The following is a 57671-nucleotide window of genomic DNA, read 5'->3' on the forward strand; positions in this document are numbered from 1 at the left end:
TGACTCTTGGCTCTCCCGCAGGTACCGCACTTTCTAATACTGACAATTCAATTTCCCGTCCAGGAATAAATGATTCAATCAAAATCTCTTCGTCATAACGTAATGCATCATCAACTGCTACGAGCAATTCAGCCATATTTTTTGCTTTATGAATGCCTACACTGGAGCCCATTGCACAAGGTTTAACAAATAAAGGCCAGCCAAATTCTTCTGCAACTTCCTGACAAAAACGTTGTCTTTCAGTTGCTGGGGTATGCCATGAAAAAAGCTTATAGTTCGCTGATTTCAAACCATTGACGCAGACGATGCGTCTTGCCATATCTTTATCCATTCCAATGGATGACGAAAGTACATCACAACCAACATAAGCAACACCGGATAATTCAAGCATTCCTTGCAAACATCCATCTTCGTATAAGGGGCCATGGACTATGGGAAAAACCACATCAGCATCAACAGATAAACGTCCATTAATAAATAAGCTTGGCATAGGTTTGGAGCGTTCTGTTACTACTGGAAGTTTTTCTTTATAAGCGAGTAAATCATGATATTGATGAAGATGAAATAATCCATCCTTATCCATTGCTACAGGGATAATGTTATATTGTTTCGCATCCAAATGTGCAAGAACAGAAGCAGCTGAAATTAATGAGATTTCATGTTCCCCTGATTTTCCACCATAAAGCAGAACTAGATTGAGAAGCTTGGACATTAACGGTCTCCGATTATGTGAACTTCGCGCATCAACTCAATTGTTGTCTGCTCACGAACTTTAGTTTGTACTAAATGTATCAATGCTTCAATATCTGCAGCAGTTGCTGAGCCTTGATGATTGATAATAAAATTAGCATGCTTTTGAGAAACCACTGCACCTCCGATATTGAAACCTTTTAATCCACAAGATTCAATAAGCCGAGCTGCAAAATTCCCTGGAGGATTTCGAAACACAGACCCACAATTGTATTCATTAGTTGGTTGTGTATTTGCCCGATGAGCCAACAAATCTTTTATAACCTGCAATGAAGTTTCTTTATCACCAGAATTTAATTTAAATGTGGCTGAAATAAACCACTCATCAGGAGGTCCCGAAACATGTCGATACGCTACTTCGTATTCATCAGGCTTACGAATTCTTATTTCACCGCTTCGAGTCATGGTCTGCAGCTCCACTACAAACTGCCAGGTTTCACCACCATGACAACCAGCATTCATTCGCAATGCCCCTCCCATGGTACCAGGGATTCCTGCCCAAAACTCGCCACCAGACAAATCATTGCGCGCACAAAAACGGGCCATGCTCGCACAAGATACTCCTGCTTCGACTTTAACTGTCTGGGTGTCTAAGAGTGCCATTTCTTTCAGGCATCCTTGAGTGAGAATCACTGTTCCTGAAAATCCACCATCGCGAATCAAGGAATTGGATCCCAATCCCAACCATAATAAAGGTTCTGTTTCAGGAAGCTTACGTAGAAATAAAGCGAGATCAGCGATATTTTTAGGCTTATATAGCTTGGCAGCAGGCCCCCCTACACGCCAGGTTGTATATTCCGCCAAAGGCTCATTATAAAGCAAATTGCCTTGGAATTCAGCTACAAGGCCACAATCATTCTCAGTTGGACTCATGTCGCCCTCACATTTCTTTCATCAAGTTCACAGCAATTTGACCAATACTCCCAGCACCTTGCATCAAAACCACATCGCCATCTTTAATCAACTGATTTAGCTTTGCTTTAAGCGATTGTTCATTTACAAGAGTTACTTTTTTATCTTTACCTCTAATTTTTTGTGCCAGACTCTCACTGGTTATCCCTGGAATCTCAGGTTCCCCTGCAGAGTAAATATCAAACAAGAATAATTCATCGGCAAGGCTTAACACATCAACAAATTGATCTTGCAAGGATTGAGTTCTTGTATACCGATGCGGTTGGAAGACGTGTACAAGTCGTTTATTGGGCCAAACATGTCGAAACGCATCGATGGTTGAGAGAATTTCTTGAGGATGATGCCCATAATCATCAACGATAAGAGCCGTACCATTCTCAAATTTTTTCTCGCCTAACATTTGAAAACGACGACCTACTCCCTGAAATTTTACCAAGGCACGTATAATCGAAGCATCATCCACACCTAATTGGGTTGCTATCGCAATAGAAGCCAAGGCATTTAACACATTGTGACGACCTGGATATTGAAATTGGATGTTTAATGAAGAATATGGAACAGGACGTACTACCGTAAATTCACTAATCAATTCATTTTGGATCCAATTAGTTGCCCGGTAATGAGCCTCCTCAGCAAACCCGTATGTTAATGTAGGTCGTTCAATAGCTGGAAGGATCTTGCGCACCTCTGGGTCATCAATACATACCACTGCCAACCCGTAAAAAGGCAAATGGTGTAAAAATTCAAGAAAAGTTGTTCGTAATTTATCAAAATCATTCTCATAGTTATCCATATGATCTGCATCAATATTCGTCACTATAGCCATCATAGGTTTTAAGAAAAGAAATGACGCATCACTTTCATCGGCCTCAACAACAAAATACGGAGATTGACCAAGTTGAGCATTAACACCCAGGCTATTCAATTTTCCACCGATCACAAAACTTGGATCTAACCCGCCTTCAGCCAAAAGACTACTTACCAGACTTGTTGTTGTCGTTTTGCCATGGGTTCCAGCCACAGCAATGCCATGACGAAAGCGCATGAGTTCAGCAAGCATCGCTGCTCGTGGAATTACTGGAATCATTTGTTCGCGAGCAGCCATAATTTCGGGATTATTCATACCAACTGCTGAAGAACGAACTACAACATCCGCCCCTTTTATATGTTCCGCTTTATGCCCCATATAAACAGGAATTCCTAAGGATTTTAACCTTTGTACCGTACTGCCTTCGCCTAAATCAGAACCTGTAATACGGTATCCTTGGTAGTGTAATACTTCAGCAATACCACACATACCTACACCGCCAATTCCAACAAAATGTATTTGTTCTACGCAGCCCATCCTTGAAGATATAAATTGTCCTGAATTACCCACAAATGCCCCCTTAAGCTGACAGAGGCCCTAAGCCCAGAGCCTGCCAACGATTTTCATGATCAATGCGCAATAATAACGCAATTACAACACAATTAATAACCATACTTGCGCCACCATAACTCATTAAAGGTAAAGTTAACCCTTTTGTCGGTAATAGACCCGAGTTAACTCCCATGTTTATAGCAGCCTGTAACCCCAACCAAAATGTCAAACCATAAGCAGTATATGAGGCAAATAACCTCTCTTGCATATAAGCATTATACGCAATAATCAAACCTCTAATCACCAATATACTGTATAGGGTCATGACCATTAAAATACCTACCAGTCCTAATTCCTCTGCCAATACAGCAAATAAAAAGTCAGTATGGGCTTCTGGTAAATAGAGTAATTTCTGAATACTTTCTCCCAAACCTGACCCAAACCACCCTCCCCGACCAAATGCAATCAAGGATTGAGTCAACTGATATCCACTATTATACTGATCAGCCCAAGGATCTAAAAATGCAGTCAAGCGGGCAACCCGATAAGGGGATGAAACCGCCAAAAATGCCAATGCTCCCATGACCACAATCATTAATCCTATATAATAGCGTAATTTTACACCAGCTAAAAACAGCATGGCCATAACAGTACCTGAAATCACCACCGTAGCCCCAAAATCTGGCTCGAGCAATAATAAAAAGGATACAACTCCTAAAATCACCATTGGCTTAATAAAACCCAAAATACTACTACTGACAGCTTCCTGTTGACGTACTAAATAACCTGAAAGATAAAAAATCATCGTGAGCTTGGCTAATTCGGATACTTGGATACCTATTGGCCCAAAAGCTAACCATCGTCGACTTCCATTGACTGCTCGACCTATTCCTGGAATTAATACAATAAGCAACATCAACACACAAATTAACAACATCGGCATGCTGATGCGCTGCCAAATACTGCTATCCATCCTGATCACAATAAGAGCAATCATTAAACCAGCAAATAAATAACATGCTTGACGAATTAAAAAATGGAATGGTTGATGAAAATATTTGGTAGAGATCATGACCGAACTTGAAGCCACCATCATTAGTCCGATAATGAGCAAACCGATGACCACACTAATTAACCATTTATCATAAAGTGAAATAGGTCTGCTGACAGGTTTGCCTCTTTGATTCACATGTCTTGGCCGCATTGATTACAATCCATTCACTAATGAAGCAAACGATTCGCCGCGATGATTAAAATCCCGGAACATATCCAAACTGGCACAAGCGGGGGATAATAAAACAACATCACCTGGTTTTGCCTGTGACTTGGCTATAACTACTGCATTATCCAATGAAGAAGCACGCGCTATGGGCACTACATTAGCTAATGCAGCTTCAATCTTATCGGCATCTTCACCAATTAAAACAATGGATCTTACATAATCAGCTATAGGTTGCGCCAGCTCACTAAAATCAGCCCCCTTTCCTTGCCCACCTGCAATAAGTACAATCTTTCCTTGCATAGAACCTCCTATTCCATTAATTGCAGAAATCGTTGCACCAATATTAGTCCCTTTAGAATCATTAATCCAATCAACGCCATCAAGAGTTCGCACCCATTGACAACGATGCGGTAAACCCGTGAATGAAGTCAATACACTTATAATATATTGTTGTGAAATACCTGCGGCATCCGCTAAAGCGGAAGCAGCAAGAGCATTAAGCCAATTATGGACACCTTTTATCAATACAGACTCAACGGGCAAAATGTATGCACTTCCCTTTGCCAAGTATATTTTATCGTGTTGCGTGATCAGCCCCCAATTGTTTTTTTCCGGGGCGTCAATACCAAAAGAAATACGATTAACCGCCCCAGTTGGAACAGTACAAGAATCATCCCGATTAAATAATGCAATTTGTGCTTTATCATATATTCGTTGTTTGGCTTGCGCATAAGCCTCCATAGTATGATGTCTGTCCAAATGGTCGGGAGTCACATTGAGAATGGTCGCAGCAATCGGAGTTAAAGAATAAGTTAAATCCAATTGAAAGCTGGATAACTCCAAAACCCATAAATCATACTGATGCGCATCATGAAGCATATCAAGAACTGGTGTTCCAATATTTCCAGCCACAGCAACTTTATATCCTGCTGCCTTCGCCATTTCTCCCACTAAGGTAGTAACTGTTGATTTTCCGTTGGTTCCTGTAATTGCGATCACTGGTGCATGAATCTCTCGGGCCAAACATTCTATATCCCCATACACAGCAATGCCCATTTGCATTGCCTTTTTTAAAAAAGGGGTATCCAAAGGTAAACCTGGGCTTGCAATGATATCTGACAATTGGCCTATTATTTCATCAGGAATGTCCTGGGTATAAACACGGACATTCGGAAATTCTTTTGTAAATTCGGTTACACTCTGAGCTTGTGCGCGGGTGTCAAACGCAATAAAAGGTTTATTTTTACCATGTAAATATCGTGCTACCGATACCCCAGTTTTACCCAAACCTGCAACTAAATACAAAGGAGGATTCATGAGTGCACCTTTTTATCGAAGTTTTAAAGTAGCTAACCCGCATAACACAAAAACAACAGTAATAATCCAGAATCTGACAATTATTTTAGGTTCTGACCATCCCTTTAATTCGAAATGGTGATGTAAAGGCGCCATTCGGAATAAGCGTTTACCATGAGTATATTTAAAATAACCTACCTGCAAGATAACTGAAATTGTCTCAATAACGAATAAACCACCCATCATTAATAAAACCAATTCCTCTCTGATAACTACAGCGACTATACCTAAAGCTGCCCCTAAAGCTAAAGATCCCACATCACCCATAAACAATTGTGCAGGATAGCTGTTGTACCAAAGAAAGCCAAGTCCTGCGCCGACAATGGAAGAACAAAAGATGGTTAACTCCCCTGTATTAGGAACATAGGGTATACCCAGATAAGGTGCATACACCGAGTTGCTTGAGGCATAAGCAAAAATTCCTAAGGCACCAGCAACCATGACAATCGGCATAATTGCTAAGCCATCTAATCCATCTGTCAAATTCACTGCATTGGAACTTCCGACAATTACAAAATAACCTAAGATAGGAAATAAAATCCCTAAACCTATAGTCAGGGATTTAAAAAAAGGAACAGTCAACTGGGTATGGACAGGTAACGTAGCATGCATATATAAATAAATTACAGCAATAAGTGCAATGACTGATTGCCAAAAATATTTCCACCGGGCAGGCAATCCTTTACTGTTTTTTAATACCAGTTTACGGTAATCATCAACCCAGCCCACTACCCCATTCGCAAGAGTAACCAAAAGAACAAGCCATAAACTGGATTGTTGTAAATCCCCCCAAAGCAAACAACTCACTGTGATTGCTAACAAGATTAAAACCCCTCCCATAGTTGGGGTTCCTGCTTTGGATAAATGTGTTTGGGGACCATCATCTCGTACCATCTGACCAATCTGTAAACCTCGCAACCAGCGAATCATCACCGGACCACATAGCAACCCTACTATAAGTGCAGTCAATGAAGCCAAAATGGATCTGAAAGTTAGATATTGAAAAACTCTTAACGCATGATATTGCCCTTGAAATAGCTGCGTTAGCCAGTAGAGCATAATTGTTCCTCTTGTTTACCCCAACTTATGGGTTGTTTTAAATAATGCCCAACAGGATAATGGGCCAAAAAAGCGGCCAAGCATACCATAAATCAATACACCATTCAGCATCATACAAAAAATTCTTTTGGCTCTTAATTCGATTATTGATTACCGTATAGGTCAGACACACTGGACTCCATTCAGTCTATATCAGTTGATGTACAATTTTTTCCATTGCACTGGATCGAGATCCTTTTACTAAAACAACAGTATTCGGTGATAATTTTTCCACCAGGTTTTGCACCAGTTGTTCTTGGTTAGTAAAATGCTCGCCACCAGCACCAAATGCCTCGGCAGCCAATTTGCTATTGGAACCACAGCTGAGTAATTGATCGATTCCCAAGCGACGTGCTGCAAATCCAACTTCCTGATGGTGCTGACTCGCCCAAATACCCAACTCGCCCATATCCCCAAAAACAAAGATCTTTTTCCCAGGGTGCTCTGCCAATACTTCTAACGCAGCTAAAACCGAGCGTAAATTTGCATTGTACGTATCATCGATCACAATAGAGTTATTTTTTCCTTCAAGAATGGTTAAACGTCCTTTTACCCCGCCAAAGCAATTTAGCCCATTTTGAATTTCTTTTATGGAAATGCCTACAGCATGACAACATGCTGCAGCGGCCAAGGCATTACGAACATTATGTAACCCAGGAACTTTTAAATGGATGTCCGCTTGCCCGTTAGGTACGATTAAAGAAAACTGGCCACAGCCATTAGCATCCAGCACCACATCTTGGGCATAAATATCCGCAACGTGATCTAAAGAAAAGCGAAGGACCTTTTTGTCAATTAACAACTCATCCCAGAAATGAGCATAAGCATCATCATCATTGACTACTGCAATACCAGCAAGGGATAAGCCTTGATGTATTTCTCCTTTGGCACGAGCAACACCATCTATAGAACCAAAACCTTCAACATGTGCTGGAGCAATGTTATTAATTAAGGTCACATCAGGATGAACAACTGCAACAGTATGCGCGATTTCGCCAGGATGATTTGCTCCCAACTCAAAAACTGCATAACGATGGGTGCTATTCAATTGTAAAATGCTTAATGGCGCACCAATATGATTATTAAAATTTCCTTTGGTCGCATGGGAAGGAGCTGGTAAAATAGCAGCAATCATTTCTTTGGTTGTGGTTTTTCCATTGGATCCGGTTAACGCGATGACGGGGCAATGTATATTTTGTCGATGCGCAGCTGCTATTTTGGCCAATGCTTGTATTGGATCTGGAACAACAAATTGTGGTATGTGCACCCCATCTACAGCATGATTCACTACTGCAGCTACCGCACCCCGTGTTTCCGCTTCCTTAATAAAATCATGCCCATCAAAGCGTTCACCCTGTATGGCAATAAACAAACTCCCTGGTTTTAGTTCTCGGCTATCAGTACAAATACCAGTAAGTTCAGCATTGATCTGACATGGTTGGGCAAGTAATGCAGCAACAGTATTTAGGTTCATAGTATTAAGACATGGCCAAAAGTCTAGTGTACTAACACTTGAGCATAGAGTTCAAGTGGGTAATCGCAGTAAAAGCAATCCCTCTTCTCTTCATCCCCTTTTAAACAAGTAGGAAAAAGAGAGTTCCATTTTTCCTTAGGGAAAAACTAGAATAATAAATTGCAGTTTGCGTGAAACGCAGCGTAACCCGGGTTTCAGAAAATAAACTCTCAAAGCCAGGGTGCCGCTACGATTCATCCAGGCTGCACTGTAGATTTAGACAGCAGCAGACTCAAAATGAGACTGATTAATTTGCAACAGACGATGATAACGAGCAATACGCTCTTCCGTCAGCAACTGACGCTGATCATCGAGTAAGTGAGCATCCAAACCTTCGCTTAATTGTCTTGCTGTTTCTAACATCACTGTAAATCGCTCAATATCAATACCGGGATTTTTTGAAGAATGCATATATAAACAAAGGCCACGTACGCTAAAAGCACCTATATTTTGCAAATCAAAAACCCCTGTCGCAGTTGCTGCCGCCAAGCTACATAAAACCGGTCCTTGGCCATTAGGAAATTGATGGCGATGAAATAATTGACCTTGTCCAAAACGCAGGCCAGCTGCCAAAACGGTTTGTAATAATTCATATCCTGCAAATTGTCTGTTTTCTTTTGCGAGTAAAAAAATCATCAAAGTAAAAGGATTTTCTGTTTTTACTGTGGCTTCAACTTCTAACTTAGGTTCTGGCCTGGGCTCAAGCTCTCTCATTAGTGTTACTTCTTCATCATCATCCTGAGGCATCAAGCGTGGTTGTGAAGGTTTTGCATTTGGTTTTTTAAATACTTGCAAATCCTCATCCACGTCTATTTCATTCTCCATGGCTGCAGCATTGATTTTGCGTACAGCAATTATGTCATCATTATAATTTTGTGTGTTTTCAGAACCCTTTTCGGTTTTTTCCAAACTAGGTTGATAACGTTCTGGACTTAAGCTCTGTCTTCGAGCTTTCATTAAGCGCCCAATTGCTACGATAACACCTATTAACAACAGGACATTAAGAATTAAGCTCCAATTTGCCTGCATCATCTACTCCATAGCCAAAGCTTGTGTTACATCAACCGCAACCAAGCGAGAAACTCCAGGTTCACGCATAGTTACCCCAATCAAATGATCCGCCAATTCCATCGTAACCTTATTATGTGTAATAAAAAGAAACTGAACGAATTGTGACATCTCTTTCACTAAAGCGCAAAAACGCCCCACATTTACGTCATCTAAAGGTGCATCTACTTCATCCAGCATACAAAAGGGTGAAGGATTTAACTGAAAAATAGCAAAAACCAATGCCACTGCAGTCATTGCCTTCTCTCCTCCGGATAACAAATGAATCGTACTGTTTCGTTTTCCCGGAGGTTGTGCCATTACTACAATACCAGCTTCCAGCAGATTATCACAAGTCAATTCAAGCTGCGCTCTTCCGCCACCGAACAAGCGTGGGAAAAGTGCCTTGAATGAAGAATTGACTTCTTCAAAAGTATTTTCCAGCCGCGAACGGGTTTCTTTATCCATTTTTTCAATGGCAGTTTCAAGAGTTGCCAAAGCTTGGTTTAAATCATTATACTGCTCATCCAAATACATTTTACGTTGTTGTTCTGCAGTAAATTCCTCAATCGCAGCGAGGTTAATCGCTCCTAAGCGTTTGATTTTTTCAGAAAGATCAATTAATTCATCTTCACGCATGACTTGCGTCACACCCTCAGGTATTTGTTCAAGTAATGCTTGCGGTAACAAGCCTAACTCATCAAGAGATTCATGTACGGAGCTTGCACGCACTACTAAAGCCTGCTCTTCCATTCGAGTTTGGCCTATTTGTTCTTGTGCCCGTTTTACCTCAAAATCATAGTTTAAAATATTCTTCTCACACTCTTCAACCTCCATTCTAAGTTGTGATAATTGCTCTCTGCTTAAATTTAATTGCGATTCTACTTCACTATGTTTTAGTAATTGCTGGGCAAGTTGTTCTTTGAGTTCCTCGCCGGGGCCTTCGGTTTGCAAACAAAGCATTGCCAGGTTTTCCAAACGATCCTGCAGAATATTTAAACGCTCTTGCTCTCGGGAAATGCGCTCATTGAGTTGCTGTATTTTATTTTTTTCTCTATCGTATTCCAACTCGGCATGATGCAATACCGCTCGAGACTCCTCCACATGTTCCCTTTTTAATGCCAAACTTTGCATCCATTCTTGCTTTTCATTCAGACACTGTTCTTGCCGCTGCTCGGAATCACTGCATTGCTCCTCTAAAGAATGCAATTCTTCCTTGATATTGCATTGTTCTACTACTATTTCTTCTAAAACACATTTCAACTCTTCGCATTCAAATGCTAAAGCAGCCGCCTGTTTTTCAGCATGAATAATTGCTTGTTCATTAGTATTCAAAGCGAGGCTGTTCGTTCTTAGGGCTTCATTACTGGCATTGACATTAAGCTTTTGTAATTCAATTTCTTTTAAGCTTTTTTGGAGCTGCTGATGCGTCTCGTCACGTTCTACTCTGAAGACGTCAATCTTCTGTTGTAACTCCTGAACAACCACAGACAACTCAGTAATTTTTTGTTGCCGCGCCAATAAACCCAGCTCGTCCTGTGTCTCAGGAGTAACAAATTTCACCCATCCTTGCCCTAACCAAAAACCGTCAGGCGTTATAATAGATTCATATTCTGTCAATTCAGATAACCAACTCAATGCTTCATCAAAATGTTCCGCGGTATAGATATGCTCCAAAGGATGTGCATTTGCTGGGATTTCCCCTTTTATTTTATCTATAAGACGTGGGTAAGGCCTGGGGTTAGGTGTTTTATTTTTCAGAGTAACAATATTTTCTCCTTGTTGTTCGCAAATCACTCTCTGCGGCAATAGCTCATCAAACGTTTCTAGAACATACGCGTGTAATGCTTCATTAAGAACTCGTTCGCAAGCAAATTGCCATTTCGTTTCAACGTCTAGAATATCCATCAATCTAGGTTTTGCTGACCATTCCTTAATAAGATTTTTATTGTTTTGCATACCTTGTCGTGCCGCACGCTGTGCCGCCATCAACGCAGCATGCTCACTGTTCACTTGATGAAAATCATCTTGTAACTCATGCAGCTGTTGCTCTATATCTTCCAACCTTGCGCGTAACCGTTCTGTGTTCTCTTGGCTTTGTTTGAGTTGAAATTCATCAAACTCGTGATCAGCAATCAATTTGGTGTGCTGATCTTCTAAGTTTGTTCTAATCTGTTGTAAATCCGTTATAGAAATTGTTTCTTGCTCTACTTGAAGTTTCTCTAATCTTAAAAGGGTGTGTTGATGTTTCTCTTCTAAATGTTGGGCTTTAATCTGTGTAACTTGGAATTCTCTTTTTAGATTGCTGGCATGAGCCTGGACTTCTTGCCAACGAAGTTCCCATTCGCCCTGTCGTTCTTGCGCATTTTGCCAACTCGCTTCATGTTCTTTAAATTGATCCCTTAATTGTTCCAGTCGATTCTCTAGATTATGTGCATTCTCCTGGCAATAAAGTACTTCTTCTTTATCGTGTTTGAGTTGTTCTTGTGCAACTTGCCAATCATTCTGCATTTGCTGTTGATCGTGTTCTAAACGCTTTTTTTCACGAATTTGCTGTTGAATGGTTTCTTCCAAACGTGCAATTTCTGTCCCTAACTGATAGAAACCCGCTTGAATTTGCTGCGTTTGCTCATCCACATCATAAAGTGTTTCATTTAAAGTGGCTCGCTCTTTATTCGCTTTGGCTAATGCACTTTGCTGTTGTTCATAACTCACTGCCAATTCTTGTATTTGGCGCTGCTTTACTTCTTGTTGGACAATAAAATCTCGCCATTTGAGTGCTAAAATTTCTGCACGACATAATCGTTCTTCGTCTTTGAGAATGAGATAACGTTCGGCGGCTTTAGCTTGACGTTCCAGACGTTGCAATTGTTTGTCTAATTCATCTCGAATGTCTGCAACACGAGTCAGATTTTCGCGTGTGTGCTCAATACGTTGTAAGGTCTCACGTCGCCGTTCTTTATATTTGGAAACACCTGCAGCTTCCTCTAGATGTACTCTTAAGTCCTCGGGCTTAGCTTCAATTAACTGGGAAATCGTGCCTTGTCCAATAATTGAATAACCACGAGCTCCCGCACCGGTACCAAGAAAAATATCAGTAATATCTTTACGTCGACAACGACTGCCATTCAGGTAATAAGAAGAATCACCATCTCGAGTCACTACACGCTTTACAGCGATTTCGCCATAACTTGAAAAAGGACCCGTCAAGCGTCCAAGACTATTATCAAATACTAGTTCAACAGAAGCCTGACCTACAGACTTACGATTAGAAGAACCATTAAAAATCACATCGGTCATGGATTCACCACGCAAATTTCGTGCAGAACTTTCCCCCATAACCCAGCGTACCGCATCAATAATATTTGATTTTCCACAACCATTAGGGCCCACAACGGCAACCAATTGGCTTGGGAAGTGAACCACTGTGGGGTCTACGAACGATTTAAAACCGGCTAATTTCAATTGCTTCAAATGCATAAGGATGGCAATTTAAACAAAAATAAGTGGGGCATTATAACCGAGGATGAACAGGCTATCCATATAAGTACAAAACCTCTTTCCAGTTGAGACCAGATATCGTTTTACTAGGTAACGATTTTTTTAAATTTGTTAGAATAGTTGGAACTGCAAAGTGTGCTATCGCATGACCAATTTTTATGAAACTATTTTATTTGACTCATTTGGTATTTTATTAGCTACTAATCATAAGCTGGTTTTGCCCAGTCATCTTCAAGACAAGTAGTGCTTTCTTTAATTCTATGGATATAGGAAGCATCGATGATTTTAGTATAAGGATGTGTTTTAAATAAGTTACCTGATGAACTTAGGACAAAATCTTTCATCAAGCCTATTTTTGATATTATATGATTTGATTGAAAGAAATTTTCCATAAATTCCGGATAGAGATCTAATAGTTCTGCAAAACTTTTATTAAAAGGATTGCCACTACCACTAAATTTACCATAAAACTCTAAATAAGCTGTAGCATATGCGCTTAATACTATTTTCTCTTCTTCATCATCTCCTTCTTGGGTATATTTTTTTCTTAATAGCGAAATCAGCTGGCAATAGAGAGAATTAAATGCAGTTGTTGCTTCGGAGTTGTCGGGAGATATACTGATATAAAAAGGGTTCGCTAATTCTTTATTGCGAATCGTTATTTTTTTTATACTACAAAAAGGTATAACTAAGGCTGTATGCTCTTTTTCTCGTTCCATTCGAGCAGGAAAATTTAGTAGATTTTCACGAAAAGTTGCATGAACATCTACAATATAATTAGAAAATAAAATAGGGTCGATTGTAATAAAGCATCCATTCCCCCAATCTAATGCAATTTGAAGATCTTCTGACATACTTACCATATGAAAATCATTAGATATGTTTGTTAATTTGTGCAATTTTATTTGCTCAATATCTACTACTTCGGGAAAGCTTTGACAAAAAATTCCTGTAAGTAAAGTAGGCAAAAGAAAAATTACATCTGAAAGATTATTATCGCCTCTATATAATGATTGGATTTCAGAGGAGGTTTTTGTAACATTTAAAAACTGTACGCCCAAGGAAGATTTTATATTTTTATTTGGGAAAAATGCTGGATATTTACTATACATAAGTTGTCTTTGTATTTAATTTTGCTCAATAATACAACACATTGCTCACAAAATCAAAATACGGCTAATTTATAATTGATTCCATTTACTGGTTTATTCTTCTAGTATTGCTCTCCAACGCTAATCCGGGTTTAGAATTAATCAGACTTAGGAGGTTCTATTTAATAGATACATTACTATCTCCATTTATAAAATTTAAGACCTTTTTCTTTTCTCTATTTATAGAGAATAAAATTTTGAAAGATAATCATAGCAATTACTAAGAGGGTATTTCAAAAATATAAATATGAAAGACCTATCGCTATGGAACTTGCGCTGACGCAAAATCTATAATCACTATCTTAAATGGTATTTCTACCAATGGGATGACAACAGATAAATTCAAACGGCTTAGGCTTGACCTGCTTATTTAAATGTAAATCATCTCGTGTGGTTCACAAACCCATCAAAATAGGGACGCAAATATTGGATTGATTTGACAAGCAAATGAACAAAGATATAATTCTACCATTTAGCAAAAATGGATAGATAATGACACGTTTACTCAACAAATCACTCACCCTAATTATACTTGGTGCTGCGTTTCTTTTTTCCAATCCAATTTTTGCAGATCCACCCAATCTGAGTCTTGTTAAAAATGAACTCAAAAATTATTATGATTCAGGTCTTTATCTAAAAGAGTTCGCACAAGTGATTAAAAAAGCACAAAAATATATTGATCAACAAGCCGAAATGAATCAAAAAGAAAAATCACCTAAAAAACTGGCTCTGATTTTAGATATTGATGAAACCAGCTTATCGAATTATAAGTATATGATTAAACGTGATTTTGGTGGAAATCGTAAGCAATTTCACAAAGACATAATGGCGGCTAATGCTCCGGTAATTAAGCCTATGCTTGCCTTGTATCAGGATGCCCGCAATCATGGTATCAACGTATTTTTTATTACGGGAAGAAATGAAACTGAGCGCAAGGCAACAGAGAAAAATTTACAGGAAGCAGGTTATTCTAAGTGGTCAGGCCTGTATTTGCGTCCCAATGATTACTCTGCTAAATCGATTATTCCATTCAAGTCAAGTACACGAAAAATGATTACCAAAAAAGGTTACACCATCGTAGCATCTATAGGTGATCAGTACAGTGATCTTAAGGGCGGATACGCTCAAAAGGTATTTAAATTACCCAATCCCTTTTATTATTTACCCTAAATAAGGTGCACACTCTGAATACTGCTTGGGAAGTTGTGCACTTCCCTACACTTTTTTAGGACTATCAGGCACAATTTGATGTGTCTCCTGATGGACTATATCTTTCAAAACAAGTGACATCAACAATTGAACTTGTTGCTCATACATATTTCGATCATATCCACCTTCTAATCCCCAATATATTCTTTCAATATGATTTTTATTTTCTTGATACAGTTTAAATAGACCTTCATAAAAATAGATCAAGTCCTTTGAGTTAAAACGAGTTTTTCGTGCCTCAGCAGTCCCCATTAATTCACCTTCAACATACTTTCCACAATAAGCGGTTTCTTCTTCATGTGAATCCCAACCGGTAGGCAACAATAGAGCTACTTTCTGATGATTTTTTTTGGCCTGCTCTATTTGCTGCTCAATTTTCTCTAATGCAAAAACCAAAGCAGGGTGTACTATGCCTGGTTTACGGATTGTGAGACTTAAATCCACTGCAAAATAGTCTAAACTTCCTCGCTGCCATGACTGAATTTTTTGTCCCGCATCTTTCCCACTTTGTTTGAAGGTCTGAGAAATAAAAGCATCATCCTGCTGGGGATATACTCTCGAATCAAAAATATCTATATGACATATATCCATATCTGAAGCAGAGTTCATTAAAATATCGCATAAACCATTGTCTCTATTTACGTCAGTCCCAACAATAATGTGTTTCAATGGCTTACTCGATAAACTCTGCAGGTATTTAATTAGTACTGCTGACTTATTTAAAATACAAAAACCACTTCCTTCATTACTGTAAGCATGATGGGTAGGCAAACCAAAAGAAAAATGAATTTTTCCCGAGTGAAATAGAGTCATTGCGATATCTTTAATCAATACCTCAAATGCTCCTGGAGTAATAAGAATATCTGGAGATAATTGTTTCCATCCTTTTTGTTGGGCTTGAATGCAATAAACAATGATTTCCTGAATATATTCTTGTGTATGTACCGCAAGTAACGCGCGAAGAATTTCATCCTTTTCAGGAAATTGAGCAAAAAGTGCCAATACCGCCTCCGCATTGCCTTTCTTCATTGCGGAAAATAATTGGTTCCAATGCGTGGGTAACTCCACAACATCTGTAGTGACAACAGGTAATGACGAATCTTTAGATTGAGTGTCGACAATCACCTGTACCATATGTTTTAACCGTTTAAATTGATCTTCATCAGCACCTGCCGGCATATTATGCATTTGCGCTATATCTTTAGCAGAGGGAATTTGAATACAGCATTCTTGATTTTTTTCTTTATGCGAGTCATGAGAACCCTTCTGTCTAAAGAAATATTTATGCCTCATCTTCATTTGCCCATAGGAAAGAAAAGAGAAAAGGAGTTTCTGCCAAAAAACAAAAACTCCGGTCATCTTTACTAGATTATAGAGTATGGTTCAATGATGCAATGAGGAAGAACTAATAATTTAAGACAGGAGCACTATAAGCTGGTGGTTCACCATAATTTTCAATCCCTTCTTTAATATCCATAAGCTCCTGAGATAAACCTTTACGTGCTCCTGACTCAATCGCAGTAGGGCCTGCAAAAAATGTTAATCCGATTCCAGTAGCAGCTGCTAGCGAAGAGGTTATTCCGAAAACAAGTTCTGCTTCAAATAAACTAAGTCCCAGTGCAAAACCCCAAGCGCTTAGCACGGAACTTGAACAGAAAGTGGTTATAAAAACAGCAATGCTGGCACTCATAAGCAATGTGCCACACACAATAAGAAGCCCCCCTAAAACTTGTTTACCCACCGAGGTGCTTCCTGATGCATATTCTGCGATATCGCCTAACCGCCTCGCTGCTTGCTTATCCCTAGGTTTAGCAAGAGCATCATTCAAAATGAGAGCTGCTCGTCCATAAAAATGGTAATCAATTTCCTCACACTTTTGTTTTTTCAATTTAACTTCTGCGTCAATTAAATTGGCCGCATTAATTATATGTTTTTGTAATGCAGTAGGTTGAACTAGCCTATTTATCTGGGCAATAAAAGCAAGTGCGTTATTAAGGATTTGCTCTTCTAAATTGGGTAAATCCTGTTCTTTCAATGCAAAACATCCTGGCGCACTTTGTTTATTGCTTTCAAACCAGGTAGTTGCATTATAACCGGTTAATATTGGATAAGGTAAATCACCATGGTGATCAACATGGGTACTTTCAATGAGACTTGTTAAGATCTTCTCAAATTCGGCGTCTCTTTTTTCGTGTTTTACCTTGGAGTACACATCCCATAAAAAACCGCACAACCGAAGATAATTGCTACGATGGAATGAATTCACATAGTCAGAAGAATATCCTCCGGGATAAGAAGTCAGTAGATGCAAATATCTACCACTAAGCAAGCAGATACGTACCTGTGGCGAAAGACCGGTCAAGTGGGTGTCTTCGTAATCAATGAAAGCGTCCCAGATTTTCCTGGTTAAAGTCTGCACCGCTCCTAAAGGATCTTCTTGTAATGTATTTAAAAACGATTGAGCTGCAGGAATGTGCTCTTTTAACCATGCTTGCCGAGCGGACAATTCCCTAAAATTGGCTTGGGCCTCATTAAGTGCGTGTTGAGAAGGTTGCATAGTTCTTGTGAGTACATCAGCTCGCCTTAGCAAATCTTCTAATTCCAATTGCAATTTGAATGTATCCAGAGTTCGATTATATCCCCCTAGGCCTATATTCATATCAATCTGGTGTTGTATTAAGGAAATGCGTAAGCTTAGAGGACTCAATGCTTCTTGGAGGAGTCTAAGTGATTGCCTCTGCGTTTTAATAAATTGCAAACTTTCTGTTATTTGCAGCTCAAGTGGAGTTAATTCTTCTTGCCAGGATGTGAGGTTGGTGTAATTGTAAACAACGGGATTAGGCATAACGGTCCTCGCAATTATTGCATTAGAAGCGGAGTTGATTATACATAGCGAGAACTGTTGATTCAATTATTGCTCTCCATATCCAAAAAATGACTGTATCTCGCTGAATTTAATGATAAAATTGGGCTAGAAAATTAAACTTGCATACAATTTTCTCCACTTACATTAAAGTATTCGTTCCCTGGCATCATTTACCTTTCCTAAAAGACTCATCAATGTATAGCATGCTACCTAGACAAAGAGATACAATAGCAACAGCTCCTAAAATTTTTAAGGACACTGGTTGATGAGTACCCGAAAAACTTTTGGCTCTTATTTTTTCCCCTTTATTTTAGTTACAGCCATTATACTAGGAGGTCTCACAGGCTACTTTTTTGGCCAGATTACTCCCTACTTAAAACCTTTTGGAGAGATTTTTCTTAACCTAATTTTTACGGCAATTGTTCCTTTGATTTTCTTTAGCGTTTCTTCGGCAATAGCACGGGTTGGTCCTATGGGCAAACTGGGTAAGATCGCTTTTTATATGACAATTGTATTTTTATTTACTGGAATCGTAGCCGCAACTTGTTCTCTTTTTATTGTCAGTTTATTTCCACCTGCTCAAGGCGTTGCCTTACCACTTAGTGTTCCAGAAAAAAACACTGCCTTAGATTTCTTCAATCAAATGGCTGGTATTTTTACTGTTCCTGAGTTTAGCAAACTTCTTTCGCATCAGCATATTTTGGCACTCATTATCTTTTCAATCTTAGTGGGCTTAGCCGCAGCGAATACTAACGACAAAGGAAAAACATTTATTGATTTTTTAAAAGCAGGCGAAGAAATTTTTATGCGTGTTTTTACTTTGATTATGTATTATGCACCATTGGGTTTTTTTGCCTATTTTGCTGTTTTGGTTCATGACTTGGGCCCGCAATTGATGACGAATTACTTCCGTATTGCTGTTCTTTATTATACATTTGGAATCATTTATTTTATTGTTGCTTTCACACTATTTGCCTATTTAGCTGGAAGAGCTCGAGGTATCAAATTATTTTGGAGCAACATTTTTCTACCTGCTGTGACATCAATCGCCACATGCAGCAGTGCCGCCAGTCTTCCTGCTAATTTAATAGCAGCAAAAAAAATGCGAATCGCTCCTGAAATTTACGAAACAGTAATTCCTTTGGGTACCATCATTCATAAAGATGGTTCTGTAATAGGCGGAGTTTTCAAGATTGCTTTTTTATTCGGGATCTTTCACTTAAATTTTTCAAGTCCGGGGGTACTGCTTACCGCCCTTGGAGTTTCTTTACTAGTGGGTACAGTAATGGGAGCAATTCCTAGTGGAGGAATGCTCGGTGAATTACTTATACTTAATGTATATGGATTTCCTCCTTCAGTTTTAATAGCAATAGCTGCAATTAGTATTATTATTGATCCTCTTGCGACTATGCTTAATGTAACATGCAACACAGTAAGCAGTATGATGATTGCGCGTCTTGTGGAAGGGAGAAAATGGTTAACATTCTCGTAACCGGATAAGTTAATTTACGTTTATTAGAAGGCAAATTATGAATCAACCTTATAAAAAATTGAATCAACCCTATAAAAAATTATGGCGCTCCCGTAAAGATCGAAAAATTGCTGGGGTATGCGGTGGTTTAGGAGTTTATTTTGGTGTCGACCCTGTATGGATGAGAATTATTTTTGTGATTTTCTTTCTCATTGGAGGCGCAGCACTTATCGCATACCTACTGCTATGGCTCATTATTCCTTTAGAGCCTGAAGACTGGCAAGATGTATAATTTGACAGTCCTAGATTAAGGCAGAAAAAATGGTGCGAAGATTAATCCTTCTTATTTTCATCTCTATTTTCGTCACATCAACAACCTATGCTACAGAAAAGAGTAACGCTATCCAGTTATTCCAACATATTTTTTCTGCCTGGACAAAAGCATTCAACAGTAAAGACTTAAAACGCTCTTGTAACTTATTTTCAGTGCACGTGCAAGCAAATTATCAAGGCGCTCCTCCTAAAAATTATCAATCAATCTGTACTGGTTTCAAGAAAATTTTCCAGGAAAAACGCGACTATAAATACCGCTTCAAACTTCACCAAGTCTATCATTCCCACAATTGGGCAAGTGTAAGAGTCACTTGGTATCTTCAAATTTTGGAACACGGAAAAGTCATTTCAGAAACAGTAGATGAAGGGCTGGATCTCTTCGAACAAGACAAACAAGGTAATTGGAAGATTATCAATTATTTAGCATATCCTCGAAAAAGTTATTAATTTTGTAATTATAAGTGAAAATACCGCTTGGGCTTACTCTGAAGCCCATTAAGTGAATAATGCAATTAAGAGTGTAAATGGTATTCCATTGAAATTTGAGGTGATGTTAATAATTCTTTGAATACGGCGGATGCTTCTGCAGCGCATGGCCGAGTTTCATGATCTATATTGGTCATTTTCTCAAGCATTAAATAAATATACTCTGCCTGTTCTGTCGAGAAACCAAATTTCCTTTGCATTTTGGTAATCGCCCCTTCTTCGCAATCTCCTTCTCCAAAGAGAATATCCTTTTTAGGAGCCAAGAATGCAACTGGAGCTGGATCAGTATCAGGAACCATCAATAGTTTATAAGTAGTAATTTCTAATAATAAGGCAATCGTTATCCCTGCAGAATAAACATCACTCGCATAGCTATTGGTTTCCCCTTTCAGTATTTCCGGTGCCGCTGTAAGAGGAATACCCGCATTTCCTCGCCTTTCGCCTTCCCTAACTGACAAGTTAAAATCAAATAATGCTGCAGAAAGTGGATGTCTTCTTAATCCTAGATTATGTGTTCCCACATCACTATGAATAATTTTTCGTTCATGAATTTTCGCTAAGCTTTCTAATAATCCATTAATCGCTGCATATCGTTCTTCATTAGAAAGATTAAATTGCATGTTTCCCGGATCTTCATTAATAAGGTAACGTGATACTTTTTTACCAACATAAAGCATAAAAAATTTATGTTGTGAGGCATCAACCTTAGTTCCCATTAACATACCAACATCTTCTAAAAATTCACCTTCTCGCTCAATAAGCTTAAAATCGCTGGTGTGTCCATGCTTAATTACTTTGACAACCATTTTTTCCTGACGACCATCTGGGTGTTCCACTAAAATCTTCTTTGCAACCCCAAAACTTCCGCCACCAAGTTTTTTCGAAGCAATTAATTTGACTGAAATTTTTCCTTGAGAATTGGGTAAGTCAATGTCTATAGTTTGATTCGCTTTTTGTTTCCAAGTGCCAGGGACATCACGAGCAATAAGCTCTTGGGTTGTTGGCCTAGGTGGAAGAGGTTCTGTCTTGGAGGGCTGCTGATAGACTCTTTCTTGCGATATGCGTGCTTTATATAAGTGCTCTGGCTTCTTTCTTCTTACTGTATTATCTTTTGGCGCAATAACCTCTGTATTTTCTTTCTGATAAGCAGAAGTGTCGTTTGCCTCAGACTTAAGCTCTCTAACATCTATACAATCCTCAGTATCTATTATGGAAATAGGTCTCGCCTCAGATACCTTTTGATCATAACGATAAATCATACCATTTCTTATAAGAGAACTCTTATCTGGCTGTTTTGTACTCGCTGGCAAGTCTATTTTAGTTCTTACTTCTTGTTGTATGTGAGGTTCTTTTGTTGAATCCGTTTGTTTTTTTCCATCAGTAGATGGATTATTCTCTTGAGTTGAAGACGTTTTAAAAATTTTTCTTTTGGTTGCTTGCCATGCACGTACAATGCTAAAACCATTGTCTTGTTTTTTATCTATATCCTTTTTACTTGAATCGTTTTTAGAATTTTTCTTCATAATTCACACTAATTAACATAAAATTAATCAATTATAACCGCCTAAGCTTAAGACAGCCTGAGTTGGAATTAAAAAAAGAAATAAGTGGGAATTTGAACCATCACCAATTAAGTAAGATTATTTTTATAAAAGAATAGTGATTTTATAGCCTGGAGCAGACTTAACCGTCCAGGGGCAAACCAGCATCAGAGCTCCCGAAAGGTTCAGGAAATCAATCCGAATTATAGTTTTTGCGACAAAAACCATTTGAAGACCCATTTCAATATAGACTGCACGGAGAAACCATTTTTTGAAAGAAATGGTTAAATAATCTACAATTAGTGAGTATGTTTTATCGAAATTTAAAATAATTGATTGCTAATATTCCGGCTACTGGATTATAAATAAGACAAGGAGAGCTATTATGAGTAATGTAAGCCCTATTTTTAGATCCAGGACCGGTTATATCTACCCAGTGCAAGATTTAATAGATCATATCCGTTTAAAAGGCTATCTCTGTGACTTCCAATACAGCAAAGAATTTATCGCTTATCCCGCAAAACCCTTTACAGTAGAAGAAATCAATCAAATATTATCCATTGAGGAAGTATTTAGTGCTTATAGGGTTGCCATGGATAAAAAATTAGCAATGTTGCTGCAAGAAAGTGCAAAAATTGAGGGAGATACCTTAGAACTAATGGAAAATTTATTAAAAGCCTTTGAAGAAGGAGCTAAGGCGCATGGGGGGTTACCTTGGTTCCTCAACTCTGATGATTTTATTAATAGAATTACTGCACCCATTGAAGCTCTTTATTCTCATCTAAAAAAACATCCCTTAGAAGAGGGGGCTTTAACTTCAATTTCTTCCGGGATGAGCCATCAATTTAATTTTGTGAACTACTTACAGAGAATTATTGAGAAAGGTGATTGCTCTAGTGGTTTTCCCAATGAGTTATCTGAAATGTTCTCATTAGTATTAAGTCTCAAACTATATATGCATCATGAAGAACAAAGAATGTCTTTAAATACAAATGAACAAGAGCCAATTCAGGAAACAGCTTTTTTTGATGTAAAACCAATGACTAATTACCATGGAATTCAAATAAAAGGTTTAACAACCCAAAATCCCGAAACCGAAGAAACGCTTAAGAAACTAATAGAGTATCTGGACACTTTACATATTAATCGCTATGACATACCAACTATCTCCGTAAATGGTGATCAAATAACTATTCAAACCAAACAGGATCGAGAATTTAAAACTCATTTGCGGGAAACCATATTAAGCGGAGATCTTGGGCTGGACACACAAAATATAAGTGGGCATTATAAATTTATTATTTCAGACCTAAATGATTTAGGAAATAAATTAAGCAACATAAGCTTAAAAGAGCGAGAAGGAATACTGAAACAATTGTAATGTAACAGTTAAATTAGAGCGTGTTACAGCTGAAAATGCCAAAGGATTTCCATGTGCATCAAAAACAACATGGATTTTAGTGAGGCGAATAGCCATATTAACGTGTTCCTTATCATATTTTTTTGTAAGTTACTTAATTAAGTAATCAACTAGAATTATGAGCGGCAAAACATTAAGGTCATTCCTGAAGGAAAAATTTTTCACTATACGCATTTTGGCCCTGGATTAAACCATATCCAGAGCCATCTCCTTATAATCCATCCGGTGATAAAACAAATGACAATGCATTTAAAATCGCCGCAATTCTAAGTGCCGATTGCACTGCAACTTTATTCAACTCATGTTCCAACAACTGCTTCACGTGTGAGTGAATACACATACCACAACCATTGATTGCAGAGACTGCCAAAGCAAATAACTCAAAGTCAGCTTTAGATACCCCAGGATTTAACATCCCATTCATACGCAAATTAGCAGGGAGTGATGCAAGTTCCTTATTTTCTGCCAAATGAATTGCTCGATAATATATATTATTCATTGCCATCAGAGCAGCCGCTGTTTTTACTGCATGATTCAATTCAGAAGTGATATAGAGTGATCCGTCTGTTTTAATGGCATCAATAATACGCCTATCTTTCAATGCGTAGGCTACAGCTAATGCAACCCCATAAAATTGGGTTTCTGTTAAACCGGATTGTGCCATATTGCCAAATAGGTTACTGACATTAAGACGGATGTCTTTAGCAAAATCAGGTATCGCTTGTTTCAACTGTTCTATAGACATTTAACTCTCCTTCTCAGAAGTTCCCATATTTGTAAGAACTTCTGAATTTTTGTTCGGATTATAATGTTTCACCGCCAATAGGACGGTTACAAGGACATAATTCATCGGTTTGCAAAGCATCCAAAATACGTACTATTTCTTGGGGATTACGGCCAACATTTAATGAGTTGACACTCACATGTTGAATCACATTATTCGGGTCAATAATAAACGTTGCCCTTAAAGCACACCCACTTTCTTCATCTCGAATACCAAACCCATTAGTCAATTTCCCCTGAACATCAGCAAAGCTGTATTGAGCTAATTTATTTAAATCCTTGTGCTCCCGTCGCCAAGCGAGTTTGACAAACTCATTATCTGTACTTCCTCCAAGTACTACTGCATCCCTATCATTGAATTCACTATTTAATTTTGCAAACTCCACAATTTCTGTTGGACATACGAAAGTAAAATCTTTTGGGTAGAAAAAAAGTACTTTCCATTTTCCTGGAAAACTTTTTTCAGTAATCACTTCAAAAGCACTCACACCATTTTCTTCATGATTATTAAAGCCAGGTTTTGCTGCAACAACAGAAAATTCTGGAATTTTTTGACCAACAGTTAGCATATATTTCTCCTCAGTTCGTTTGTTTCAATTAAATTATAGTTATGGTGTATAATTATTTAAAATGAATAAAACAGATAACTTTAATCGGAAAAATCGATGAGTAGATTAATCAGCCTGAAACAGCTGCATTACTTGATTACACTATATGACCATCAACATTTTGGTCGCGCTGCTTCCGCATGTTTTATTAGTCAATCGACTTTAAGTGCAGCAATTACAAGTCTTGAAGAGACCTTAGAAGCGCAACTCCTTGAACGCGATCATAAAACGTTTTTATTCACCCCCCTAGGCGAAGAAATTGTTCGTCGCAGTCGACTCATTATTGAGCAAAGCAATGACTTAGTAGATTATGCACAAAACCAAGGAAAAATAATGCAAGGTAAGTTTTATCTTGGGGTTATTCCTACCATTGCTCCTTTTATTTTAAGTGAACTACAAAATCTATGTCAGCAACTCTATCCGGAGCTCACTTTATTCATCAGAGAAGACACTACAGAAAACGTTTTGCACTATTTAAGTGAGGGAAAGCTTGATCTTGTGATTTTAGCGCTTCCTTATCCAACCCAAGACTTCCATACCCAAATATTATGCAAAGATTACTTTAAACTGGTCTTACCTAAGACATGGTCACATAAAGGATTTGACAAAGAAATCAATAAACTACCTGAAAACAGTATTTTTCTTCTTGAAAAAGAACACTGCTTGACAGGCCATGCATTGCAAGCATGTCAATTAAAAGAAAGCAAAAAAATCAATCATTTTTTTGCCACCAGCTTACATACGTTAATCCAAATGGTAAGTCATCAACCCGGCATTACTTTTTTACCTAATCTTGCGATTAACAGCGGCATTCTTACAGGAACTGATTTAATTTCACTTCCTTTAAAAACAAACCATGCTTATAGAGAAATTGGCGTAGCCTGGCGCTCTACCTCCCATAAAACGCAAAACTACATTTTATTGACGGAGCTGATTAAGCAGGTTGTTGTTAAAAAATGTGATGATGTGGAGCAATAAAACAATCTTCCCTACAGTAAAAATGTGTGGTTAAATCTTCTTAAATGAAACGCCATGTATTATAGTTCTCCTAAAAAATTTTTGGAGAACATTATGCGGAACTACATCACTTCGATCCTTTCTATTCTTCCATTTTTGATATCAATAAACTCTTATGCAGATGCAAAAAAAACCGTTCGTATTCCCCAACTATCCAATGAAAAGGTCTCTGTCTGGACAACAGTAATTTACCCGAATAAAGAGCAAATTTTAAAAATGCATCGGCATGAGCACAATAGAGTAATTGTTGCTTTAGATAGCGGATTAATAAAAGTAGTTAACAATAAAGGAAAAGAACATTTCCTAAAATTAGAAAAAGATAAAGCATATTATCTCTCTAAAGATGTTCCTGGTGAATTACACACCGATGAGAACATGGACAAACATCCAATAAAAGTTGTAGTCATTGAATTAAAAGATTGAACGGTTTCGCAAAAGACGCGAAACCGTCAAACGCTGTTATGATTTTTTGACAGAATTTTTATTTTGAAAACCACAATGATGACCATGACGAATAGGCAATAAAACACCCAGTTTTTGGTAGGTTTTAAATTGGGTTTGAGCCCGTAAAGTATTTATTTTTGCATTAACACTATTTTTCTTTTCCACTAATCTGGATATATCACTCCATTTGGCATTAGGCGTTGCTAATTTACCTCGTATTTGCATAGAGAGCGCACGCTTTTCTTTAATTAATGGGGCCATTTGCGCATGAAGATTTCTCTTGATTTTTGCTAATTCGGAACGTTGTTCTGGAGTTAACAACTTACCGACATGCTGACGATAATGTCCTGTTTGATTTACAGAAACCACCGTCGCAGCAGATGCTGATGGTTGTGCTGTAGCAATTGAGGCACTCAAGACCAGGCTACTAATTAATAAGAACCGTTTCATATTCATTTTTACTCTCCTATTAGGTTTCATTAGACCTCTTTCGAAACTCGCTGCTGAGAAAGAAACGCGAGTAGACAAGAAGCGCTGAACCGGAGTGTAAGTCCAGTACATGAGGATTCGAGCACCGTACCAACGAAGCAGGTCTCCTCTGCAGTAGTGTTTCGAAAGAGGTTTATTGGCAAGTGTAATGAGACAATGTAATAGGAATATGACAAATGCAGTGTTTATTGTAACAGTGTTGTCACAATAATAAACAACATAGAGAAGTTTACTGTTATAATGTCGTACATTATTTTGCCAGGTGATTTATGAGTACAAGAAAAAGTCACATATTGATTATTGATGATGATCAAGAAATTACGCACTTGATTAATGATTACTTAATTAAAAATGGTTTTCGAACTACCTGGACCTTGAATGGTTTGCACATCAAACAATTATTAAGAGAAAATAATTTTGATTTAATTATCTTAGATATTATGCTCCCTGGAATTGATGGATTAAATTTATGCCAAATGATTCGTCAAACTCACAGTATGCCTATTATTATGCTTAGCGCAGCAAATAGCATTGCTGACCGAGTTGCTGGCTTGGAATTAGGAGCAGATGATTACATTTCCAAACCCTTCAGTTCCCGTGAATTGCTGGCCCGAGTAAAAGCGCAATTACGACGTACTCAGGGAGAATTGGAGCATGATCGTAAAAAACTCACTCCATTACAACAAATACATTTCGATAATTGGATTCTCGATCGCAATACCCATTCTTTGATTGATAAGGAATCTGTCGCTATTCCATTAAGCCACCGAGAATATGAACTGTTGGTCATTTTTTTGGAACATCCTGGACGTATTTTGAGCCGCGATCAATTAATGGATTTGTTGTATGAGAAGGATTGTGATTCACAAGATAGATCAATTGATGTCCTCATCGGTCGTTTGCGTAAAAAAATTGAGCTTGATCCACGTAATCCACGATTATTATTAACGATTCGCGGGGGTGGGTATCAATTCAAAACTAAGGTTGATTTGGTATGAGTCAATTAACCAAAACAGCAAAAAAAACATTGGTGGGATTAATACTAGGCAATCTATTAATAATTTTTTCACTGATGCAGTTGGGAAAATACTATTATGAAAACATTCGCTCTCCACTTCCTCCCAAAGCAGTCCGATCATTGACCCATCTTGTTGTGCTATTACAAAAAAACACCCAATCGATGTGGCCTTTAATCCTTAGAAATCAAAGTATTTCCTGGGCAGAAATAAGCTTATCTCCTAAACCTTTATACGATAAAAATGCGTTGTTGACTTTAAAAGCCCCAATTCTTTTTAATTTGATGAAACAAAATAAAAAATTGGAATTTTCGGTATTTCTAAAGGAAAATAATTGGTTAAATATCAAAGTAATTTCCTTTTTTCCAAGGCAAGCAAATTCAATAGTCAGTATGTTTCTTATCCTAGTAGGCGCTTTGCTTTTCATTAATTATTGGGCGGTTAGATCACTAAATCAACCAATACACACATTAATCCAAAGTCTCCATTACAGTGAGCATCAAGACAACTGGTTACCTATCCCAGTAACAGGAAATCAAGATCAAAAAACTATTTTTAAAAAAATTAATGACCTGCAGGAAAAAGTGAATAAGCTTTTAGCCAATCGAACTCGAGTGGTCACCGCCATTTCGCATGATTTACGTACTCCTTTAACTCGTTTAAAATTACGTGCTGAATATTTGGAAGATGATCCAAATTACAGCAAAATAATGACTGATATTAATGAGATGGAACTCATGATCCGAGAAACGCTGGATTATTTTAGAGATGTGAATGTCGAAGAAAAGCCTCAGCTTTTTGATTTGGTGGCCCTGCTTTCATCATTAAAGGATGATGCTATTGAACTGAATTATGATGTTAGTTTTACTAGCGAAAGCCCAAAACTGGTTTGTTATGGTACGGTAAATTTACTTAAACGTGCTTTTAATAATTTGATCAATAATGCAGTTCATTACGGCTATAAGGCAATGATTCATCTAATTTGCCTACAAAATAAAGTGGAAATTACCATTACGGATCAAGGCCCAGGCATGGCAGAAACGGATCTGGAACACGTTTTTTTACCTTTTTATCGTGGCGAAAATTCACGCTCCCGTAGTACAGGAGGTACAGGACTTGGATTAACAATTGCCAGAGAAATTATTCAAATGCATCAAGGCGATATTACATTGACGAATAATTTCCAAGGAGGGTTAAAGGTCATTGTAACGTTACCTCTTAGAGCCTCTTAACTTCTGTCCAAAAAATTCTAATTGCAATGCAAACAATGGATGCAATAAAACATTTTTTATTACACATTGAAGGCTTAATATATGATGGGAAATAGTTGTAAAGGGGTATAGCAGAATATCAGATTTGTGCTCAGGTTGAACGAAAATACGATGAAGAATGTAGCTTGGGGTGGAATATCACCTGTTCCAAGCTACGGTTAAAATACGATTCACTTAACTTCAGACACAGTGTTATATTATGTTTGCTGCGCCTTCCAAACGTGCCTTAAGTAAGAAAAGAATTGCTTTCTTTTTCTCATGAGTAAAAGTATTTGATTGTACTAAACTCAAACAATATTCAGTGAACGTATCAAGTTTTTCCTTATTTGTTTGTGTTGATTCATCAGGGACATACAATTTTTTGTAACTCTCTTCAAGCTCATTGGCAATTGCATCCATCATTTTTGGAGCAGGATTTCCTATATTTTCCAATCCCTCTTGTTTGCTGACTGCTGCAATTTTTTCCAAAAGCTCATTTACCTGTTCTGATGTGACTTCGTTTGCTTGGGCAGACTTTTTCGCAACTCCTCTTAGGGAGTTTCGATTAGTACTTTCCCAATATTCTCTATCCCCCTGGAATGCAATAACAGTCATCAACACACGAGAATCAATTTCTTTTTGATTGAATAAAGCTCGGTTGGTAATATTAAAAGTCCAATCATTTTTCAGTCTAAAAAATGGCCGATATAAAGTTGCCATTTCTTTATCTGTTACAGGATCATAAATGGTAAAGGTTGTACCCCAAAAGTTCATACTTGCCTTAGCTAATTTGGTGTGGCCATCTTGTCCATAAATATCAAACGTAGGGAAAAAGGCAAATAGTTTTTCATCAGCCGATCCAATAAAATTTTCGTAATTATCATAAACATCAAAATGAGCAGTCAGAGAAAAAAACTTTGACTGTGCATATGCCAATTTATTATCGAATGGATCAAAAAATTCATAGGTCAATAAGAGACTCAGAAATTTTCTATATAAAGTACCCAGTTTTCGTGTTTTTGTTTCAATATCGTAGCTCGTCGTTAAACTGATCCAATGCTCTTTAATGTACATCTCATCAGGAATTTCTGTGTTACCAAGAGCAAAACTGGTATTGACTGCAATTAATGATGAAAACAAAATGGCAATTACTTTTCTCATATAGACCTCATTCTAAATAAATATTCCGTTGTATTTATTCTTTTCAGAAACAGATTTGAATGCATCAAATCCATTCTAGATTAAGAACAAGGCCGATTATATGGGAGTTCTCTTAAGGGAATATTAAGGGAATTTAACGGAAGTTCGAGATAAGAAAAATAATGCTATTTTCTTATCTCGAACTGAGTTATTTAGAAGGGACTCCATATATAAAATGCTTCTTTTTTTTACGGGATAATGTTTGTTTAGCGACATAAAAAGTATAAAATTATTTTATACTTTTTATGTCGAACTCACGTTAATTTTGCAGGTAGACTCTTAACATCAGGATTTTTTGAATAAGCATCAAGAATTTCGTTAATTAACTGTTCTACAATACTTTCTTTCAGCTCATCTTCAATCAAACCAACTTTTTCTTTCATACTATTCAATCGAGTTTCTAGTTCTTTGGCAACGGAACCATTAGGAAATAGTGCTGCCAAAAGGCGTCTTGCTTCTGAGGGACCAATGTGGCGATACAAGTGGTTCCTCACTGTAGCATCTTCAGCTGTAGTGCTGAAAGCCCATAATTCAACCGGTCCTAAGGTCAACGTAAGCAACTGCACATTCACTCCAGTTTTAGTAGCATATTGTGCTAGAAAAGTACCCCCCCCTTCCCTTGGGCCATGCACTCGAGTGCGTAAAGCAGTTTTTGCAGTATCGGAAAGTCCGAATATTGAAGTAGTTTTTTCAATTGCTTGTGAAGGTCCCGCATCCATAATGTAAATTGCAGTAGCAAAATCGATCATTACAGGATCAAAGTCATCAACTGATTGTGATAATAAAGCAATTTGTACTTTCCATTTACGGCCTTCACGCATATCGATAATAACCTGCTCACGTACCGCAGCAGATTTTGAAGTACGGTGAAACTCATCATATACAATACGTTTGTGATCTTCTCGAATTTCTTGCACTCTTTCTTGATGATATTCTTTGTATTGTTCCGGTATGTTGTTTAAGCTCTCTTCAGTTAAATAATAGTGCCTTGCCAATACATAACGTGCCAGCATATACATAACAGCAGTCTGTCTATCTGCAGCGTCCCCGCCACTTTTCGCTACTTCATCAAGGTCAAGCGATACAACACGCGCATCACCAATATCAAAACTGCTCACGCGTGACAAAATAGGATATTCACGCACTGCAGAAGAGATCATTCGTGAAAATGCATTAATTAATGATTCACCTGTTGGTGCCGTTATTCTTTCGTATAAGTCTTCAATAGAGGGAGTCCGACAAATTGATGCAGCATCTGCTAACAAAGGCATTGCATAACGTTGAGCAAGCATCGCTTCATGTACAAAACCTGCGGAATAAAGTGAGTCTGTTACTTCCCACCAGGTTGATTTTGAATCTCGAACAAACCCAATTTCCTCTAAAATACTGTCAAGAAACTCCTCTACCCCGGGGGAATAAGGAGCTGGATTAAATTCATCAGCCAAACTTTTATATAATTCATCTACTACCATACCCGCCAGATCCGGCATACCATCATAGGGTCTTTCCGCTCCAAGGGGAGTAGTTAGTAACGTAATAAAGTTAACTAAAAAAGCACGCTCCAGTGCTGTAGGATACCGACATCCCAATTGTGTATCAAAAGGATTGATTGAATACTCAGGCGTCATTCGTAACCTGTGATAAGCAACTAAATGCCGTTTTGATGCCGGAAGCGCTTCTTTCAACAATGAGATGAGACCACTACTTGAAGGTCCAATATCAATAATCGCAATACGTGGTAATCGTAATAACCCCCCCGATAAGCATAAAGCTAAGTTAATCGCATTGGATAACACTGATTTACCAGAACCTGGACGCGCATAAACCAAGTCAATCCAAGTCGTTTGTTCTGTAGATCCTGGCTGGAATGGCCAAGGTTTACCATCAGGCGTTCTAAAGAGTAATGCTCCTTTTGTCCAAGGTGATGCAGGACGTGTAATGGGCAATATCGAAATTATTGAGCTTAGTGGAGCAACTGTAGGGACTGCCATGCTGTTAAGGGTAGCACCTAACATACTGGAAACAAAACCACCGAACGGATCGCCACAAATTTCCGAAACATCGGTTGATCCCCAACCCTCAATTGCTTTTACTAATTCAGAACTTCTTTGTCGCAATAACGCCATTCTGTCTTCGGGCGCCCAAGTTGTGGCAACAACTCGCAAGCGAACTATTGATTCATCGGTATTGAGCTGTACGTATTTTAATAAGTTCACCGAATCACTGATCAAACGATTTTGTGCTGAGCTAAACGTTAGAATCGCCGCTAGAAGTCCTTTAAGCTTAATAGTTGCAAGGCCTTCACTTTCAATTAAAAAGGATATTCTCCAAGGAATATGTGCGGGTAATATACGGGTAAATAACTGAATAAAGGCTCTTAAATCTTTTGGAAATAAATCAATGTAGGTTGATGAATAAATCTTATCTCCAACCCTAACCGTACGTAAATCTAATACTTCTGCATCACGAGGAAATACTTGTTTTGCTAATGAGGGCCATAATAAATCAGAAGCATCACCTTCAAAATTATTAATTTCACGAACTGTTACCTTATCTCCCGGTAAGCTTGCCCGCCAATCATCTGCCGTATAATCAGGATCAGCGGTCATGCGAATTGCATGAACTGCATCATGAACCTCCAGTAATTTAGCAAAAACGTGAAGCGAATCTAAATCATTCATAACGGAACGAACATAAGCATCATGAGTATCGCGTAACTCTGGAATTGCTGCATAGATAGTCTGGCTGTTTTTAAAAGGAGGAGCCTTCATATCTTTGATCATTTTCATTTTAGTTTTAGTTGCTACCTTTAATTGTTCAGAAGGTAAATTGAATGGCCGTGTAATTAGCACAAAATAGACACGCTCTTCTGCGCAATACTGTGCCATATAATTGACTCGTTCCTCAAACAAGTCTGTTAAATTAAGTTCCAATCGTCTTGCACTAGCTGTAGCTGGTTCGTAAGTATCTTGGATCAATTTTCTTATGTTTTGTTTATCATGGCTAAAGTAAACCTGTAAAGCGTGCCCTGGACGTCCCATAGCGCCTTGAAATGAGTTGGTGATACCATCCACAAGATTGTCGAATTCTAAACTTCCGACAAGGGCTGATACCCCTTCAACTTTCAAAATAGATAATAAGGAACCATCATGATTAACCAATACAGTTGGGCTATCTGCTGTTTCCAAATCAATATAAGATTCTGTTGTCTGCTTGAGCGAAGTACTTAGCCAGGCAAAGAAGGTATCTATCCCTTCAAAAAATGATTCTGACCAATGCGCCATTCCATTCCTCACGTTTTAACTAACTTGAAATTTCTTCTAATGCACTAGCAGCCCATTTTTCAATTTGTTTACGAAATTTGGCGCGCGAAGGCAATAGAAGTATATCTTTAAACAATTGAGCTCTTCTCTCTTCGTCATTTACACCTGCATCGATCATTAGCTGACCAAATATTGCAGGGTCACTCGTTCCCTCTCCAAATTTTTCCTCCACAAGTTGTGAACGAAACTTGAATGCTCGATAAATATTTTGTGCACTGGATTTATACCCAGTATCGTTAGTGATCGCACAAAATAATACGTGACATATGCTGTTTAATTCCGGCTGGGTTAGCTCAGGAAGATGAATCAATGTTCCTCCACCATAACCGCCAACACCAACAGACTCAATAAAAAAGCACTGTGCACAAAAACAACAAGAGGTTGCTAAATTATCCAATTTATTATTGGCATAGTTATTATCAAGGTTAATCACCTCTTGAAATAAGCGTGCTTGAAATCCGCAAAATATACAAGTATATCTATCTCTTTGAAATACTTTTTGCTCAAACGCTTTAAATCGTTCGTCTACCTTCCTGGCTGAATATAAACGCCATGACCCCGGCGTAGCCATTAATTTTAATTTATGTTGTTGTTGATTAACTGCCATCTTCTCGGCTCGCATTTACAATAAAGTTTATTGGCAATTATTTATTTAATACCTATTAAAAGATCCTCTACCCTTTAGCAGGGAGAGGATCATAAATGAATCTTACCATTTTTGTTATACAGGCAACTTCTATGCTATTAGCTGCCGCTTGTATAAACTGTTCCTGTAGGTCCAGCAGTTGTACCACCACTGCCTCCGAACATTGTTACCCCAGTTACTCCTAAAATAGAAGGTAGGAACAATAAGGCCGCAGCGATAAAAACTAAAGCAATTGGTGTACCTATTGGAATTTGGGTCGGGTTATCTTTGTGCTGTTTAAATTTCATAATAGCACCAATTGAGAAACCCAATCCGGCCAAGTAAGAACCCGCAGTGATTAATTTTGTCAAATTTGTAAATGACGCGGTAATCGTTGATGCCATCGTTCCTACGGATATTCCTCCTGCAGCAGCATCTTGACTCACCAATGCCAATAAACTTAAACAAACAAAACTGCTTAACCAATATTTGTAACTAGATTTACTAATGACTTTGCTCTTCACCTTTTTCTCCCCAATTTAAATTACAGAAATTAACTAAAATCAAAATCGTGCCCTGCCTTGTCTCACGATGTCCCATATAAAGTATTATTAATCATCTCAAGTGTACCTACAATGTTGATTGCTAATATTCCTCCAAAAACATGCATTAAACCTTTTCCCGTTCCTCCTGGTGGCTGTCCTTGCGAAGCAGAACGCGCAATCAACACCCATCCTCTTACGAAGGCAATTAAACCGATGACCTGAATAATAATTGTCAAAGGCCTCCCCACCACACTTCCAGTACCAAATAAAGTATCAAGTGTTGGATTGCTACTACTTACTGGAGCATATTGGAGAACATTTTGATAACCAAAAGTACTCACCATTAATGATGAAAACGCCGTTGGAAAATAAATAAATATCGCGCCGACTAACAAATATACAATTGGTTCCTTCATACTAGTATTACTTGACATCATAGTCCGGGATTCACCATATGTCTTTAAACTATAGACTGCTTTGAATAAAAATGCACAGCCGATTAGGTATGCGCCTCCTGTAATCATGCGTTCTACAGGAATCAACGAATTTGCGACATTAGTTAATATATTAACTTGACCCGATATCCAGCAAGCAACTGTTCCGCCCGTACATGTTTCAGCCATACAAACACCTCAAATATCTTCTTGACTAAACCTAATTACTCGCCCTGAGCTCGTTAAAACACGACCCTGCATAGAGTCAATAAGCTTAACTACCCCATATCCTGCGATTTTTGATCCTTCTCTTACTGTAAGTGTAGAACCATTTGTGCCAATTAGCCAAGCCCGACCAGGAATTACTGCATTTATATAGTAAATTATTTGCGGAGATGCTGGTTTAATATGAATTACTCGCTTAACAGGTTTAGGTTTTGTCCGCTCTATTAATACATTAATTACTTCTGATTGCTTCACAACCTGATTATTCAAATTGCTAATCACCTGATTTAGTTTTGCAATTTGTGCGTTTAATGCGTTTACATTATTATTGATGGTGCTTACTTGCTGATTCATCGAGCTCACCTCTGACTGAACCGTTTGCTGGCTCGACTCAATAGATGCCACTTTCTGTTGTAACGCTGAACTCTCTTGAATCACTGGAGGTGGAGTCTGTTGGACTATGGGTTGTTGCACTACAGGTTGTTGCTGAATTGGTTCAGGTGGAATTTCAGGTTGAACTTCTTTCGGCTGTGGTGGTATTTCCGCTATAGGAGCAGGAGCTTCGCTCTCTTTAGGAGCAGGGGTGGGTTTAGAGAACATCCCACCGATAAATTGATACATCAACATAGCAAAAATAATTATACCCACCGCAATTAAAGCATTGCGTTTGATATTTTTTGGAGGCTCCCTTCTCCCTGCTCCCACTGGAGCAGCGCTTTTCGAATCAAACTCTGAAGTCTCCAGTGGTTCGTTCTCAAGAGAATCTAATTCAGCGAATTTATACTCATCATTTTGATCATTATCTGCCATTTTTACCTACCATCAAATTAAATAGATTTTACATCCTGAGTAAATAAAACCCCCACAGGAGTTCCTGCATAGACCTCAACAGTTGTAGGTGTATTAAATAATACTTGTGCTTGCTGCCCCCATGTCTTACCCACTGTAGCCAAACCAATTACAGCATTTTCCAGTGTAGAACGGCCCACTCCATTAGCGACAGTTACGTTATTGCCGCCACCTGTACCTCCAATGGTAACCGTGGTATTAGCAGACTGGAATGCGTTACCAAACCCTTCTAAAAACGAGGAAGCAAACAATGAACCGTATCTCAGTAAATAATGGTGATTTGTTTTACTCGAAAGAGCCGTTCTTGCCGTATTGGGATCAATTGCATAAGCAGAAATTGGAATTGTTTTTGGCGCACCCGGAATTGACATCGTATTAAATGTAATAACCATCTTATTAGCATTCGACGGTAAATTAAAACTACCAATAAGCTTGGTACCTTTAAGTCTCCCTGAAACAATACTCGCAAGAATAGGGCCTGGCTCATCACTATTAACTGAAGTATCAATTACAGCGAAAAGCACGTCACCTGTTTTAATCATATTTACTTGCGTAGTAGATACCGTAGTTGTTGAAGATTGAACACCGCCTGGCCCTCCAGGACCAGCTCCTGCAGCAGCTAGCGCTTTCTCATCTTCCTTATTTCCTGCAGTATAACTTTGTGTAGGTACGTTTTTCCATTCTGCTATTAGTTGGTTCGCAGCAGTTAGCATATCAGAAGTTTTTTGTTGAATTTTTTGTTGATATTTTTGCTCCGCTTGCTGTTGATTTTGTTTGTTGATAATGGATTGTAACTGTTGGTTACTCTCAGCAGATCCTGGCAGCAGTGCTGCAGCAGCTCCTCCTTGACCTACTGTAGGCACTCCACCAATGTTAAATGCACCTTGCTGAATATTCGGTGCTCCCAAGCCTGCAACTTGTGAACCTTCAGGAGCAGTTTGAATGTTCTGCAATTCTGCTGCACTAAATCCTGCATTTTTTAAATCAGCAGCCCCAAACCCTGCATCAGCCAACTCTTTAGCACCAAAACCAGCCGCCTTCATCTCTGCAGCTGTAAATCCTGCATCTTTTAACTCTTTGGCGCTAAATCCTGCATCTTTTAATTCTTTTGGATTAAAACCAGCGTCTTTTAAGTCTTTAGCACTAAAACCCGCATCTTTTAAATCTTTAGCACTAAAACCCGCATCTTTTAACTCTTTGGCGCTAAAGCCAGCATCTTTTAAGTCTTTAGCACTAAAGCCCGCTGCTTTTAATTGCGCGGCTGTAAATCCGGCATCTTTCAAATCCTTGGCACTAAAACCTGCATCTTTTAAGTCTTTAGCACTAAATCCAGCGTCTTTTAATTCTTTGGCGCTAAAGCCAGCATCTTTTAACTCTTTAGCACTGAACCCCGCATCTTTTAAATCTTTGGCACTAAAACCCGCAGCCTTGAGTTCAGCCGCTGTAAACCCGGCATCTTTGAGCTCTTTAGCTGTATAACCCGCATCCTTTAGCGCCTTCGCAGAACATCCAAGCGTTTTCTTAATTGTCAACGCACTAATTCCTGCGGCGCGTGCTTTCTTCAATGCATCAACACTGCAATCTGCAACACGTGCTGCTGCAATTACCTCTGCAGGACTTAGTCCAGCATTTTGCAATTCCTGGGGAGTAAATCCTGCCGCAAGAAGTTGCGATGGAGTATAGCCAGCATCAATTAAAGATTGCGCATTATAACCCGCATTTTTTAATGCCTCCGCGCTACATCCGTTTAATTCTTTAATGCGTTTGGCAGAAACACCTGCCGTAAAGAGTTTTTTCAGGTTTTCTGGGTTACAATCTGCGGCTTTAATTTGAGCATCAGTCAATGGAGATGCAACACTAAGTCCCGCATTTTGCAATTCCTGGGGAGTAAATCCTGCCGCAAGAAGTTGCGATGGAGTATAGCCAGCATCAAGTAACGATTTCGCGTCATAACCTGCATTCTTTAACGCTTCAGCACTACATCCATTTAATTCTTTAATGCGCTTGGCCGGAACACCTGCTGCGAAAAGCTTCTTCAGATTTTCTGGATCACAACCAGCTGCTTTAATTTGTGCATCAGTAAGCGGGCTTGCAGAACCAATTTGCTGTGGAGTAAATCCAGCATTCGCTAAATCCGCATCAGTAAAGCCAGCTGCTTTTAATGCTTGGGCGCTACATCCTGCATATCTTTTAATTAACGTTGCACTAACACCCGCAAGTCTTTCCTTTTTTAACACATCAACATCACAACCCGCTTTTTTTACATCATCAGGATTAATACCCGGCGGCAATTCATTCTCTGCTGCTTTTATATCTGCTGCAGAATAGCCTGCCTTAGCAAGATCATCTGGGGTGAATCCAGCATTTAATAAATCTCTGGCAGTGAACCCTGCCGCTCTTAATTCTTCGGGAGTAAAGCCCGCTCTTTTTAGATCCGCTGCGCTAAATCCTGCATCGCGCAATTCTTTAGCAGTAAAACCAGCCGCTTTTAATTGTTCTACGCTGCATCCACTTATCCGTCTAATTGCAGAAGCAGAAACCCCTGCTTTGCGTAACTTAACCAATGCATCAACACTACATCCAGCTTTTCGTACATCTGCAGCACTTATTCCATTCGGTAAACCACTGGCTCGAGCTATCTCCTCTGGAGTATATCCAGCACCTTTCAATTCATCATCAGAAAAACCAGCATCCTTCATTTCCTGAGCAGTAAAACCTGCATTACGTAGTTCGCAAGCATTAAAACCACAATCTCTTAGCCTTGAGGCTGTATATCCTGCATCTTTAAGCTGTCTTGCATTAAATCCTGCAGCCTTTAATTCTTTACAGGGGCAAACCAGATTAAGCTCCTTTAAAGTATAACCATTATCTTTTAATTGTGCGCAGCTACATGCTCCTTTTAAATCAGTTAATTGTGCCCCTTGGCTAATAACCTGATTCATAGCAGTCTTAGAACAACCAGCGTTTTGTAGTGTTTGCAACCAAAGACTTTTTTGTGACCCCTCTTCATTCTCACGTGCTAAAGTTGCAAAACCTACTCCAGTTTGTCCACCTTGAGAACCAATAACGCCCACACCCTCACCCAAAGCTTGAGTTCTGATAATTGTTGGAATTGCGCTTCCACCAGTTTGCTCAGCTTTTTGTGCCTGGTTAATATTTTGTTCTTCTTGTAATTTGGCATATTGAGCCGTTGGGTTAAGAACACCGGGAATGGATTGAATAGCACCTGGAGTATGCCCAACAGTTGCAACTGCTGAAGGCCCGCTATTAATCGATCTTAATTTTATATACCCTACCACTATGGCAATTACGATTAATACTATTGTAAAAATGATAATAACTCGTGTCCGAGTATTAGAAAAAAGCGATTTTATATTTTCTTTTCTGCCAGCCATTTATAACCCTTCTACCTTGAGCTGCATGACCTTCCCATGCCAGGAAACTAATAACACCGGTGATTTTTGCATTTCATAAGCATGCGTCCCATCTGCGCTGGTCATACTTGCCAACCAGCCCGGTGACAATATTGTAAGATTGGTTCTAACATACATTCTGTCATTAGCTAACCATGCACGTGCATCTCCTCCAGTAATACTTAGCCGTTTACTTCCAGGAGGAGGCACACCATCTAAAACATGAAGAAGTAATTCACTAGCGGATGGTGGGATTCCGGTTTCTAGAGGCATGGTTTTAGCATTGGGTCCAAAACCTTGAACCCGCAAATCAACTCGGTAATCTACTGCTTTTTGTCCTGGTATAAGTGTTAGCATCACTGGGGTATTTAAACCTCTCAAACGGACAGCCAAATTACCATAATTGTATAATTTCATTGCTTGAATCATTATTGTATTACTTGTTTTATCCCATTGAATATTAAATGAATTTGGATCACCTAAATCATAAGCAGCAATCGGCCATGGCGCTCCGGATGAATCAAGAAAAACTAATGAAGAAACAAATCCTTGTGCCAAACGAATAACAGGGGGAGTCGAGCCAGGAGATAAATTCACAAATTGAGAAGTTGCTGTAGGCTTTGGTGGGGTTCCAGCAGGTGAGGCCTTAGCATACTCCATAGTTTCGCTTATTTGTCTTAAATGAACAATTTGTTCCGTACTCAATGGATAGATGCTTCTTGTCATATCTTTAAATGCTTTATTGTCAATGACCTCTTCATCATTTTGGCTTATTACCTGCGGTGCATTAGGATTAGGTACTGCAGCCGGTGGAGGAGTTTGAACAGGTGGTTTATATATATTATTTGCAAGGGGAATAGGAATATTTTGCCCTTGATTTTGGGCCGGTGGAGGAGTTTGACCGGGAACTGGGGCGGGGGCTTGTCCTGGTGGCTGATTTTGCCCTGCTGGTTGATTTTGCGATAAACGTTGTTGCAATAAGCGTAACTGTTGTAAGGCTTGCTGGGCACTATCAGTCTGATCCTGCGCATAGGAAGAACCAGGAATCCAATAGGCTATTCCATACATCAAACAAAACTTTAAAAACCAGTTCAGCTTTTTCATTAAGACACTCCACCTGCGGCAGGTCCTACAACAAATTGCGATATACCTATTCCCCTAGGAGAATTTAAGGTAGAAACACGAGTGATTAACATAGTAACCACATTATTTTGCTGACTAAATTCGCTGGCACTCTGGTATGTTACTAATATAGGCATTTGTACTCGCCATGAAAAACTTCCGTTCAATACACCTTTTTGCAAGATAATGGGAGCTCGTGTTGCTACAGCAGAAACAATCAGTTTCTTAGCTTTTACTGCATCCAGGTTATTTGATTGTTGTAAAGCGTTTAGAAATTGATCCCAACCTTCAGGTGTAAAAAACCCAGAGGAGGCTTGCAATTCATCTCTATAGTTAACGAAATTATAAGTAAATGCAGCAATAGCAGCCTGATTTGCCCATTGCAATACTGCAGAATCTGATTGGTTTGGCTCATTTAGAGGAAATAAAGGGGTAATACGACCATTAATACTCGTAGCAAAATATTTAGGGGCTGGAGGATGAGTAATCATATACACTAATAGTGCAGCTAGAATTATATTGACAATAAGAGCAATTAACAACGCAAGTATCACTTTACGTTGACTGTCTTTATAAAATTTATTTCTTAGTGCAACAACTGTCAAGGCGTCTTCAGCCATAATATCCTCTATTTATTGCTTATTGTGGTATCAATTTATCTTCCTCATTCTCTGCAGGTGGGTCAGGAGGAAGTAACGCGTTCAATGAATAATTCGGAGCAAGAAGAGGTTGCAGCTGGATAGGGGGAGCTACCCCACTTGTTGCATAAAAATCTCGCTCAGGCTCTGTTAAATGAATGTAAGCGATTAGTAATCCAAAAATGCAATTCATCAATAGAGAAATAATTAACGCGATTATCCCGCGTCTGTAAGAATTCACATAGAAATTCTTGCTACTTTTTATTACTTCCCACGCTTCACGACTCATTCTTTCCCCTATGCCACAGCTCTTCTGAAAGTAATTTCTACTCGTGCATTTATTGAATTATCACCACCTTTAGTGTATCCAATAATAGGTTTATCACTACCTAATCCTTGTGTAAAGATAAAACGACTATCTACTCCTTGAGACCAAAGGTATTCACTAACGACTCTCGATCTGGCTAAAGTCAATGCATGCTCTCTTCTTGGCGATACATATTTATTACTGTAACTGGCTACATTAATGGCAATTTTACGAAATTGTATTAGAAATGCGGCAATTTCATTTAATAATGGATAAGATTTCCATTTTAGATGTGGTGTTTCTGGTTCAAACAAATAACTAGCAGGAATGCTGATCATATAATCTTGACCGATAGTAATAACTTTCACCCCTTTTCTATTTAGTTTTTTAGCAAGCTTCATGATGGTAGCATCACAGGCACCAAGAACTTTACATGGATACTTCGGCTCGTCTTTCTCCAATGCCCAATAATCACCGTTACAGGAGGTCAACGTCAATAAGGCAATCAATCCAACAGCCTGAATTAGATTAATACGTACTGATCTCACTCACATTCCTCATATTTCAAATGACCAAAATGATTCTGACTGTAGTTCTATTATGTGTTCCATCTTTAAGAAAAGGATACAAATTATTACGTTACAATGAATTCAATAAAATAGCTATTTTTTTAAAAATTTATTTATTTCTTTACATTTTTTTGAATAAAAACAAAGCGCTAAGGTTTATTTTTTCACAATGGTAAAAAAGAACGCAACGCGGTTAAGTTACTGATTCTAACGCACGTTGCCTTTACAATAAAAGTGAGTTTTTCTTAATGGCTGTAGAAATATTAGCCATGAACATACATGGCTAATATTTCTGAGGGATACAAAGGGTTTTGACGAGAAAAAATATACTGTGAAGTCGTAGTGAGTATTGATTATTCTTCACCTTTATTCTTCGCATTTTCACGTTCACTCGCAATTTTTTCTGATAAGGTTTTTACTAAATCAGTTAATTCATCAGGAGCAATAAAATCTCTCTCTTCAGGAGGATAACTGGTTGCCAATTGGAAGTCCTTAATAAGCTCATTTGCGACCGTACCCGCATATTTATCCTTGGCACCGGCCAAACGCTCAATATTCATCATCTGATTGCGTGTTTCATTAATAGGCAGCAAGGACTCAGAAAATGCGGCTTTATCGCTCACCAAAACTGGGGGATCCCCTGGTCGTTCTCGCAAAGGACTAAATATCGTTAATGCACCTTCAACTTCTTCTTCAATTAAATCTTCAACAGGTTCAGGTTCATTATGACCATGGAACGCAATTAAAGCAGAAACACCCCGTTCTATAGGCTCCTCTATGGGTGATTCACGCAATAACTTGGAAATAAGAGTAATTTCTTCACTTTCTGTTGTTTTATTAATTGATAAATCGCCGCTTTCCAAAATTGTCTGAAATGAAGCTAATTGTTTTTGTAACCTCATTAAATAATCATCTGGTGGCGCTTCTACTTTTAAAAATTGATTTAATTTTAATTTCTTAACCGGTTTAGGGTTCGCATAAAACATACGGGCACGAACAATTTTTGACTTGAAAAATATATGCGCCTCACCTTCTGTTTGTTCTTTTAAATCCAATAGGTCAACACGAGCTCTCTTTTCAAACGAAGAACTTTTACTGTCCATGTAAGTATTGGCAATACTGGAGTCTTTAGCTTGAAATGAATCCACTTTGGTTACATAAGCCTCACCAGCTGTTTTGGTGAAGAAATCCCATGTTTCTGTAGGATCTTCCAATTTCATACAGATTTTAATGTTTGTGTTTGCACCGATGGATGCAGCTTCCTCTTTAGAAGCTTTTTGGAATGCAGGTAAATCTTGTCCAGCAAAAATCGCTGAGAATCCAAGAGAACGCGCTTGCGCAGGTACCACGGCAAACCCTTGAACTGCATAATATCCATACTCGTCCAGGATGCACATATAAGGTGTAGGTGCATTTGTTGGCTTTCTCAAGATTACATCTCGATAATCCCCTTCGACATCTTCCCCCAAACCTGCTGCCATCATTGCTTTTAATGAAGAAACGATAATTTTACCAAGGTTAGACAACTCATCGGGAGATTTTTCTAAAGCGGGTAATAATACGACCAATATCCTTCGATTCAATACCACGTCTTTAAAATCTACCTCAGCCAGATTCGTACGGACAATATGCCCATAAGTATCCGCCAAGGATGAAAACGCTCTTACCAGCTGCATGGTAATAAAACCGTGTTGCTCCAAAACTTGCGACACTTGCTTTCCTTTTTTCTCCTTGTTGTAACCTGGCAAGGTGCCTAAGTAGTTACGTAAAGGGTCCGTAACCAATTTTGGAATCTGTTCGATATTAACACTTTCCTGGTTATCACGGGGAAAGACTTTATCAACGACAATGGTTTCTAATCGAGTTAAATCAAAGTAATTACGGATGGTATCCGCATCCAAAAGGATCGCCCCCTCATCACGCATATAAACCAGAAGACGCATCAAGGCTTCTACGAAGGCGATAGCACGACCTTTCCACATGTCTCCATCACCGCCTCCTTTTGAATCACCCATCAAACTCACTACAAGCTGGGTTAACATACTGGAAGAACCTTGGGAAAAGGGATTAAACGTATTAGACAATCTTCTTTCTTGTGGGCCAATAATATCCCGCGCACCAGTCATAAAGTTAATCAGAAGCAAATCGTCTTCACGTCCCATGCTCCTGACCATGGAAAAAACTTTAGCATAAAGTGAGTTATCGCCTTTACCGTCAACATAAATAAAACCACTTCCTTGTACCAAAGCATTAAACGCGAGGGAGACCAAACATTCTGTTTTACCACTACCGGTGGATCCAAAGATTAATGCATGAGTACGCATGTCATCGTTAGCAAACCATAACTCATGTCCCGTTTTACGATCATTACCAAAAAATGCAATTCCACGAGCCATATTGGGCTTGTTAACGCCTGGTTTCATATCGTTATAATCTTTTACTCGAGAAATTAAAGGAAGGCGGAAAGGTAATTTTTGTTTGCGTGTATAGCTATAAAGAAAAGTTCCACCTCCTAAAAGCAACAGGAATGTTGCAACCTCAGAGAAATAATATGACATTGCTGATAAGGTAAAAAGTATAATTGAAATATTCGTGGGATCAGCGAAGAAATCAGCCAATCTCTGGGTGAATGTCCGGGTATCCCTTAGTAAGAGGGTAGGATCTAACTCATGACGTGAGTCAATACCGCGCATCATGGCTCTAACTCCTGCATTTGTCGGGGTGTTAACTTAACTTCTTTTATGGCGATTTCCAGAGCTTTAATCGCCTCGTCTATCATAGGCACCAAAGAACGCCGTCCCATTTCTTTCTCTGCTTTCCAATGAGCGAAAGGACCTGCGACCTCTGAAAAAGGTGTTTGTCTACCAACACAATTGAGCATATACCATAAACGCCTATCAACGGGCCTTAGCCATAAAAACTCAGAACTCGGAACAACCCCATCATCTCGAGCTTTTTCAAGTAATGAAGCCATTACACTTAAAGTATAGGCGTGTTTTGTAACAACTTCCTGGATAATTTCTGTGTTTTTATATTTTTCTATTACGGGCCTAGCTACACTATAATCAGGCTTTCCCGCAACATAAGATTTGTCTAACGTTGATAAAATAGTGCTGGCTGCATCTCTGTCTCGGTTAATACGCGCAAGAAACACAGCTGCTAAAGCATAAGCCTGTGGTGAACAATGTTCAAAACCATCCCAATAAGGGCCTAATTGTAAAGTAAAAACTCGTTTTGCATCGCCTCGACGAACCCCTGCCGTCATCTCTTGTCCGGGTACAGGATCGTCTAATAAAATATCTTCTTTTTTTAATAAATGGTATTTACGCGCAAATTCCATTGGCGTCAGCGCCATTGCCCAAGGACCCTGATTTATATCTTGCTCTACCAAATCTTCTTTGACTATAGGCATAATTGCAGGCCAGTTAAACTGTTCCTGTTCCCGTAATTTTTTCATATCATAAACTTTACGAAATTTTAGGGTAATATTTGACTGATACAGTAAAACTGCCAAAACAAGCAGGACGAGAACCACGGGATAACGCATAAAATCACCAACAGCACGTGTTGTTTCTAACAGCTGATCCCAATTTACTGCATTGGGATCTATTGTTTGCATGATTTGAATCAAGCTTGCCAGCTGATCGCTGTGAACAAATAAATTAACAAGTTTTGCTTGCCAAATGTTGATTTGAAAAACAAACATCACGATATACTGATGTCCCATTTTCCAGATAAGAAACACAGTAATAAACAATAGTACCATAACCCATATGGGGCCCATGCCACTATCTTGACCTTGTTGTTGCGGTTGTTGTGCCATTAGCGATTACTTCAAAATAGTTTGTTTCTTTCTAAGTATATACTGCTCTAGGATAATTTTGCGAGAGATTCGCAAGTAATACTGTACGAGGCATATTAAAAAAATCATTGTTCTTTAATCAAACGGCCACGTGAATATTTATAAACACCGCTTAGATGAACAAAACGGCTAATGTTGTCTACATTTAAAGACCTATCTTTTAACGTGAGTAAGGGGCTACCTAATTTGTCAGATAGCGTTTTATCAGCAGAAAGATTAATTATATCCGTTTTATTAATGAAAATACCGACATAAGCCTCATTTTGTTTGTTTTCTTTTGATTTGATCAAAGCTTCTACCTGATCTTCATTTGCATAGATGGGGCGAGAAATCATTTGCCGAGGCAAATTAATGATTATCCTTTCCCAAGACTGAAGATTGGACCCATCTGAAGAATATAAAGAAACGAAAACCTCTTGCTGACCACTTCTTAAAGCAAGACGATTGGCTAAATGTGTATCTGATCGAATTTGTGCTTGGCTGCGCTCATTAATTTTTTTGACAAAACCATCACGAATTCCAATTAAACGATTACCAATTGACCGTAGAAAATTCGATTTATCCCAAGGGCCATTTTGAATTGCATAATCCAATGCTTTCAGAATTGCATCATTATGCTCTTTAGTGAACGTATTTTTTTCCATAAATCCAGATTAAATTTAACAATAAAACGTTCTGCAAAAAACCAATGCAGTATAATGGAGTATAACAGTAATTTCGATTATATAAAAAAGATAAAATTCACAAAGAGCTAGGAGTCTCTTTGTGAATGCGACAAAAAATGATTAATTTTTACTCGATGATTCCTAAACTCAACTACCTGAACCCATTCCAAGGCCAGTTCTCTCTTCAGCAACCTGTTCACTTTCTTGGGTGGTTTGTTCTTGTTTAGCTGCTTTAAGTTGTTCTTTAACTCCAAGAGGTTGTGGCTTCGCTTCTTGAACTTGCTGGAGCGCTTTTTCTGGTAACGCAACAACGCCATTGACTATTACTTTATCTATAATATTCAAAAAGTCGGTTGCTTCCTGAAGATCACTTGTATTCCCACCTCTTTGATCTATCGCAAATTGCATTTTTCCAACGGGCTCTATGCATTCTTTACTAAGCTTGCTCTTTATGTCTTGTTCACCGTGTTGTTCACGTTCCTTAAAAAATGCCATAACTTTACCCCTAAAACATAAAATCTTTAATTAACCTAAGTCTATCAAAATCAATTATAAATGCATCTAAAATTACCATTACTTACGATTTCTTTACAATATACGTTAATAAAACACATCTAGTCGTACATCAACTCATCCAAGGGGGTATAATCACGGCTTGGACCACCTTGAATTAATTCATTCAACACGTCAGTCATACATAACAAACGTAATACATTAGGCGTTACTTCATCAAAAACGACTCTGAGTCCTAACAGGGCTCCTTCTGCCTCATCAAATGTAGCTCCTAAACCATAGCCAAGGCATAAAGAACACAATTGATCCGCTCGTTTCGCAATTGCTGGTAACAAACCGGTATCTGCAAAAACCTCCTCATAACTTACAAATCTATCATTAAGATAGAATTTGGCATTTAAACTTGCGGCTATAACGGACATGCATTTACTAATATCACGTTCCATACTAACGCCACCACGGTTTTGAAGACTTAATCGACCCTGCCAAAGTACTCCTTATCCACCTTAAAAAAACCGGGACTGTAAAACCGTAATGTTCAATGATGCCAAAAAAAACTGCAGAGATTAAAACCAGTATCCCTGTCCAAATCCTAATATGCATTAGAAATAAAAAAATAGGAAACGCAGCTCGGGCATCAACTATAAAAAAACGAGCGCTGCGAGCTGAATCCCTCCAATGTGCAGTTTCAGAAAATCCTGCCATATTCAAGCCTCAAAAATAATACTTCTTTCTAAAAAGTATATACCTAAATTTGGGCTTTAGCATCGTTGTTTTTAGTAAAAATTAATAATATTTTTATGCCGATTTGTTCTTTTAATAAGTATTATGTTTATGAATTAGCATTTAAAACATAGTCCTCTCCAGTTGGAGAGGACTAAATGACTACGGATGATTGCTTATTTTTAATACGGATGACCACTAAATTACTTTTTATCCATAGGAGAATATCCTTTTGTCAAGGACGGTCCTAAAATGTTGCTCAGGACATTTTTCATTTCTAATTCCTCAGATGGTTTTGCAGATGGGACTAATTGAGGTACAGCAAACTCTTGTCCAACTTCCTCTATTTCCTGCGAGACTTCCTTATGACGGGAATTACTCTGTCCAGCAGCTAGTTTTCCTAACATTTTAGAAGTACTGTATTGACTCATCTGAACTCCTCTTATTACACCTATAATACTAAATTAGCATATCCAACTTAAGGAATTATTAACACAATTATTTTTTTTATAAAAAATACTATTGAGTAGTGAGTCTGTTTTACGTTATGTTAAAACTGCCTATAAGAAAATAGGTTCAATTGTCATTTATGGATGAATGCAATTGCTCACCTGACAGAAAAAGTCAGAGCGATTGAGAAACGATGGAGTCTAGGTCATGAGACTCCGGAAAAGGAGGAAATATGGCTAAAGGTGAAGTAAAATGGTTTAATAATGCCAAAGGTTGGGGATTTATTATTCCAGAAAATGGTGGCGATGATATTTTTGTTCATTTCTCATCGATTCATGGTACAGGCTATAAAACATTAGTTCCCGGACAAGTAGTCAATTATGATGTGGAACAAGGTGACAAAGGCCTACACGCAGCTAATGTAATTGTGCTCAATGAAAATGCTGAGGCTGAAACGGCTTGATTAAATTAACGCAGTATCATCGTGGTGCTGCGTCCATAAAAGCCATTTTAGACTAAATTTTGAACAAGTACTGAATTAAAAACCGTCTTCATGTATGATGGCCATATTCTATTTAAGGTCAGTAATTCCTGATGAAGCGTGGTTTATTACTTATAAATCTTGGGACCCCTAATAGTACAGATACTTCATCTGTCAGGAGTTATTTGCGCGAATTTCTTACCGATAAGCGAGTCATCGATCTTTCCCCCTTGCTTCGCTATATATTGGTTTATCTGTTTATTTTACCTTTCCGTTCAAAGCGTTCTGCCCAAGCTTATCAATCCATATGGACTGAACAGGGTTCTCCCTTACTATTATATAGCCAGAATTTAGTAAACGAGGTACAAAAAGAAGTTGGATCAGAATACATAATTGCTCTGGGTATGCGTTATGGGAACCCTTCTATCACCACGGCTTTAAATCAGTTAAAGCAATGCGAATCCATTACTATTTTGCCTTTATATCCACAATATTCATCAGCGGCTAATGGATCATCCATTGCTGAGGCCATGCGTGTTCTCGGCTCCTGGGATCTGTTCCCCTCAATCAAAATCATAAGTGATTTTTTTCAACATCCAGCGTACCTTAAAGCGCAAGCTCAAACTATTAAAACTTATCTCCGAGAGCAAACACATGTTCTTTTTAGTTATCACGGAATTCCTGAACGCCAAATTACAAAAAGTAGTTGCAAATCAATTTGTACAGAAGCTTGTCCCACTTTAACAGATAGTATCCAGAAATGTTATAGGGCTCAATGTCATCAGAGCAGTCGTTTATTAGCATGCGAACTGGGCTTATCTACGAATAGTTACAGTACAGCTTTTCAATCAAGATTGGGTAAAACACCATGGATAAAACCATATACCGATCACATTCTTGCTGAATTGATTGCTAAAGGGATTAAAAAACTAGTTATTGTTTGTCCTTCTTTTGTTGCTGATTGTTTGGAAACACTGGAAGAAATAGGCATACGTCTTAAAAAACAATGGCTAACAATTGGCGGTGAAGAATTAATTATTGTTCCTAGTATGAATAGTGAGCCTTTATGGATCAAAGCCATAATCACAATAGCACAAATGCAATCCGATTCCCAATTTAGGAGTATTTCGTGAATCTGCAATTAATCATCTCCCAAATAAGGAATACTCTATGCTCGAAATATAAGATTATTGGATTATCGAGTATACTTCTTACCGCCTTAGGCATTTATTATCTTTTTTATTATCACGCAAAATCCTCCCCTCCTCCAGCCCCTAAAATAGTCGAAACAGTGACTGTAACACCGACTACAATTGAAAAAACAATAAAACTCATAGGAACCATCCGTCCCAAACATGCAACTGTCCTTGTTGCTAAAGGGTCTGGAATGCTTGATACACTCATCAGTTCAGGGCAAACAGTCGAAAAAGGAGATTTAATTGCTAAAATAATTAATCCAGACATTGAAAAAAGCTACCAACTCTCTAAAGAAACAGAACAGCTGGAAAACACTCAATACCAACGTCTTAAAAACTTGCAAAAACCAGGATTTGTGAGTGCAAGAGAGGTAGAAGAGAAAAAAAGAATCTGGATCGACTCACAAAAAGAAAAATCCAGAACCAAAATCGAACTCAAAAACATGCGTTTTTATGCGCCATTTAACGGAGTAATTGGTGCATTTAAAATTAAAGAAGGAGCTCAAGTCACCGAAGGCGCGCCGGTAGTGAGCATTTATGATCCTAACTCATTAACAGTTGAAATTGATGTACCCTGCACTAATAATCATTCAATTAAAGAAAACCAACCAATTTATATATTGAACCAACTTTATCATTTAAATCATGTACAAAAAATGATAGATGATGAAACACATATGTGTCCTGCGGACGTCGATATCCAATGCACTCGCTGTTTAGTTGGTGCAAATGTATCCGGTCTGCTCGTAGTGAATAGAAAAACAGGAGCATTGGTCATTCCAACACAGGCCTTATTTCTCAAACAAGGCAAAACACATGTTTATAAGGTAGTTAATAAAAAAATAGAACTTGTTGCTGTCAAAACAGGGATACAAGAAAAAGATAAAGTAGAAATTATTTCGGGATTAAAATCCGGAGAGCAGATAGTGAGTAAGAACCCGGAACGATTATATCCAGGTCTGGAAGTATCAATTTATAAAGGTTAGCCGCCCTCTTATGAAATTTACAAGCTATTTTTTAAAACATCCAGTGATTGCCATTATTCTCAATAGCATGATCCTGCTCTTGGGAATATTATGCTTTCATTCATTATCCCTGAGAGAATATCCCGATATCAGTTTTCCAGTCATTACGGTGAATACTCATTATCCTAATGCCAGCCCTGAATTAGTTGAATCTGTGGTCACGAATGTACTTGAGGATCAACTTGCTGGTGTAGAAGGATTGGAGTTAATGACTTCACGCTCTAATCCAGGAAAGTCACACATTACCTTACGCTTTCGTCCAGGAACTTCCATGGACAAAGCCCTAAATGCCACGCATGAAGCAGCACGCTTAGCACAACTTCCAACAACAGTAGAAGCACCCATAATTGAACGACAAAGGCAAGCGGATGGCTTACCTTTTATAGGCATTGCTTTGGAATCTTCTTCTTTAAACTTCGGTGAACTGACCCATTATGCCAATTTGAATTTAAAAAATGTGTTCCGGAGTCTTAAAGGAGTTGCCTCAGTTGATGTATGGGGACAGCCCTTTACTTATTCCATTCAATTAGATCAAAAGAAATTATATGCATTTGGAATTAATGTGGATGAAGTCGCCAATGCAATTGCCAATAACCGCTTATCTTTGCCTGCAGGTAATTATCAAAACAAAATCCCAACGACACTTGATTTTGAATTAAAAACTCCTGAAGACTATGAAAATTTGATTATCAAAACCCACAACCATTATCCTGTCTTTCTTAAATCTTTAGCTCAAATTCAACTAACTACAGACAATAACCAATTCCGAGTGAAAGTCAATGGCCATTCAGGTTTGGTGCTTGCGATTAACCGTGCGAATGATGCAAATCCCATCGAGGTATCCCAAAGTGTGCGCAAGGAACTGAATGCTTTAAAAAAAGGTTTGCCCGATGACATTAAAACGAAAATTATTATTGACCAATCCGAATTCATTAAAGCATCTCTTAAAAACATCCAATCTTCTATTCTCGAATCTATTTTCTTAGTCTTAGTCATTATTTTTATCTTTTTGCGGAATATACGCGCCACAATCATTCCATTAATTGCAATTCCGATTTCACTTTTAGGTTCTTTATTATTTTTGAAAATTGCAGGCTTTACTATAAATCAAATGACTCTTCTGGCGATGGTATTGGCTGTTGGTTTGGTAGTAGACGATGCAATTATTGTTCTTGAGAATATATGGCGTCATATCGAAGATGATTTATCCCCCATGGACGCAGCACTTAAAGGATCAAAACAAATAGGTTTTGCTATCGTTGCCATGACCTTAACTTTAACCAGCGTTTATGCACCTATCGCTTTAATTGATGGCATGATTGGTCAATTATTTATAGAATTTGCAGTTGCCCTGGCAGGTAGTGTGTTCATTTCAGGAGTAGTTGCCCTGACACTTTCTCCTTTGATGTGCGCTACATTCCTGCATAAAAATACAAAACATTTATGGCCTGCCATAGATAGATTCCTGAGTAAACTAACACAGTATTACTATAAGTTGCTGAGTATAATTATTTATCAAAAAAAAACCACCCTTCTCCTACTCATACTATCTTTAAGCCTAAGCCTGCTCTTTTATAAAGTAATGCCTGGTGAAACAGCACCAAAAGAAGATCGCGGTTTAGTAGGAATCTATACTCCACCTTTATCTGGAGATAACTTAGATACGCTAGAAGCCAATACAAAACGCGTGCAACAGTCCATAGGAAAAGTCCCCGAAGCCAAAAATACGTTAACCTTTTTAGGAAATTGGGGTAGTAGTATCGTCATGCCTTTGGAAGCTCATAAGCAAAGAAATCGTTCTGCAGAGCAAATTGTAAATTCATTAAAACCCAAAACAGAGCAATTACCTTCAGTCGATGCCTCAGTCTGGAGCTGGGACTCCGGATTACCTGGAGTAGAGGATGCCCGCAACAATTCGGAATTGGAGCTTGTCATTTCTACCACTGAAAATTTCCGGCAATTATTTGATGCAACAGAACATTTTAAAAAAATACTGGATCAAAGCAAAGAATTTGCCTCTACGCACTATGACTTACGCCTTGACTCCATGGGGTACTCTATAAATATAGATAAGAATGCCTTAGCTCAGTTAGGATTAACTCCCGCGCAATTAGCTAAAACAATCGAAGTTTTTTTCAGTGGTGATAAATCCATGTCTTTTCAAAAAGATGGCGTATCTTATAACCTAACATTAGAAGGTTCTTCTAAGCCCTGGACTTTAAACGAGCTTTATCTTACAACCCCTTCTGGAAAACGCATTTCTTTAGGTGCAGTGGCTCAAATGAAAAGACGTGCACAACCAACTGCATTAGAGCATGTTAACCAAATGCGTTCTACCACTTTATATGCCCAGTTACCTGAAAAACAATCCTTTAAGAAAGGAATGAATAGACTCTTAAAACTGGCAAAAGAAAACTTTCCCAACCAATATAAATTGAGTTGGGCAGGCGCTGCTAAAGCATATACTGAATCATCGTACACAATGGTATTGTTATTCACCTTATCAATACTCTTTATTTACGCTATTCTTGCAGCACAATTTGAGAACTTCGTTTACCCGTTTATTATTTTGTTCACAGTACCCTTAGCTTGTTTTGGGGCCTTACTTTTTGCTTACTTATTTGGCCAATCCTTAAATATTTTTACTCAAATTGGCCTGGTTACTTTAGTAGGGTTAATCAGTAAGCATGGTATTTTAATTGTAGAGTTTGCCAACCAATTGCAAAAAGAAGGCTTTACCTTAGCTGAGGCGATAAAAAAATCGTGTTCATTAAGGTTACGTCCTATTCTCATGACTACCGGTGCCATGGTTTTTGGTGCCATTCCCTTAGTGCTCTCGCATGATGCTGGAGCCGAAGCAAGGCATGCTATAGGTACTGTGCTTATTGGGGGCTTATGCATTGGTACATTGTTTACTTTATTTGTACTGCCTGCCGTTTATTTTATGATCTCGAAAATAATAAACAGGACTGGGAAAGCCTAGTCCCTAGCCATTGTAGCTTCGCTGTACTCAGACTACATATTTCTTAATAAATACTTCTTGAAATTCCTATACTCTGCTCACCTAATTTGAGGTACTATGAAAAAGTTTGTCTTTTTTATAGGGAGATTACGTTGAAAAGGATATGTTTTTTAATGATTTTTTTTGTTTCTCAAGCAATAAGTTCTGTATTTAGTTTAGAGGATGTACAAAAGCTGCGACAGCATTTTTTTGCAAATATTCAATCGAATGGCGCAATAGTTGCCGCGCCCTCCAAACAAAATCCAGATTATTATTATGACTGGATTCGTGATTCTGCAATTGCCATGGATTTGATTGAAACATGGTATGAATCCTCAGAGGCCTTTGGATACAAAGAACGCTTATTTAATTATGTTTCCTGGACACGAAAGCTTCAGCATCAGCATGATCCATCACCTGGCCAAGATATATTGGGAGAGCCTAAATTTTATATGGATGGTTATCCTTTCGAAGGCCCTTGGGGAAGACCACAAAATGATGGCCCGGCTCTAAGAGCCTCGGTTCTGATTCGTTTTGCCCAGCACTTATTAGATAATAATGAAACAGAGTATGTTCAAGCTAATCTGTATAATAATAATCTGGATCCGCATTCAATGGGCGTAATTAAAATGGATTTGGAATACACTGCCCATCATTGGTCTGATAAAAATTATGATCTTTGGGAAGAGGTTTTTGGAGATCATTTTTTTACCGCGATGGCACAACAGAAAGCACTCTTTGAAGGTGCTGCTCTTGCTCGTCGTCTCAACGATAATGAGGCGGCAGTTTATTATGAACGCCAAGCAAGATTAATCAATACACGTTTGAATCAGCATTTTGATTCAGATCATAAGACAATTCAAGCAACGCTTTCACCCCATCCTGGTCCTCAAAAAACTTTAGAACTTGATTCCTCAGTAATTTTGGGAATTTTATTTAATCCACAAAAGAATGGGGATTTGTCTCCCAGTAGTACTTATGTCAAAAACACAGTAAAAGCTTTATACGATCAGTTCAATTCAATGTTCCCAATCAATAATAAGCACTCGGGAGAAATTTTGTTCGGTCGCTATCCTGGAGACACTTATGATGGATATCAAACCAACAGCATAGGCAACCCCTGGTTTATTTTAACTGCAACCATGGCTGAATATCACTATACACTCGCTGATCACTTACCTTTAATAAATCAAAGTGAAATAACAAAAAATATTCAAACTGGGGATAACTATTTAAAACTTATAAAAAAATATGCTCCCGATATGAAATTAAGCGAACAAATTAATTTAAATACAGGAGTCCAACAAGGAGCCCCTTCGCTTACCTGGAGTTATGTAGCTGTTTTACGTGCTATTGAGCTAAGAGATAAACTAACAAGTAAATTAAACCATTCTTCACGAGAAATGGTTAACTAGACTTCCATCCCCCTTTGCAACCCCTATGATTGTTCGAGGGGTTGTCTACTTGTTCCAAAGCTCTTCTGTGGATATGGCTCTGGCAGGCAAGCCCTGGGTAATGTAACTTAGGTAGATGCTAAACAGGATGATTCTTTTTTACTAATGTCTTCGGTAGAAGATATCTCTTCACGGCCTAATAAACGTAACGATTTACCAGACATAATGTAATTCTCTATTTGTTCCAGACTGATGCCCTTTGTCTCAGGCATATAAAAATAGGCGTAGATGAGTCCTAAAAGACAGATCACTGCATATAGAGCAAAGGTATATTCAATACCCATCATTTTCTCCAAAAGCGGGAAACTAAAAATGACTACTGTATTAAAAGTCCAGTTACTCATCGCAGAGAATCCCATGCCGGCACCCCGCACATGCAAAGGAAATATTTCTGCCATTGCAATATGCGGTATTGGTCCCACACTCACTGCGAAAGAACAGATATAAAGGATCAAACAAGCAACCGATAGAAACGGAAGCCAAACAACTTGATATAATGAAAACACACATAAAGCCAGTAAACTAAAAAACATTCCAGAAAAACCATACAGCAAAAGGTTACGACGTCCTACTTTATCAACACTAAGTATCGCAATAACCGTCACCAATAAATTAACCATACCAATGCCGATCGTTGCCAATATTTGTCCTGTAATACTGTTCATCCCTAAATTTTTAAAAATTTCAGGTGCGAAGTAGATAATTACATTAATTCCACTCAATTGTTGCAAACAAAATAACACTGTACCGAGCAGCAAAACTGGCAATAAAGGACTCTTAAATAACAACAGCCAACTTCCCTTTTTAGGTTCATTTGCCAATGTCCTTTCAATATCTGTCAACTCATGTTGGATTGAATGGCTTTTACGCAGCTTTTTTAAAGCCTTAGATGCTGCATTACGACGCCCTACACTACACAACCATCTAGGAGATTCTGGCATGAGTAAAATTCCAATACTTAAAATCAGGGCTGGGATAGCACTTGACGCAAACATCGCGCGCCAATCATTATTCTCAAGAAACAAGTAATTGACTGAATAAGAACAGACGATTCCTACAGTCATTGCCAATTGATAAATAGCAACTACAGCTCCTCTTGTCTCATAAGTTGCTGTTTCAGCCAAATACAAAGGCGCCATGACCGAAGCCACACCAATTGCCAGGCCAAGAACTAATCGTGAGATAACAAGCACCACAATAGAATCAGCGAATCCAGCACCTAATGCACCAAAAAAGAACAACACACCAGCAAAAGACAGTAAGGTACGGCGGCCAAAACGTTTGGCTCCTTTTGAGGCCGTAATCGCACCAATCAGCATGGAACCAAAAAGGGCACCAAAAGGCAAAGCGGATGCCATTACACCAATATGTGTTGCATTTAAATTGAAATGATTTTTGACCAAATCCAAAGAGCCAGCAATGATCCCCTCATCATAACCAAACAAAAAACCAGCAACCGAACCAATAACTGCAACAATCCATGTCATAGTTGAACTCCTTAATCGATAATTCAAAAAATCGGCATAAAGCGCACATTCGTGTGAGCTGTCCATTGTCTTTTTAATTTATTATGCTGGGCTTGGATGATACTTCGCGGTTTTTCAGCGAAATCATATCGAGTCCCATCCCCTTACACTTTGGCGCACAGCATAAGATAAATCAGTAATTAATGACCAATTCCCTTTTTTAATTGCTTCTTCGGGTACGATCCAGGATCCTCCAACACACAAAACATTAGGTAGCGCCAAGTAATCAGAAAAATTCATTTCATTAATACCACCCGTAGGACAAAATTTTGCCTGGGGAAATGGTCCATGCATTGCACGCAACATATTGATTCCACCCACAGCTGCTGCGGGGAAAAACTTAAAATGGGTATACCCCAAAATTAATCCTTCCATTAACTCAGAAACACTGGATATACCAGGAATTAAAGGGATATGGGAAGTAAGTCCAGCAACTAATAGGGCCTGAGTTTTCCCAGGACTTAGTGCGAATTTTGCACCGAGATCTGCAACCTGTTTTAATTGCTCTGGCGTAGTTACAGTACCCACACCAATTAAAGCTTCAGGAAAGGTTTTTATCAGTAACTTAACAGCATCTAAAGCGATGGGGGTTCTTAGTGCAACTTCGATTACATGAATTCCTCCTGCAAACAACGCAGTAGCCAAAGGGACAGCTTGTTCTATTTCTTTAATCACAACAACC

Annotated in this window: 50 protein-coding genes (2 of these 50 running past the window's edge); 14 read left to right on the forward strand and 36 right to left on the reverse strand. The window is 38.4% G+C overall.

Annotated features, from left to right (window positions below; genetic code table 11):
• The 10 genes from FOLKNPGA_RS14495 to FOLKNPGA_RS14540 all read right to left on the reverse strand — a co-directional run.
• Positions 1 to 712 carry the 5' portion of a D-alanine--D-alanine ligase family protein gene (locus FOLKNPGA_RS14495; RefSeq protein WP_182350568.1) on the reverse strand. 383 nt of this gene lie to the left of the window's left edge, so 712 of the gene's 1095 nt are visible here — the first part of the coding sequence; it begins with the start codon at positions 710 to 712; its stop codon lies off the left edge, out of view.
• Positions 712 to 1623 (reverse strand): UDP-N-acetylmuramate dehydrogenase, encoded by a 912-nt coding sequence (gene murB, locus FOLKNPGA_RS14500; protein WP_182350569.1) that lies wholly within the window; start codon positions 1621 to 1623, stop codon positions 712 to 714. The genes FOLKNPGA_RS14495 and murB overlap by 1 nt, the downstream gene beginning before the upstream one ends.
• Before the next feature lie 7 nt (positions 1624 to 1630).
• A complete protein-coding gene (gene murC, locus FOLKNPGA_RS14505; protein ID WP_182350570.1) occupies positions 1631 to 3040 on the reverse strand; it encodes a UDP-N-acetylmuramate--L-alanine ligase in 1410 nt (469 codons plus the stop codon).
• Between the two features lie 10 nt (positions 3041 to 3050).
• Complete coding sequence (gene ftsW, locus FOLKNPGA_RS14510; RefSeq protein WP_182350571.1) at positions 3051 to 4226, reverse strand: putative lipid II flippase FtsW; 1176 nt, start codon at positions 4224 to 4226, stop codon at positions 3051 to 3053.
• A gap of 3 nt (positions 4227 to 4229) precedes the next feature.
• Positions 4230 to 5561 carry a UDP-N-acetylmuramoyl-L-alanine--D-glutamate ligase gene (murD, locus tag FOLKNPGA_RS14515; RefSeq protein ID WP_182350572.1) on the reverse strand — a complete coding sequence of 444 codons (1332 nt, stop codon included), beginning with the start codon at positions 5559 to 5561 and terminating at the stop codon, positions 4230 to 4232.
• Positions 5562 to 5573: 12 nt separating this feature from the next.
• Positions 5574 to 6659: a phospho-N-acetylmuramoyl-pentapeptide-transferase gene (mraY, locus tag FOLKNPGA_RS14520; RefSeq protein WP_182350573.1), complete on the reverse strand. Its 1086-nt coding sequence runs from the start codon at positions 6657 to 6659 to the stop codon at positions 5574 to 5576.
• 187 nt (positions 6660 to 6846) lie between these two features.
• Positions 6847 to 8172: a UDP-N-acetylmuramoyl-tripeptide--D-alanyl-D-alanine ligase gene (murF, locus tag FOLKNPGA_RS14525; RefSeq protein WP_182350574.1), complete on the reverse strand. Its 1326-nt coding sequence runs from the start codon at positions 8170 to 8172 to the stop codon at positions 6847 to 6849.
• A 255-nt stretch (positions 8173 to 8427) separates the two neighbouring features.
• Complete coding sequence (locus FOLKNPGA_RS14530) at positions 8428 to 9240, reverse strand: cell division protein ZipA C-terminal FtsZ-binding domain-containing protein (RefSeq protein WP_182352877.1); 813 nt, start codon at positions 9238 to 9240, stop codon at positions 8428 to 8430.
• Positions 9241 to 9243: 3 nt separating this feature from the next.
• Complete coding sequence (gene smc / locus FOLKNPGA_RS14535; RefSeq protein WP_182350575.1) at positions 9244 to 12738, reverse strand: chromosome segregation protein SMC; 3495 nt, start codon at positions 12736 to 12738, stop codon at positions 9244 to 9246.
• Between the two features lie 221 nt (positions 12739 to 12959).
• Positions 12960 to 13871 (reverse strand): hypothetical protein, encoded by a 912-nt coding sequence (locus FOLKNPGA_RS14540; protein ID WP_182350576.1) that lies wholly within the window; start codon positions 13869 to 13871, stop codon positions 12960 to 12962.
• Positions 13872 to 14402: 531 nt separating this feature from the next.
• Here FOLKNPGA_RS14540 and FOLKNPGA_RS14545 point away from each other — a divergent pair.
• Positions 14403 to 15080: an HAD family acid phosphatase gene (locus tag FOLKNPGA_RS14545; RefSeq protein WP_182350577.1), complete on the forward strand. Its 678-nt coding sequence runs from the start codon at positions 14403 to 14405 to the stop codon at positions 15078 to 15080.
• Between the two features lie 45 nt (positions 15081 to 15125).
• Here the strand turns inward: FOLKNPGA_RS14545 and FOLKNPGA_RS14550 are convergent, their stop codons facing one another.
• Together FOLKNPGA_RS14550 and FOLKNPGA_RS14555 are read right to left on the reverse strand one after the other, a co-directional pair.
• Positions 15126 to 16412 carry an acetylpolyamine aminohydrolase gene (locus FOLKNPGA_RS14550; RefSeq protein WP_182350578.1) on the reverse strand — a complete coding sequence of 429 codons (1287 nt, stop codon included), beginning with the start codon at positions 16410 to 16412 and terminating at the stop codon, positions 15126 to 15128.
• A 112-nt stretch (positions 16413 to 16524) separates the two neighbouring features.
• Entirely contained in the window at positions 16525 to 17964 is a 1440-nt protein-coding gene (locus FOLKNPGA_RS14555; RefSeq protein ID WP_182350579.1) for a hypothetical protein, read from the reverse strand.
• 283 nt (positions 17965 to 18247) lie between these two features.
• Between FOLKNPGA_RS14555 and FOLKNPGA_RS14560 the strand changes: the two genes are divergently transcribed.
• Genes FOLKNPGA_RS14560 through FOLKNPGA_RS14570 form a run of 3 tightly spaced genes read left to right on the forward strand, consistent with a single transcriptional unit; the run spans position 18248 to position 20236 of the window.
• Positions 18248 to 19477 (forward strand): dicarboxylate/amino acid:cation symporter, encoded by a 1230-nt coding sequence (locus FOLKNPGA_RS14560; RefSeq protein WP_370529169.1) that lies wholly within the window; start codon positions 18248 to 18250, stop codon positions 19475 to 19477.
• Between the two features lie 37 nt (positions 19478 to 19514).
• Positions 19515 to 19748, forward strand: a complete 234-nt coding sequence (locus FOLKNPGA_RS14565) for a PspC domain-containing protein (RefSeq protein WP_182350581.1) — start codon at positions 19515 to 19517, stop codon at positions 19746 to 19748.
• A gap of 29 nt (positions 19749 to 19777) precedes the next feature.
• On the forward strand, positions 19778 to 20236 hold the full coding sequence (locus tag FOLKNPGA_RS14570) for a hypothetical protein (protein WP_182350582.1): 459 nt from the start codon (positions 19778 to 19780) through the stop codon (positions 20234 to 20236).
• 65 nt (positions 20237 to 20301) lie between these two features.
• Here the strand turns inward: FOLKNPGA_RS14570 and FOLKNPGA_RS14575 are convergent, their stop codons facing one another.
• Positions 20302 to 21798 carry a protein kinase gene (locus tag FOLKNPGA_RS14575; RefSeq protein WP_182350583.1) on the reverse strand — a complete coding sequence of 499 codons (1497 nt, stop codon included), beginning with the start codon at positions 21796 to 21798 and terminating at the stop codon, positions 20302 to 20304.
• 403 nt (positions 21799 to 22201) lie between these two features.
• Here FOLKNPGA_RS14575 and FOLKNPGA_RS14580 point away from each other — a divergent pair, with 403 nt between their 5' ends.
• The gene (locus FOLKNPGA_RS14580) at positions 22202 to 23197 is read left to right on the forward strand and encodes a hypothetical protein (RefSeq protein WP_182350584.1); all 996 of its coding nucleotides are present in this window, start codon (positions 22202 to 22204) and stop codon (positions 23195 to 23197) included.
• A 250-nt stretch (positions 23198 to 23447) separates the two neighbouring features.
• Here FOLKNPGA_RS14580 and FOLKNPGA_RS14585 read toward each other — a convergent pair whose 3' ends face one another.
• Positions 23448 to 23981: a carboxymuconolactone decarboxylase family protein gene (locus tag FOLKNPGA_RS14585; RefSeq protein WP_182350585.1), complete on the reverse strand. Its 534-nt coding sequence runs from the start codon at positions 23979 to 23981 to the stop codon at positions 23448 to 23450.
• 58 nt (positions 23982 to 24039) lie between these two features.
• A complete protein-coding gene (locus FOLKNPGA_RS14590; RefSeq protein ID WP_182350586.1) occupies positions 24040 to 24588 on the reverse strand; it encodes a peroxiredoxin in 549 nt (182 codons plus the stop codon).
• Positions 24589 to 24684: 96 nt separating this feature from the next.
• Between FOLKNPGA_RS14590 and FOLKNPGA_RS14595 the strand changes: the two genes are divergently transcribed.
• Together FOLKNPGA_RS14595 and FOLKNPGA_RS14600 are read left to right on the forward strand one after the other, a co-directional pair.
• Entirely contained in the window at positions 24685 to 25605 is a 921-nt protein-coding gene (locus FOLKNPGA_RS14595) for a hydrogen peroxide-inducible genes activator (RefSeq protein WP_182350587.1), read from the forward strand.
• Between the two features lie 93 nt (positions 25606 to 25698).
• Complete coding sequence (locus tag FOLKNPGA_RS14600) at positions 25699 to 26067, forward strand: hypothetical protein (protein ID WP_182350588.1); 369 nt, start codon at positions 25699 to 25701, stop codon at positions 26065 to 26067.
• Positions 26068 to 26103: 36 nt separating this feature from the next.
• Here the strand turns inward: FOLKNPGA_RS14600 and FOLKNPGA_RS14605 are convergent, their stop codons facing one another.
• Entirely contained in the window at positions 26104 to 26544 is a 441-nt protein-coding gene (locus tag FOLKNPGA_RS14605; RefSeq protein ID WP_182350589.1) for a Spy/CpxP family protein refolding chaperone, read from the reverse strand.
• A gap of 302 nt (positions 26545 to 26846) precedes the next feature.
• Here FOLKNPGA_RS14605 and FOLKNPGA_RS14610 point away from each other — a divergent pair, with 302 nt between their 5' ends.
• Positions 26847 to 27575, forward strand: coding sequence for a response regulator transcription factor (locus FOLKNPGA_RS14610; protein WP_182350590.1), 729 nt, complete (start codon positions 26847 to 26849; stop codon positions 27573 to 27575).
• Positions 27572 to 28825: a cell wall metabolism sensor histidine kinase WalK gene (locus FOLKNPGA_RS14615; protein WP_182350591.1), complete on the forward strand. Its 1254-nt coding sequence runs from the start codon at positions 27572 to 27574 to the stop codon at positions 28823 to 28825. Before FOLKNPGA_RS14610 ends, FOLKNPGA_RS14615 begins: the two co-directional genes overlap by 4 nt.
• Before the next feature lie 231 nt (positions 28826 to 29056).
• On the opposite strand, the gene FOLKNPGA_RS14620 is transcribed toward FOLKNPGA_RS14615, so the two are convergent.
• The 18 genes from FOLKNPGA_RS14620 to FOLKNPGA_RS14700 form a co-directional block, all read right to left on the reverse strand.
• Positions 29057 to 30004, reverse strand: coding sequence for a hypothetical protein (locus FOLKNPGA_RS14620; RefSeq protein ID WP_182350592.1), 948 nt, complete (start codon positions 30002 to 30004; stop codon positions 29057 to 29059).
• Between the two features lie 293 nt (positions 30005 to 30297).
• On the reverse strand, positions 30298 to 33327 hold the full coding sequence (locus FOLKNPGA_RS14625; RefSeq protein ID WP_182350593.1) for a type IV secretion protein IcmB: 3030 nt from the start codon (positions 33325 to 33327) through the stop codon (positions 30298 to 30300).
• 19 nt (positions 33328 to 33346) lie between these two features.
• Positions 33347 to 33973 carry a type IVB secretion system protein IcmJDotN gene (gene icmJ, locus FOLKNPGA_RS14630; protein WP_182350594.1) on the reverse strand — a complete coding sequence of 209 codons (627 nt, stop codon included), beginning with the start codon at positions 33971 to 33973 and terminating at the stop codon, positions 33347 to 33349.
• Between the two features lie 137 nt (positions 33974 to 34110).
• Complete coding sequence (locus tag FOLKNPGA_RS14635) at positions 34111 to 34515, reverse strand: type IV secretion protein IcmD (protein ID WP_182350595.1); 405 nt, start codon at positions 34513 to 34515, stop codon at positions 34111 to 34113.
• A gap of 62 nt (positions 34516 to 34577) precedes the next feature.
• Positions 34578 to 35159, reverse strand: a complete 582-nt coding sequence (locus FOLKNPGA_RS14640; protein WP_182350596.1) for a type IV secretion protein IcmC — start codon at positions 35157 to 35159, stop codon at positions 34578 to 34580.
• Positions 35160 to 35168: 9 nt separating this feature from the next.
• Complete coding sequence (icmG, locus tag FOLKNPGA_RS14645) at positions 35169 to 36005, reverse strand: type IVB secretion system protein IcmG/DotF (protein WP_182350597.1); 837 nt, start codon at positions 36003 to 36005, stop codon at positions 35169 to 35171.
• Between the two features lie 17 nt (positions 36006 to 36022).
• Positions 36023 to 39439 carry a type IVB secretion system protein DotG/IcmE gene (dotG, locus tag FOLKNPGA_RS14650; protein WP_182350598.1) on the reverse strand — a complete coding sequence of 1139 codons (3417 nt, stop codon included), beginning with the start codon at positions 39437 to 39439 and terminating at the stop codon, positions 36023 to 36025.
• Complete coding sequence (locus FOLKNPGA_RS14655; RefSeq protein WP_182350599.1) at positions 39440 to 40561, reverse strand: DotH/IcmK family type IV secretion protein; 1122 nt, start codon at positions 40559 to 40561, stop codon at positions 39440 to 39442.
• On the reverse strand, positions 40561 to 41199 hold the full coding sequence (locus FOLKNPGA_RS14660) for a type IVB secretion system apparatus protein IcmL/DotI (RefSeq protein WP_182350600.1): 639 nt from the start codon (positions 41197 to 41199) through the stop codon (positions 40561 to 40563). The genes FOLKNPGA_RS14655 and FOLKNPGA_RS14660 overlap by 1 nt, the downstream gene beginning before the upstream one ends.
• Before the next feature lie 19 nt (positions 41200 to 41218).
• The gene (icmM, locus tag FOLKNPGA_RS14665; protein ID WP_182350601.1) at positions 41219 to 41506 is read right to left on the reverse strand and encodes a type IVB secretion system protein IcmM/DotJ; all 288 of its coding nucleotides are present in this window, start codon (positions 41504 to 41506) and stop codon (positions 41219 to 41221) included.
• An 8-nt stretch (positions 41507 to 41514) separates the two neighbouring features.
• Entirely contained in the window at positions 41515 to 42072 is a 558-nt protein-coding gene (gene icmN, locus FOLKNPGA_RS14670) for a type IVB secretion system protein IcmN/DotK (RefSeq protein ID WP_019233482.1), read from the reverse strand.
• A 374-nt stretch (positions 42073 to 42446) separates the two neighbouring features.
• Positions 42447 to 44789, reverse strand: a complete 2343-nt coding sequence (locus FOLKNPGA_RS14675) for a TraM recognition domain-containing protein (RefSeq protein ID WP_182350602.1) — start codon at positions 44787 to 44789, stop codon at positions 42447 to 42449.
• Positions 44786 to 45916 (reverse strand): type IVB secretion system coupling complex protein DotM/IcmP, encoded by a 1131-nt coding sequence (gene icmP / locus FOLKNPGA_RS14680; RefSeq protein ID WP_182350603.1) that lies wholly within the window; start codon positions 45914 to 45916, stop codon positions 44786 to 44788. The genes FOLKNPGA_RS14675 and icmP overlap by 4 nt, the downstream gene beginning before the upstream one ends.
• A 104-nt stretch (positions 45917 to 46020) precedes the next feature.
• Positions 46021 to 46599: a Dot/Icm secretion system protein IcmQ gene (icmQ, locus tag FOLKNPGA_RS14685; RefSeq protein ID WP_182350604.1), complete on the reverse strand. Its 579-nt coding sequence runs from the start codon at positions 46597 to 46599 to the stop codon at positions 46021 to 46023.
• Positions 46600 to 46767: 168 nt separating this feature from the next.
• The gene (locus tag FOLKNPGA_RS14690; protein ID WP_182350605.1) at positions 46768 to 47115 is read right to left on the reverse strand and encodes a hypothetical protein; all 348 of its coding nucleotides are present in this window, start codon (positions 47113 to 47115) and stop codon (positions 46768 to 46770) included.
• A gap of 119 nt (positions 47116 to 47234) precedes the next feature.
• Positions 47235 to 47579 (reverse strand): type IV secretion IcmS family protein, encoded by a 345-nt coding sequence (locus FOLKNPGA_RS14695; RefSeq protein ID WP_019233476.1) that lies wholly within the window; start codon positions 47577 to 47579, stop codon positions 47235 to 47237.
• Between the two features lies 1 nt (position 47580).
• The gene (icmT, locus tag FOLKNPGA_RS18810; protein WP_220471040.1) at positions 47581 to 47838 is read right to left on the reverse strand and encodes an IcmT/TraK family protein; all 258 of its coding nucleotides are present in this window, start codon (positions 47836 to 47838) and stop codon (positions 47581 to 47583) included.
• Between the two features lie 221 nt (positions 47839 to 48059).
• A complete protein-coding gene (locus FOLKNPGA_RS14700) occupies positions 48060 to 48287 on the reverse strand; it encodes a hypothetical protein (protein WP_182350606.1) in 228 nt (75 codons plus the stop codon).
• A 251-nt stretch (positions 48288 to 48538) separates the two neighbouring features.
• Here FOLKNPGA_RS14700 and FOLKNPGA_RS14705 point away from each other — a divergent pair, with 251 nt between their 5' ends.
• The 5 genes from FOLKNPGA_RS14705 to FOLKNPGA_RS14725 all read left to right on the forward strand — a co-directional run bounded on the left by FOLKNPGA_RS14705 (position 48539) and on the right by FOLKNPGA_RS14725 (position 55424).
• Positions 48539 to 48769, forward strand: a complete 231-nt coding sequence (locus tag FOLKNPGA_RS14705) for a cold-shock protein (protein ID WP_019233473.1) — start codon at positions 48539 to 48541, stop codon at positions 48767 to 48769.
• A 131-nt stretch (positions 48770 to 48900) separates the two neighbouring features.
• On the forward strand, positions 48901 to 49920 hold the full coding sequence (gene hemH, locus FOLKNPGA_RS14710; RefSeq protein ID WP_182350607.1) for a ferrochelatase: 1020 nt from the start codon (positions 48901 to 48903) through the stop codon (positions 49918 to 49920).
• Positions 49917 to 50969, forward strand: coding sequence for an efflux RND transporter periplasmic adaptor subunit (locus FOLKNPGA_RS14715; RefSeq protein WP_182350608.1), 1053 nt, complete (start codon positions 49917 to 49919; stop codon positions 50967 to 50969). The genes hemH and FOLKNPGA_RS14715 overlap by 4 nt, the downstream gene beginning before the upstream one ends.
• A gap of 10 nt (positions 50970 to 50979) precedes the next feature.
• Positions 50980 to 53991: an efflux RND transporter permease subunit gene (locus FOLKNPGA_RS14720; RefSeq protein ID WP_182350609.1), complete on the forward strand. Its 3012-nt coding sequence runs from the start codon at positions 50980 to 50982 to the stop codon at positions 53989 to 53991.
• A 152-nt stretch (positions 53992 to 54143) separates the two neighbouring features.
• Positions 54144 to 55424 (forward strand): glycoside hydrolase family 15 protein, encoded by a 1281-nt coding sequence (locus FOLKNPGA_RS14725; RefSeq protein WP_232891323.1) that lies wholly within the window; start codon positions 54144 to 54146, stop codon positions 55422 to 55424.
• A gap of 107 nt (positions 55425 to 55531) precedes the next feature.
• Here the strand turns inward: FOLKNPGA_RS14725 and FOLKNPGA_RS14730 are convergent, their stop codons facing one another.
• Positions 55532 to 56950: a sugar porter family MFS transporter gene (locus FOLKNPGA_RS14730; protein WP_182350611.1), complete on the reverse strand. Its 1419-nt coding sequence runs from the start codon at positions 56948 to 56950 to the stop codon at positions 55532 to 55534.
• Between the two features lie 123 nt (positions 56951 to 57073).
• Positions 57074 to 57671, reverse strand: the 3' portion of a protein-coding gene (locus tag FOLKNPGA_RS14735; RefSeq protein WP_182350612.1) for a bifunctional 4-hydroxy-2-oxoglutarate aldolase/2-dehydro-3-deoxy-phosphogluconate aldolase. Its footprint extends 62 nt past the window's final position; the window shows 598 of its 660 coding nt (coding positions 63-660); its start codon lies off the right edge, out of view; its stop codon occupies positions 57074 to 57076.

Origin of the sequence: Legionella sp. PC1000 (assembly GCF_014109805.1) — a bacterium.
Lineage (GTDB): Bacteria > Pseudomonadota > Gammaproteobacteria > Legionellales > Legionellaceae > Legionella > Legionella resiliens.

Coding starts and splice junctions, on each gene's coding strand:
- FOLKNPGA_RS14565 (WP_182350581.1), top strand. CDS start 19,515: ATGAATCAACCTTATAAAAAATTGAATCAACCCTATAAAAAATTATGG.
- FOLKNPGA_RS14575 (WP_182350583.1), bottom strand. CDS start 21,798: ATGAAGAAAAATTCTAAAAACGATTCAAGTAAAAAGGATATAGATAAA.
- hemH (WP_182350607.1), top strand. CDS start 48,901: ATGAAGCGTGGTTTATTACTTATAAATCTTGGGACCCCTAATAGTACA.
- FOLKNPGA_RS14705 (WP_019233473.1), top strand. CDS start 48,539: ATGGCTAAAGGTGAAGTAAAATGGTTTAATAATGCCAAAGGTTGGGGA.
- FOLKNPGA_RS14605 (WP_182350589.1), bottom strand. CDS start 26,544: ATGAATATGAAACGGTTCTTATTAATTAGTAGCCTGGTCTTGAGTGCC.
- icmQ (WP_182350604.1), bottom strand. CDS start 46,599: ATGGAAAAAAATACGTTCACTAAAGAGCATAATGATGCAATTCTGAAA.
- FOLKNPGA_RS14610 (WP_182350590.1), top strand. CDS start 26,847: ATGAGTACAAGAAAAAGTCACATATTGATTATTGATGATGATCAAGAA.
- FOLKNPGA_RS14720 (WP_182350609.1), top strand. CDS start 50,980: ATGAAATTTACAAGCTATTTTTTAAAACATCCAGTGATTGCCATTATT.
- murD (WP_182350572.1), bottom strand. CDS start 5,561: ATGAATCCTCCTTTGTATTTAGTTGCAGGTTTGGGTAAAACTGGGGTA.
- FOLKNPGA_RS14585 (WP_182350585.1), bottom strand. CDS start 23,981: ATGTCTATAGAACAGTTGAAACAAGCGATACCTGATTTTGCTAAAGAC.
- FOLKNPGA_RS14625 (WP_182350593.1), bottom strand. CDS start 33,327: ATGGCGCATTGGTCAGAATCATTTTTTGAAGGGATAGATACCTTCTTT.
- FOLKNPGA_RS14555 (WP_182350579.1), bottom strand. CDS start 17,964: ATGCCTAATCCCGTTGTTTACAATTACACCAACCTCACATCCTGGCAA.
- FOLKNPGA_RS14530 (WP_182352877.1), bottom strand. CDS start 9,240: ATGCAGGCAAATTGGAGCTTAATTCTTAATGTCCTGTTGTTAATAGGT.
- icmG (WP_182350597.1), bottom strand. CDS start 36,005: ATGGCAGATAATGATCAAAATGATGAGTATAAATTCGCTGAATTAGAT.
- FOLKNPGA_RS14615 (WP_182350591.1), top strand. CDS start 27,572: ATGAGTCAATTAACCAAAACAGCAAAAAAAACATTGGTGGGATTAATA.
- FOLKNPGA_RS14660 (WP_182350600.1), bottom strand. CDS start 41,199: ATGGCTGAAGACGCCTTGACAGTTGTTGCACTAAGAAATAAATTTTAT.
- FOLKNPGA_RS14540 (WP_182350576.1), bottom strand. CDS start 13,871: ATGTATAGTAAATATCCAGCATTTTTCCCAAATAAAAATATAAAATCT.
- FOLKNPGA_RS14675 (WP_182350602.1), bottom strand. CDS start 44,789: ATGATGCGCGGTATTGACTCACGTCATGAGTTAGATCCTACCCTCTTA.
- FOLKNPGA_RS14550 (WP_182350578.1), bottom strand. CDS start 16,412: ATGAGGCATAAATATTTCTTTAGACAGAAGGGTTCTCATGACTCGCAT.
- FOLKNPGA_RS14695 (WP_019233476.1), bottom strand. CDS start 47,579: ATGGAACGTGATATTAGTAAATGCATGTCCGTTATAGCCGCAAGTTTA.
- icmJ (WP_182350594.1), bottom strand. CDS start 33,973: ATGGCAGTTAATCAACAACAACATAAATTAAAATTAATGGCTACGCCG.
- FOLKNPGA_RS14620 (WP_182350592.1), bottom strand. CDS start 30,004: ATGAGAAAAGTAATTGCCATTTTGTTTTCATCATTAATTGCAGTCAAT.
- murB (WP_182350569.1), bottom strand. CDS start 1,623: ATGAGTCCAACTGAGAATGATTGTGGCCTTGTAGCTGAATTCCAAGGC.
- FOLKNPGA_RS14690 (WP_182350605.1), bottom strand. CDS start 47,115: ATGGCATTTTTTAAGGAACGTGAACAACACGGTGAACAAGACATAAAG.
- FOLKNPGA_RS14730 (WP_182350611.1), bottom strand. CDS start 56,950: ATGACATGGATTGTTGCAGTTATTGGTTCGGTTGCTGGTTTTTTGTTT.
- icmM (WP_182350601.1), bottom strand. CDS start 41,506: ATGAGTCGTGAAGCGTGGGAAGTAATAAAAAGTAGCAAGAATTTCTAT.
- mraY (WP_182350573.1), bottom strand. CDS start 6,659: ATGCTCTACTGGCTAACGCAGCTATTTCAAGGGCAATATCATGCGTTA.
- FOLKNPGA_RS14570 (WP_182350582.1), top strand. CDS start 19,778: ATGGTGCGAAGATTAATCCTTCTTATTTTCATCTCTATTTTCGTCACA.
- FOLKNPGA_RS14590 (WP_182350586.1), bottom strand. CDS start 24,588: ATGCTAACTGTTGGTCAAAAAATTCCAGAATTTTCTGTTGTTGCAGCA.
- FOLKNPGA_RS14640 (WP_182350596.1), bottom strand. CDS start 35,159: ATGGCTGAAACATGTACGGGCGGAACAGTTGCTTGCTGGATATCGGGT.
- icmP (WP_182350603.1), bottom strand. CDS start 45,916: ATGGCACAACAACCGCAACAACAAGGTCAAGATAGTGGCATGGGCCCC.
- FOLKNPGA_RS14655 (WP_182350599.1), bottom strand. CDS start 40,561: ATGAAAAAGCTGAACTGGTTTTTAAAGTTTTGTTTGATGTATGGAATA.
- ftsW (WP_182350571.1), bottom strand. CDS start 4,226: ATGCGGCCAAGACATGTGAATCAAAGAGGCAAACCTGTCAGCAGACCT.
- FOLKNPGA_RS14725 (WP_232891323.1), top strand. CDS start 54,144: ATGATTTTTTTTGTTTCTCAAGCAATAAGTTCTGTATTTAGTTTAGAG.
- murF (WP_182350574.1), bottom strand. CDS start 8,172: ATGAACCTAAATACTGTTGCTGCATTACTTGCCCAACCATGTCAGATC.
- dotG (WP_182350598.1), bottom strand. CDS start 39,439: ATGGCTGGCAGAAAAGAAAATATAAAATCGCTTTTTTCTAATACTCGG.
- FOLKNPGA_RS14595 (WP_182350587.1), top strand. CDS start 24,685: ATGAGTAGATTAATCAGCCTGAAACAGCTGCATTACTTGATTACACTA.
- smc (WP_182350575.1), bottom strand. CDS start 12,738: ATGCATTTGAAGCAATTGAAATTAGCCGGTTTTAAATCGTTCGTAGAC.
- FOLKNPGA_RS14600 (WP_182350588.1), top strand. CDS start 25,699: ATGCGGAACTACATCACTTCGATCCTTTCTATTCTTCCATTTTTGATA.
- FOLKNPGA_RS14700 (WP_182350606.1), bottom strand. CDS start 48,287: ATGAGTCAATACAGTACTTCTAAAATGTTAGGAAAACTAGCTGCTGGA.
- FOLKNPGA_RS14545 (WP_182350577.1), top strand. CDS start 14,403: ATGACACGTTTACTCAACAAATCACTCACCCTAATTATACTTGGTGCT.
- icmT (WP_220471040.1), bottom strand. CDS start 47,838: ATGGCAGGATTTTCTGAAACTGCACATTGGAGGGATTCAGCTCGCAGC.
- FOLKNPGA_RS14580 (WP_182350584.1), top strand. CDS start 22,202: ATGAGTAATGTAAGCCCTATTTTTAGATCCAGGACCGGTTATATCTAC.